The 56806-nt window shown below is 74.3% G+C and carries 52 protein-coding genes and 2 tRNA genes (1 of these 54 cut by a window edge); 23 read left to right on the top strand and 31 right to left on the bottom strand.

Annotated features, from left to right (window positions below):
* Nucleotides 1–1941: the final stretch of a MobF family relaxase gene (gene mobF, locus Q1K26_RS11845; RefSeq protein WP_300010564.1), read on the top strand. The gene continues 2574 nt to the left of window position 1, outside the view; 1941 of the gene's 4515 nt are visible here — the last part of the coding sequence; the start codon falls outside the window, past its left edge; the stop codon is at nt 1939–1941.
* 10 nt (nt 1942–1951) lie between these two features.
* On the opposite strand, the gene Q1K26_RS11840 is transcribed toward mobF, so the two are convergent.
* The 5 genes from Q1K26_RS11840 to Q1K26_RS11820 all read right to left on the bottom strand — a co-directional run bounded on the left by Q1K26_RS11840 (nt 1952) and on the right by Q1K26_RS11820 (nt 6604).
* Nucleotides 1952–2557: a hypothetical protein gene (locus Q1K26_RS11840; protein ID WP_300010561.1), complete on the bottom strand. Its 606-nt coding sequence runs from the start codon at nt 2555–2557 to the stop codon at nt 1952–1954.
* A 407-nt stretch (nt 2558–2964) separates the two neighbouring features.
* A complete protein-coding gene (locus Q1K26_RS11835) occupies nt 2965–3204 on the bottom strand; it encodes a hypothetical protein (protein WP_300010558.1) in 240 nt (79 codons plus the stop codon).
* A 1376-nt stretch (nt 3205–4580) separates the two neighbouring features.
* Nucleotides 4581–5771 (bottom strand): tyrosine-type recombinase/integrase, encoded by a 1191-nt coding sequence (locus Q1K26_RS11830; RefSeq protein WP_300010555.1) that lies wholly within the window; start codon nt 5769–5771, stop codon nt 4581–4583.
* 143 nt (nt 5772–5914) lie between these two features.
* Nucleotides 5915–5987 (bottom strand) — tRNA-Lys (locus tag Q1K26_RS11825).
* A gap of 32 nt (nt 5988–6019) precedes the next feature.
* On the bottom strand, nt 6020–6604 hold the full coding sequence (locus tag Q1K26_RS11820; RefSeq protein ID WP_300010552.1) for a PadR family transcriptional regulator: 585 nt from the start codon (nt 6602–6604) through the stop codon (nt 6020–6022).
* Between the two features lie 56 nt (nt 6605–6660).
* On the opposite strand from Q1K26_RS11820, the gene Q1K26_RS11815 reads away from it, so the two are divergent.
* The gene (locus Q1K26_RS11815) at nt 6661–8220 is read left to right on the top strand and encodes an AMP-binding protein (RefSeq protein WP_300010549.1); all 1560 of its coding nucleotides are present in this window, start codon (nt 6661–6663) and stop codon (nt 8218–8220) included.
* Between the two features lie 30 nt (nt 8221–8250).
* On the opposite strand, the gene Q1K26_RS11810 is transcribed toward Q1K26_RS11815, so the two are convergent.
* A tRNA-His gene (locus tag Q1K26_RS11810) sits at nt 8251–8326 on the bottom strand.
* 36 nt (nt 8327–8362) lie between these two features.
* A complete protein-coding gene (gene orn / locus Q1K26_RS11805; RefSeq protein ID WP_300010547.1) occupies nt 8363–8986 on the bottom strand; it encodes an oligoribonuclease in 624 nt (207 codons plus the stop codon).
* 89 nt (nt 8987–9075) lie between these two features.
* Here orn and Q1K26_RS11800 point away from each other — a divergent pair, with 89 nt between their 5' ends.
* Nucleotides 9076–10614, top strand: coding sequence for a helicase HerA-like domain-containing protein (locus Q1K26_RS11800; RefSeq protein ID WP_300010544.1), 1539 nt, complete (start codon nt 9076–9078; stop codon nt 10612–10614).
* Between the two features lie 59 nt (nt 10615–10673).
* On the opposite strand, the gene Q1K26_RS11795 is transcribed toward Q1K26_RS11800, so the two are convergent.
* The 11 genes from Q1K26_RS11795 to Q1K26_RS11745 form a co-directional block, all read right to left on the bottom strand.
* Nucleotides 10674–11804, bottom strand: a complete 1131-nt coding sequence (locus Q1K26_RS11795; RefSeq protein WP_300010541.1) for a nucleotide disphospho-sugar-binding domain-containing protein — start codon at nt 11802–11804, stop codon at nt 10674–10676.
* 3 nt (nt 11805–11807) lie between these two features.
* Nucleotides 11808–12401 carry a TetR/AcrR family transcriptional regulator gene (locus Q1K26_RS11790; protein WP_300010539.1) on the bottom strand — a complete coding sequence of 198 codons (594 nt, stop codon included), beginning with the start codon at nt 12399–12401 and terminating at the stop codon, nt 11808–11810.
* A gap of 55 nt (nt 12402–12456) precedes the next feature.
* A complete protein-coding gene (locus Q1K26_RS11785; protein WP_300010536.1) occupies nt 12457–13902 on the bottom strand; it encodes a PH domain-containing protein in 1446 nt (481 codons plus the stop codon).
* Between the two features lie 125 nt (nt 13903–14027).
* Nucleotides 14028–14519 (bottom strand): PH domain-containing protein, encoded by a 492-nt coding sequence (locus Q1K26_RS11780; protein ID WP_300010533.1) that lies wholly within the window; start codon nt 14517–14519, stop codon nt 14028–14030.
* Nucleotides 14520–14578: 59 nt separating this feature from the next.
* Nucleotides 14579–15463, bottom strand: a complete 885-nt coding sequence (locus Q1K26_RS11775; RefSeq protein WP_300010530.1) for a sucrase ferredoxin — start codon at nt 15461–15463, stop codon at nt 14579–14581.
* 63 nt (nt 15464–15526) lie between these two features.
* Complete coding sequence (locus tag Q1K26_RS11770; protein ID WP_300010616.1) at nt 15527–17170, bottom strand: AMP-binding protein; 1644 nt, start codon at nt 17168–17170, stop codon at nt 15527–15529.
* Nucleotides 17171–17294: 124 nt separating this feature from the next.
* Nucleotides 17295–18629 carry an MFS transporter gene (locus tag Q1K26_RS11765; RefSeq protein ID WP_300010527.1) on the bottom strand — a complete coding sequence of 445 codons (1335 nt, stop codon included), beginning with the start codon at nt 18627–18629 and terminating at the stop codon, nt 17295–17297.
* A 93-nt stretch (nt 18630–18722) separates the two neighbouring features.
* Nucleotides 18723–20777 carry a glycosyltransferase family 39 protein gene (locus tag Q1K26_RS11760; RefSeq protein ID WP_300010524.1) on the bottom strand — a complete coding sequence of 685 codons (2055 nt, stop codon included), beginning with the start codon at nt 20775–20777 and terminating at the stop codon, nt 18723–18725.
* On the bottom strand, nt 20774–22012 hold the full coding sequence (locus tag Q1K26_RS11755) for a dolichyl-phosphate beta-glucosyltransferase (protein WP_300010521.1): 1239 nt from the start codon (nt 22010–22012) through the stop codon (nt 20774–20776). Before Q1K26_RS11755 ends, Q1K26_RS11760 begins: the two co-directional genes overlap by 4 nt.
* 310 nt (nt 22013–22322) lie before the next feature.
* A complete protein-coding gene (locus tag Q1K26_RS11750) occupies nt 22323–23786 on the bottom strand; it encodes a HAMP domain-containing sensor histidine kinase (protein WP_300010518.1) in 1464 nt (487 codons plus the stop codon).
* On the bottom strand, nt 23783–24511 hold the full coding sequence (locus Q1K26_RS11745) for a response regulator transcription factor (RefSeq protein ID WP_300010515.1): 729 nt from the start codon (nt 24509–24511) through the stop codon (nt 23783–23785). Before Q1K26_RS11745 ends, Q1K26_RS11750 begins: the two co-directional genes overlap by 4 nt.
* 117 nt (nt 24512–24628) lie before the next feature.
* On the opposite strand from Q1K26_RS11745, the gene Q1K26_RS11740 reads away from it, so the two are divergent.
* Complete coding sequence (locus tag Q1K26_RS11740; RefSeq protein ID WP_300010512.1) at nt 24629–25321, top strand: DUF2461 family protein; 693 nt, start codon at nt 24629–24631, stop codon at nt 25319–25321.
* A gap of 160 nt (nt 25322–25481) precedes the next feature.
* Here Q1K26_RS11740 and Q1K26_RS11735 read toward each other — a convergent pair whose 3' ends face one another.
* Nucleotides 25482–26066: a TetR-like C-terminal domain-containing protein gene (locus tag Q1K26_RS11735; protein ID WP_300010509.1), complete on the bottom strand. Its 585-nt coding sequence runs from the start codon at nt 26064–26066 to the stop codon at nt 25482–25484.
* Nucleotides 26067–26103: 37 nt separating this feature from the next.
* Here Q1K26_RS11735 and Q1K26_RS11730 point away from each other — a divergent pair, with 37 nt between their 5' ends.
* Together Q1K26_RS11730 and Q1K26_RS11725 are read left to right on the top strand one after the other, a co-directional pair.
* Nucleotides 26104–27633 carry an acetyl-CoA acetyltransferase gene (locus Q1K26_RS11730; protein WP_300010506.1) on the top strand — a complete coding sequence of 510 codons (1530 nt, stop codon included), beginning with the start codon at nt 26104–26106 and terminating at the stop codon, nt 27631–27633.
* Nucleotides 27634–27762: 129 nt separating this feature from the next.
* The gene (locus tag Q1K26_RS11725) at nt 27763–28905 is read left to right on the top strand and encodes an acyl-CoA dehydrogenase family protein (RefSeq protein WP_300010503.1); all 1143 of its coding nucleotides are present in this window, start codon (nt 27763–27765) and stop codon (nt 28903–28905) included.
* Nucleotides 28906–28972: 67 nt separating this feature from the next.
* Here the strand turns inward: Q1K26_RS11725 and Q1K26_RS11720 are convergent, their stop codons facing one another.
* Together Q1K26_RS11720 and Q1K26_RS11715 are read right to left on the bottom strand one after the other, a co-directional pair.
* Nucleotides 28973–29707: a siderophore-interacting protein gene (locus Q1K26_RS11720; protein WP_300010500.1), complete on the bottom strand. Its 735-nt coding sequence runs from the start codon at nt 29705–29707 to the stop codon at nt 28973–28975.
* Nucleotides 29708–29723: 16 nt separating this feature from the next.
* On the bottom strand, nt 29724–30317 hold the full coding sequence (locus Q1K26_RS11715; protein WP_300010497.1) for a TetR/AcrR family transcriptional regulator: 594 nt from the start codon (nt 30315–30317) through the stop codon (nt 29724–29726).
* Nucleotides 30318–30387: 70 nt separating this feature from the next.
* Between Q1K26_RS11715 and Q1K26_RS11710 the strand changes: the two genes are divergently transcribed.
* The 7 genes from Q1K26_RS11710 to Q1K26_RS11680 all read left to right on the top strand — a co-directional run bounded on the left by Q1K26_RS11710 (nt 30388) and on the right by Q1K26_RS11680 (nt 40275).
* Nucleotides 30388–31842 (top strand): NAD(P)/FAD-dependent oxidoreductase, encoded by a 1455-nt coding sequence (locus tag Q1K26_RS11710; protein ID WP_300010494.1) that lies wholly within the window; start codon nt 30388–30390, stop codon nt 31840–31842.
* A 5-nt stretch (nt 31843–31847) separates the two neighbouring features.
* Nucleotides 31848–32783, top strand: a complete 936-nt coding sequence (locus Q1K26_RS11705) for an o-succinylbenzoate synthase (protein WP_300010491.1) — start codon at nt 31848–31850, stop codon at nt 32781–32783.
* 201 nt (nt 32784–32984) lie between these two features.
* Nucleotides 32985–33902, top strand: a complete 918-nt coding sequence (locus Q1K26_RS11700; protein ID WP_300010488.1) for an FAD-dependent oxidoreductase — start codon at nt 32985–32987, stop codon at nt 33900–33902.
* 370 nt (nt 33903–34272) lie between these two features.
* Nucleotides 34273–35664 (top strand): FAD-linked oxidase C-terminal domain-containing protein, encoded by a 1392-nt coding sequence (locus tag Q1K26_RS11695; protein ID WP_300010485.1) that lies wholly within the window; start codon nt 34273–34275, stop codon nt 35662–35664.
* A 390-nt stretch (nt 35665–36054) separates the two neighbouring features.
* Nucleotides 36055–37473 (top strand): AMP-binding protein, encoded by a 1419-nt coding sequence (locus Q1K26_RS11690; RefSeq protein WP_300010482.1) that lies wholly within the window; start codon nt 36055–36057, stop codon nt 37471–37473.
* A gap of 28 nt (nt 37474–37501) precedes the next feature.
* The gene (locus Q1K26_RS11685; RefSeq protein ID WP_300010479.1) at nt 37502–39016 is read left to right on the top strand and encodes a CYTH and CHAD domain-containing protein; all 1515 of its coding nucleotides are present in this window, start codon (nt 37502–37504) and stop codon (nt 39014–39016) included.
* A gap of 236 nt (nt 39017–39252) precedes the next feature.
* Complete coding sequence (locus Q1K26_RS11680) at nt 39253–40275, top strand: PHP domain-containing protein (RefSeq protein WP_300010476.1); 1023 nt, start codon at nt 39253–39255, stop codon at nt 40273–40275.
* A gap of 363 nt (nt 40276–40638) precedes the next feature.
* On the opposite strand, the gene Q1K26_RS11675 is transcribed toward Q1K26_RS11680, so the two are convergent.
* The 5 genes from Q1K26_RS11675 to Q1K26_RS11655 form a co-directional block, all read right to left on the bottom strand.
* Complete coding sequence (locus tag Q1K26_RS11675) at nt 40639–41604, bottom strand: carbohydrate kinase (protein WP_300010473.1); 966 nt, start codon at nt 41602–41604, stop codon at nt 40639–40641.
* A 66-nt stretch (nt 41605–41670) separates the two neighbouring features.
* Nucleotides 41671–42114 carry an SRPBCC family protein gene (locus Q1K26_RS11670; RefSeq protein WP_300010470.1) on the bottom strand — a complete coding sequence of 148 codons (444 nt, stop codon included), beginning with the start codon at nt 42112–42114 and terminating at the stop codon, nt 41671–41673.
* 313 nt (nt 42115–42427) lie between these two features.
* Nucleotides 42428–43366: a PPE domain-containing protein gene (locus Q1K26_RS11665; protein WP_300010467.1), complete on the bottom strand. Its 939-nt coding sequence runs from the start codon at nt 43364–43366 to the stop codon at nt 42428–42430.
* Nucleotides 43363–43659, bottom strand: coding sequence for a hypothetical protein (locus Q1K26_RS11660; RefSeq protein ID WP_300010464.1), 297 nt, complete (start codon nt 43657–43659; stop codon nt 43363–43365). Before Q1K26_RS11660 ends, Q1K26_RS11665 begins: the two co-directional genes overlap by 4 nt.
* Nucleotides 43656–44012 carry a YbaB/EbfC family nucleoid-associated protein gene (locus Q1K26_RS11655; protein WP_300010461.1) on the bottom strand — a complete coding sequence of 119 codons (357 nt, stop codon included), beginning with the start codon at nt 44010–44012 and terminating at the stop codon, nt 43656–43658. Before Q1K26_RS11655 ends, Q1K26_RS11660 begins: the two co-directional genes overlap by 4 nt.
* A gap of 75 nt (nt 44013–44087) precedes the next feature.
* On the opposite strand from Q1K26_RS11655, the gene Q1K26_RS11650 reads away from it, so the two are divergent.
* Nucleotides 44088–45041 carry an asparaginase gene (locus Q1K26_RS11650; protein WP_300010458.1) on the top strand — a complete coding sequence of 318 codons (954 nt, stop codon included), beginning with the start codon at nt 44088–44090 and terminating at the stop codon, nt 45039–45041.
* Nucleotides 45042–45557: 516 nt separating this feature from the next.
* Nucleotides 45558–46088 carry an FKBP-type peptidyl-prolyl cis-trans isomerase gene (locus Q1K26_RS11645; protein ID WP_300010455.1) on the top strand — a complete coding sequence of 177 codons (531 nt, stop codon included), beginning with the start codon at nt 45558–45560 and terminating at the stop codon, nt 46086–46088.
* 172 nt (nt 46089–46260) lie between these two features.
* Here Q1K26_RS11645 and Q1K26_RS11640 read toward each other — a convergent pair whose 3' ends face one another.
* From Q1K26_RS11640 to Q1K26_RS11630, 3 genes are read right to left on the bottom strand one after another with little or no spacing between them, the layout of a single operon-like run.
* Nucleotides 46261–48444, bottom strand: a complete 2184-nt coding sequence (locus Q1K26_RS11640; RefSeq protein ID WP_300010452.1) for a heavy metal translocating P-type ATPase — start codon at nt 48442–48444, stop codon at nt 46261–46263.
* Nucleotides 48441–48647, bottom strand: coding sequence for a heavy-metal-associated domain-containing protein (locus tag Q1K26_RS11635; protein WP_300010448.1), 207 nt, complete (start codon nt 48645–48647; stop codon nt 48441–48443). The genes Q1K26_RS11640 and Q1K26_RS11635 overlap by 4 nt, the downstream gene beginning before the upstream one ends.
* A gap of 11 nt (nt 48648–48658) precedes the next feature.
* On the bottom strand, nt 48659–48940 hold the full coding sequence (locus tag Q1K26_RS11630) for a metal-sensitive transcriptional regulator (protein WP_300010445.1): 282 nt from the start codon (nt 48938–48940) through the stop codon (nt 48659–48661).
* Between the two features lie 96 nt (nt 48941–49036).
* On the opposite strand from Q1K26_RS11630, the gene Q1K26_RS11625 reads away from it, so the two are divergent.
* Together Q1K26_RS11625 and Q1K26_RS11620 are read left to right on the top strand one after the other, a co-directional pair.
* A complete protein-coding gene (locus tag Q1K26_RS11625) occupies nt 49037–49348 on the top strand; it encodes a metalloregulator ArsR/SmtB family transcription factor (protein ID WP_300010440.1) in 312 nt (103 codons plus the stop codon).
* Nucleotides 49345–49977 (top strand): cation transporter, encoded by a 633-nt coding sequence (locus Q1K26_RS11620; protein WP_300010437.1) that lies wholly within the window; start codon nt 49345–49347, stop codon nt 49975–49977. The genes Q1K26_RS11625 and Q1K26_RS11620 overlap by 4 nt, the downstream gene beginning before the upstream one ends.
* Nucleotides 49978–49987: 10 nt before the next feature.
* Here the strand turns inward: Q1K26_RS11620 and Q1K26_RS11615 are convergent, their stop codons facing one another.
* Nucleotides 49988–50356: a metalloregulator ArsR/SmtB family transcription factor gene (locus Q1K26_RS11615; protein ID WP_363320467.1), complete on the bottom strand. Its 369-nt coding sequence runs from the start codon at nt 50354–50356 to the stop codon at nt 49988–49990.
* Between the two features lie 37 nt (nt 50357–50393).
* Between Q1K26_RS11615 and Q1K26_RS11610 the strand changes: the two genes are divergently transcribed.
* Nucleotides 50394–51443 (top strand): cation diffusion facilitator family transporter, encoded by a 1050-nt coding sequence (locus Q1K26_RS11610; protein WP_300010434.1) that lies wholly within the window; start codon nt 50394–50396, stop codon nt 51441–51443.
* A gap of 99 nt (nt 51444–51542) precedes the next feature.
* On the opposite strand, the gene Q1K26_RS11605 is transcribed toward Q1K26_RS11610, so the two are convergent.
* Nucleotides 51543–51716, bottom strand: a complete 174-nt coding sequence (locus tag Q1K26_RS11605; protein WP_300010431.1) for a hypothetical protein — start codon at nt 51714–51716, stop codon at nt 51543–51545.
* Nucleotides 51717–51893: 177 nt separating this feature from the next.
* Between Q1K26_RS11605 and Q1K26_RS11600 the strand changes: the two genes are divergently transcribed.
* The 5 genes from Q1K26_RS11600 to Q1K26_RS11580 all read left to right on the top strand — a co-directional run.
* Complete coding sequence (locus Q1K26_RS11600; protein WP_300010428.1) at nt 51894–52946, top strand: OmpA family protein; 1053 nt, start codon at nt 51894–51896, stop codon at nt 52944–52946.
* Between the two features lie 251 nt (nt 52947–53197).
* Nucleotides 53198–54172: a hypothetical protein gene (locus Q1K26_RS11595; protein ID WP_300010425.1), complete on the top strand. Its 975-nt coding sequence runs from the start codon at nt 53198–53200 to the stop codon at nt 54170–54172.
* 69 nt (nt 54173–54241) lie between these two features.
* Nucleotides 54242–55096, top strand: a complete 855-nt coding sequence (locus Q1K26_RS11590) for a sigma factor (RefSeq protein ID WP_300010422.1) — start codon at nt 54242–54244, stop codon at nt 55094–55096.
* The gene (locus tag Q1K26_RS11585; RefSeq protein ID WP_300010418.1) at nt 55086–56444 is read left to right on the top strand and encodes an ROK family protein; all 1359 of its coding nucleotides are present in this window, start codon (nt 55086–55088) and stop codon (nt 56442–56444) included. The genes Q1K26_RS11590 and Q1K26_RS11585 overlap by 11 nt, the downstream gene beginning before the upstream one ends.
* 29 nt (nt 56445–56473) lie before the next feature.
* Nucleotides 56474–56806: ROK family protein (locus Q1K26_RS11580; protein WP_300010415.1), on the top strand; the 333-nt coding region annotated here is incomplete at its 3' end.

Below are 56806 nucleotides of genomic sequence, written 5' to 3'. Positions count from 1 at the left end.
ACGTCCGACATCGAACGCAACGCGTGGGGCGAGCAGCTCGGCGCACTGATGCAGCTGCCCGGCACGTACGTCCGCGAGCACGTCTCGCTCGGCTACGCCTCGACCAAGGACGCCGCGCAGGGCCGCACCGTCGATACAGGCCACGCCGTCACCGGCCTGGGCACCGACGCCGCCGGCCTGTACGTCCCGGCCACCCGCGGCCGGGAGAGCAACACGATCTACGTGGTCACGCGCCACCTGGCGCCCGACGCCGAGACGGGGGAGACGTTCGACGCCGCCGCCCGCACCCCCGAAGCCGTCCTCTCCGACGTCCTCGCGTCGATCCGCGAGGACCGGAGCGCGCTTGCCGAGCAGTCCCACGCCGAGGACGAGGCCCGGTCGGTGATGACCCAGGTCGACCGCATGGCCGACCTGATCCGCGACGTCAGCGCCGGCCGCGTCGCCGACACCCTCGACCGGCTCGCCGCCGAGGGCCACCTGACGCCGCACCAGCGCGGCCAGCTCGCTGCCGACGACGCGTTCGCCTCACTCGAACGCCTGCTGCGCACCACCGAACTCGCCGGCCACGATCCCGACCAGGTCCTGACCGCCGCGATCGAGGCGCGCAGCCTCCACGATGCCGACTCCCCGGCGCAGGTGCTGCACCACCGCATCACCCACGCGCTCGCCGGGAAGCTTACGCCGCACCTCCGCGGCGGCGCCGCAGACCTCATCCCGCACCACCTCCGCGACGCCGAGCCGGTCGACGACAAGCGCGCCGCACGCCTGCATCAGCTCGCCGACGCCGCGGACGACCGGCGCCGCGAACTCGGCACCCTCACCGCCTCCGAGGCGCCCGCCTGGGCGATCGACGCGCTCGGGCCAGTCCCCGACGGCACGGACCCGACGCAGCTGGTCGCACGGCAGGACTGGGAGCACCGGGCCGGCTGGGCCGCGGCCTACCGCGAACTCGTCGACCACACCGACGAGCACGATCCGCTCGGCAACGCCCCCGGCAAGGGCCGCGTCGAGCACGCCGTGATGTTCCGCGCCGCGCACGAGGCCCTCGCGCTCGTCGACGCCGGAGCGGAGGAGGCCAACCTGTCAGACGGCGCCCTGCGCTCTCGGATCCGCGCCTACGAACGCGAACTCGCCTGGGCGCCCCGGTGGGTGGAGGACGACCTGGCCGCCGCCCACCAGCAACACGCCCGCGCCGCGGCCGATGCCACCCTGTGGACCGCCCGTGCCGACGCCCCCGACACGGCCCCGGATGACGCGGCGCGGCTTCGAGCGGAAGCCGACGACGCGCGCGCCGAGGCCGCCCGCCTGGCCGAGCAGATCGCCGAGCTGGAGATCGTCGACGCCGCACGCGCGGCGTGGTTCACCCACACCGCCATCAGCCGGGACAACGCCGACCGCTCCCGCACCGAACTCGGTGCCCGAGGCGTCGACATCGATCGGCCCGACGACCGCACGACCGGCCCGGACTGGCTCGCGGAACACCACGCCGAGCAGGCCGAGCGCGAACGGGACCAGCCGATCACTGAGGCCGATCTCCTCCCGGACGCCCACGACGACCGGCCGTCATTGCGCGACGAGCCGGCCCGAGACGAACCCCGACGGCGGGATCAACCCGATGCGGTCGAGACTGACTTGCCCGACATCCGCGACGTCAGCACCCCGGAGGCCACCGAGACCGCCGACCCGCCCGAGCGCAGGCGTGTGCTGCCGGCTGACGAGTCCACGGTCGCAGTGCAGAAAGCGCAGGCCACGCTGGCTGAGATCGCCGAGCGTCAGGCCGCGGACGCGGCCCGCGCCGCGGCCGACGCCGACGACCGGGACGCCGCTGAGGCAGCCCGCCGTGAGGAACTCACCCGCTGGTCGGGCGCCGACACCGCGACGACCGCCGAGGACTCCAGCACCGACGCAGGTGAGGAGGACGCCCTGACCCGCGAGTCCTAACTCGTACCGGTCAGCGCCGGGCGAGATCCGAGACCCAGTTGACGACGAACCCGGCCGCCTCCAGCTCGGCGCGAGTCGCCGCGACGTCGCCGCGCCGCAGCTCCCGCCACATCGCCAGCAGCTCGGCGACCGGCGCCGGTAGCTCCGCGCTCGGATGCCGGACCACCGCGCCCCACTCCGGCCAGATCGACGCCGTGACCGGGATCGGAACAGCCGGATCGGAGGTGGCGTCCGTGCGCATCTGGAACGGGTGCCAGCGCACGACATGCTCGGCCAGGTCGGCATCGAGCACCACGAGCCCGAGCGGGTACCGGCCTTCCCGCCAGTCGGGCAGGTCCAACGCCGCGCACATGTCGGAGTAGTCCCACACCACGACCAGCCGAGTCGCATGCACGACGGACGGCAGCAGCCCGAGCGCAGCCACCGCCGCGGCCGCGTCGACGCCGCGCCGGAACGGCCGGGTCGCCACGCTGCCGATGTAGGGCTGCGGAAGGTGCTTGAATATCAGGTGCACCGTCGGCGGACATACCGCACCCGACCGGCGCAGCATCTCGTCAGCCAGCTCGACCGCGCCAGCCTCCACGGCGTCCACCAGCCCGTCCAGCGCAGGATCCATGGCGGCAAGTGTGCGGCCGACCCCCGACATTCCTGAGCGGGCGAAGAACACTCAGGGACTCCGCCCCCGAACCCCCGGCCCTCACTCCGGTGGAGGGGCAATCAGCGTCAGCTGCGGTCAGGCCGTGGCGGGGCGAGCGGGGCGGGGTTGCTCCACCGCCAATCGGTCGCCCTGAAGGGATGCCACACCGGCGCCGGGGCCGCAAGGCACGAGCACGCCGGCAACGACGAGCGCAAGGCGAACAGAATGCCTCGCGCCCGCCGCCACCAGCGCGCCTTGCGGCCCCGACGACGGCGCGGCCTTGCTGCGCACGCCCGATCGACGGTGGAGCAACCGGTAGGGGACAACGTCGGTCGTAACGCGGGTGCGAGGATTCACGACCTACCGACTAGCTGGTTCCCGCGATGTCAGCAGGAATTGAGGTTTCGATGGGTAGTGATGAAAACTTCAGGCGTGGCTATGAGGAGGAGCGCGGACGTCAAGCCTACCGTGAAGAGATTAGCCTGCGAGATGCCATTGCCGACAATAATTACTGGCGTGATTACTACCGCGACATCGAAAAGCAGGAGGATGGCCGAAAAGAAGCTCAGAGGCGTGCGGCCCTCAGTCCCACTGAAAGAGCGGTTGAGGATCTGCGACACGCGCACGCAGTCCAGGATACGTACTGGCGCGCTTATCACGACCACTGGCGGAATCCCCGGTTCACAAGAGACCGCTCTCGCAGTTTCACGGCTGCACTATGGTGGGCTTGGTACTCAGTAGTGCCAGCAATCGCGCTGATGTTCCTGGCGTTGGAGCAATCTGGCGTGCAAGAGTCGGTGACGTTAATCTTCGCGATCCCCGCGACGGTCTTTGCGATATCGTATGCGATCGAGAGTCGCAGGACTAAGCGGCGGGTCGATGCCGGAAGATACGGGACCCTTTACGACCGCAGTGCCTTCAACCCGGACCGGCCCGAATCTTCAACGAATGTGCGGCCGCCACATGCCGAGGCATGATGAACTGTTCGCTGTTGCCGGATGTGCAGATGGGCATTCATTCTGTTTGTGGCGTGTCCCGCCGCTTAGCGATTGCATCGCTTTAGCGCCGGGCCTGGCCAGGTATCCCGCTCTACTTGCGCTACCTACGTCGACAGGAAGATAGTATGAGTTTTGAAGATGATCTGTCTCAGGAGTTGCATGAGCGAGATCGTCTTTTGCGCCGCGAGAGTCAGATGTCTGCAGAGCAGGACGGGCGCAATAGATCGGCGGCCGCCGCGTCCGCTGCGTACGTCGCCAATTTGCTGGGCCAAGCGCGCTCGTCGCTGCAGGACAGGGGAGTTGCATCCCGCAGGGCAGTGCGAGCTGAAGGCCGTGCTGGTGGGCTGATCTTGCGGAGGCGCTACGTCACCTTTACTTCCGCTGGCTACAGCGCTTGGCCAATAGGCGACGGGCTGGCTTTGACGGATGAACGAACTCCGGATCTTGTGTTCGCCGCCTCGTCGAACGCACCTGTTGATTTTAAGTCCTTCCTGCTTTCTCCGTTAAATGGGAACGCGAGGCGAATTGAACCGTACGGAAATCCGAACGCAAAGAACGAGCGATTAATGCTTGACCTGGCACTGTTTGCTGCATCAGCTACGGTGCCTGACCATGTGTCTCACTATATTGAATGGAGCAACGTTCGATGTGGAACGATTGCCGGAGCTTCGATTTTGTTCGACGCAGAGGCGCGGGCGAAGTTGCCGTTATGGAGTAGCTCGGCACCGCGCGCTAGTCGTGTCGCACTGGCTCCTGGACGTGTCAGCAATGCTGCAATCTGCGACAATTCCAGTGGTCCGCACCTAGTTCGCCCGGCATCCAATTCAGACGGGGATTACTTCAACTGCTATTCCTTGGAAGCAATGCTAGTAGAGTCTGTAGCGGACCTAATTTCTACCGCCAGGTAGGTGTGTATTACGTTGCGAGTCGCTTCAGGTCGTACTTGCGTCGTTGCCGCAGCGACTATTGTTCGCGACCCATTTCTATGATCTGTTCTCAGCGCGCTATCGCAACGCAGCATCGAGGAGTAGTGCTGCGTTGGGATGCAGTTCGCCACGGCTGACGTAGGCGTCCTTCAAGAACTTCGCCTGGCCCATGAGGTCGGCCTTCGCTCGATCCGTCAGTGTCATCTCGTCGTCGAGGATCGTTGCGTAGGTGCGACGCCACGAATGCGGGGTCATCCAGTCCAGTCCGACCTGCGCTCGGACTGTGCGGATAGTGCGACGGAGCGTGGAGGGCCATCGGTAGGTCGGCCGGCCGTCGCGGCCGGCGGAGGCGAACACCGGCCAGTCGAGCGGTTCGTCCCCGTGCCGGCGCAGTCGGAGGCGGTCGGCCACGAACTCGGGTAGCGGGACGATCCGAAGTGCCATCGAGGTCTTGCCGCCGTGCACGGAGAGGCCCTTGCCCTTCACGGGGTAGACGTTCTGGCGCACGGCCACGACCGGTACGAGGCGCATGTCGTCCTCGTTCACGACGGCGATGCCCTCCAGGTTGACGTCCCGCCAGCGGACGGCGCACAGTTCGCCGATGCGTAGGCCAGTGCCGATGGCGAAGCGGATCAGGTCGGGGAGGTCGGCAGCGACCGAGACGGGGTCGGTGTCGACGTAGGTGAAGAGCCGGCGCCGTTCCTCGGGCGTCAAGCCGCGCGGCGAAGGCGCCTGGTGGCCCTTGGTCGACTCGATGCGCTCCAGGTTGCGCACTGGATTCGTCGCGATCGCTTGGTGCAGCACGGCTTGCTGCAGGACTCCGGAGACGACGCTGCGGACCGTGCGGCGGGTCGCCGCGGCGTAGTGCGGCTTCTCGGCGATCGAGCCGTCGTCCTGGACGACGGAGAGGCGGGCGCGTTCGAGTCGAGAGAAGAAGGCGTCGATGTTGGCGACGTCGCACTCGACCAGGCGCAGCTCGCCGAGCTGGGGGAGGACCAGCTTGTTCAACCAGTGCGTGTAGAGGTCGTACGTGGAGTCGGCCCGCCGTTCTCGGATCTTCAGCATCCAGATGTCGGCCGCGTCGCGGAACCGGGAGTAGGGCCGGAGCGCTTCGACCCGCTGGCCGTGGCGTTGGCGTAGCTCGTCCTGGAGGGCGCGTTGGGCCGCTGCACGGGAGGTGCCGCGCTTCTCGATCTGCCGGGTCACGCCGTCTAGGTCCCGGACGCGGCAGCGGGCTGCCCAGCCCTTGCCCTTGCGGGTGAGGTGCACGGTGCCGTGGTGACCGAGCGCGAGAGGTGGACGTGCCACGAGGCATCAGCTCCGGGAAGGGTTAGCGGTGAGTTTCCGCTGACTTCGATCTTCCCGAAGGTGTAGCAGGTCAGAGCGACAAAGCTCTGACCTGCTACTTTGGGTGCGCCGTCAGGGACTTGAACCCCGAACCCGCTGGTTAAGAGCCAGCTGCTCTGCCAATTGAGCTAACGACGCGTGCGATGCGCTCTCACGGGCGCTCGAAAACGCTAACACAGCCTCCCGGGCGGCCCGTCGACCGGGTCGCGGGTCGGCGGCGGCGGGTCCTGCGCGATCTCCTCCCAGAACTCACGGAAGGCCTCGGCGAGCTTGGCGCCCAGGCGGAGGGGGGCCATGCGACGGTCCTGGCCGTGGCGGGGGAGCTCGCGCGCGGCGATGCGCTCGTACTCGTCGAGCCGCTGCTGGTAGAGGGCGATCTCGCGGCGGGCGAGGTCCACGAGCGCCGACGCGGTGAGCTGGTCGGAGAAGAACAGCTGCAGGACTGCCTCGTCACGCATCTCGAACACGTCCTGCACGGGACGCTCCAGCCAGGACGTCAGCGCGGAGCGGCCCTGCGAGGTGAGGGTGAAGACCTTGCGCCGCCGTCCACCGGGCTCCTGGTCGACGGTGAGGTGGCCGGAGGCGGCGAGGCGGTCGGGCTCCCGGTAGAGCTGGGAGTGCGGGAACTTCCAGAAGTACTCCACGGACTTCTGCACCGCCGCCTCCAGCTCGTACGGCGTCGACGGGCCCCGCAGGTGGATGAGCCCGAGGACGACGTAGGAGGTCGGGCTCAGGCGGATGTCGTCCTCGCTCATGGGGGCATCCTGCACCCGTGCTTGACCACCCTCCGAATCGGAGGTTGACTGACCCGATGAGCGTCCCGGAGCCCACCACGATCGGCGAGGCTCTGCGTGCGGCCGCCCGTCACCGTCCCGACGCCCCGGCTCTCGTGGAGGGGCGGTCGGACGGGCGGGAGCCCCGCCGCTGGACCTACGCCGAGCTCGCCGACGAGTCGACCCGCGTGGCGCGGGCCCTGCTCGCGACGTTCTCCCCGGGCGACCGCGTCGCGGTCTGGGCGACCAACCGGCCCGAGTGGATCCTGCTGCAGATGGGTGCCGCGCTCGCCGGGATCGTGCTCGTCACGGTCAACCCGGCCTACCGCGACAGCGAGGTCGCCTACGTGCTGCGGCAGTCGCGGGCGCACGGGGTGTTCGTGGAGCCGGCGGTGCGCTCGCGTGACCTGCTCGCCGTCGCGCACCGCGTCGCCGCGGACCTGCCGACGTTGCACACGGTGGTCTCCCTCGACGACTGGGCGGGCTTCCTGGGCGCTGCCGGATCCACCGGCCTGCCGTCGGTCGACCCGGGGGAGCCCGCACAGATCCAGTACACGTCCGGCACCACGGGGTTCCCGAAGGGCGCGCTGCTGTCGCACGGGGGGCTGGCGCTCAACGGCCGCGTCTACGCCGAGACGATCGGGGCCGGGCCGGGTGACGTCTGGGTCAACCCGATGCCGCTGTTCCACACCGCAGGATGCGGGCTGGTGACCCTGGGCGTGCTGCAGACGGGCGGGTGCCACGTGCTCCCGCCCGGCTTCGACGCCGACCTGATGCTCGACCTGTTCGAGCGGCACCGCGGCACGGTGCTGCTGTCGGTGCCGACGATGCTCATCCGCATGCTCGACGCCCAGCTCGCGCGGCCTCGGGACATCGGCGCCTGGCGTCTGGCGACGCTGGGCGGCGCGCCCGTGCCCACCGAGCTGGTCCGGCGGGCCGAGCGGGAGCTCGGGGTGGCGGTGGGGATCGGGTTCGGGCAGACCGAGGCCTCGCCCTACATCACCCACACCGTGCCCGACGATCCCCACCCCGCGTGGTCCGAGACCGTCGGCCGCCCGCTGCCGGGCGCGGAGGTGAAGATCGTCGACCCCGGCACCGGGGAGACCGTCCCGACCGGCGCCACCGGCGAGATCTGCACCCGCGGCCGGTGCGTGATGCTCGAGTACTTCGACGACGACGCGGCCACGGCGGGCGCGATCGACGGCGACGGGTGGCTGCACACCGGCGACGTCGGCTCCCTGGACGACCACGGCTACCTGCGCGTCAGCGGGCGCATCAAGGACCTGATCATCCGCGGCGGGGAGAACGTCTACCCGCGGGAGGTCGAGGACGTGCTGTACGGGCACGCGGCGGTGGCGCACGTCGCGGTGGTCGGCCTGCCCGACGCGCACTGGGGCGAGATCGTCGCCGCGTTCGTCCAGCCGCGGGAGGGCCGTACCGTCGACGTCGCGGAGCTGGAGGCGTTGTGCCGCAGCACGTTGGCGTCCTACAAGGTCCCGCGCGTGTGGGAGGTCGTCGACGGGTTCCCGCAGACGGCCTCGGGCAAGATCCAGAAGTTCGTGCTGCGCGACGACTGGGTGGCGGCGCACCCGGGGTGAGCACGATCGCCTCGTCGGGATGACGCGCTATGGGGTGAGTGACGGGACTTGAACCCGCGGCCCCCTGGACCACAACCAGGTGCTCTACCAGCTGAGCTACACCCACCATGCGCTTCCGGCCTCGGCCGGGAGCGACACCACCCTACAGCGGTGGTGCCGGGGTCTCGAAGCGGGTTCCCCGCTCCGCCGCGACGGCCTGCGCCTGCTCGGTGCTCGGACCGGGCGCGGCCACGAAGAGGGTGTGGCGGTAGTAGTCGAGCTCGCGGATGGACTCCAGGATGTCCGCGAGCGCGCGGTGGGCGAGGCCCTTCTCCGGCTTCGCGAAGAACACCCGCGGGAACCAGCGGCGGCACAGTTCCTTGATCGAGCTGACGTCGACCATCCGGTAGTGCAGGTGGGCGTCGAGCTCGGGCATGTCGCGGGCGAGGAAGCCACGGTCGGTGCCGATGGAGTTGCCGGCCAGCGGGGCGGTGCGGGCGTCGGGCACGTGCTCCTTGACGTAGGCCAGCACCTGCTCCTCGGCCTGGCGCAGCGTCACCACCGAGCGGCGCACCTCGTCGGTGAGGCCGGAGTGCGCGTGCATGTCGCGGACGACGTCGGGCATCGCGGCGAGCGCCGACTCGTCGGCGTGGATCACGATGTCGACGCCGTCGCCGAGGACGTTGAGGTCGCCGTCGGTGACCAGGCAGGCGATCTCGATCAGCGCGTCGCGCTGGAGGTCGAGCCCGGTCATCTCGCAGTCGATCCACACCAGACGGTCGTTCACCCCGACAGCGTAGGCGCTGGTCGGCGGCGTGGCCGCGTTCCCGCGCGGCGCGTCGGTGGGGGAGATCGTCGGCCGATAGGGTGCGCGCCGTGGGCGACAACACCGCAGCACAGGAGATCGCGTCCGGCTACGCCACCGAGGGGGCGGCGTTGGAGCTCGGCGCCGTCATCGTCGACGGTGTCGTCGATCCGACGGCCCGGGTGCGCATCCCGTTCGCGACGCTCAACCGGCACGGTCTCGTCGCCGGCGCGACCGGCACCGGCAAGACCAAGACGCTGCAGGGCCTCGCCGAGCAGCTCTCGAACGCCGGGGTGCCGGTGCTGCTCGCCGACGTCAAGGGTGACCTGTCGGGCCTGGCGCGGCCGGGCGAGAGCAACGACAAGATCGCCTCCCGGAGCGCCGACACCGGCGACGACTGGACGCCCACCGCGTTCCCCGTCGAGTTCCTCTCCCTGGGCGGGTCGAGCTCCGCCGTGCCGATCCGGGCCACGGTCACCCAGTTCGGCCCGATCCTGCTGGGCAAGGTGCTCGATCTCAACGACACCCAGGAGTCCACGCTCGGCCTGATCTTCCACTGGGCCGACAAGCAGGGCCTGCCGCTGCTGGACACCAAGGACCTGCGCGCGGTCATCCAGCACCTGACCAGCGACGAGGGGAAGGCCGACCTCAAGGGGATCGGCGGGGTCTCCTCCGCGACGGCCGGGGTGATCCTGCGGGCGCTGGTCAACCTGGAGGCCCAGGGCGGGGAGGACTTCTTCGGCGAGCCCGAGTTCGAGCCGGCCGACCTGATGCGCGTCGGGGCGGACGGCAAGGGGATCGTCACGCTCCTGGAGCTGGCCGACCAGGCCGCCAACCCGCGACTGTTCTCCACGTTCCTGATGTGGCTGCTCGCCGAGCTCTACGAGGAGCTGCCCGAGGCGGGCGACCTCGACAAGCCCAAGCTCGTGTTCTTCTTCGACGAGGCGCACCTGCTGTTCGCCGACGCGTCGAAGGCGTTCCTGGAGCGCATCGAGCAGACCGTGAAGCTCATCCGGTCCAAGGGCGTCGGCGTGTTCTTCTGCACGCAGCTGCCCACCGACGTGCCCAACGCGGTGCTGTCGCAGCTCGGCGCGCGCATCCAGCACGCCCTGCGCGCGTTCACGCCCGAGGACCAGACGGCGCTGAGCAAGACCGTGCGCACCTACCCCAGGACCGAGCACTACGACATGGAGCAGGCGCTGACGTCGCTGGGCATCGGCGAGGCGATCGTCACGGTGCTCTCCGAGCGCGGGGCGCCCACCCCGGTGGCGTGGTCGCGGATGCGGGCCCCGCGCTCGCTGATGGCCGCGATCGGGGAGGACGCGGTGACGGCCGCGGCCAAGTCGTCGCCGCTGTTCGCCCGCTACGGCCAGACGGTGGACCGGGAGTCGGCCTACGAGACGCTCACGGCCAAGATCGCCGAGGCCGCGCCGGTCGAGGCCCCCGTCGACGCGCCCGCGCCGCCCCCCGCCCGCGAGGAGCGCGCCGAGCCGAGCTTCGTCGAGAAGGCGTTCGGGTCGCCGGTGGTGCGGTCGTTCCTGCGGTCGGCGGCCAGCGCGCTGGGCCGGGAGATCACCCGCGGGATGTTCGGCACCCGTCGACGTCGCTGAGCCCACGCAGGGCATCGCTGCCCGCCGCCGCGGCGGGCGGGTCCCGCTCGCTCCGGCGGTCACGGGGCGTCGGATGCCCGCCCGGCGCCCGTGCGGGCCAGCACGGCCTCGATCTCGTCGGCGGCCCGTACGGCGCCGTCGGTCGACCGGATCCGGGCGCCGACCGCGGCGGCCGCGGCGCGGTGCGGGCCGGCGGCGAGCAGGGTGCGCACGGCGTCGCGCACCTGCTCGGCCGTCGCCGACGCCGGCAGCGTGCGCCCGGCGCCCGCGTCCGCGACGGCCCGGCCCACCATCGGCTGGTCCACCACCGGGCTCAGCGGCAGCGCCAGCAACGGCAGGTCGTGGGCGAGCGCGCGCATCGTCGTGGCGTGCCCGCCGTGGCCGATCAGCAGCGACGCCCGCGGCATCAGCTCGCCGTGGTCGATCCGCCGGTGCAGCTCGACGCCCGGGGGGACGCGCAGCACCGCCGGTTCGACGGCGCCGGTGCTCGCCACCGCGCGCACGTCGAGGCCGTCGAGGCTGTCGAGGGCGGCCTGCAGGGCCTGGGCCTGGGCGGGGTAGTGGATCGTGCTGAGGCTGACCAGCACCAGTGGCTCGGCGTCGCGGCTCACCGGTCGCGGGGCGGGCTGCACGGGACCGGTGTGGCGGACGTTGGCCGGGAGTCGGTCGGCGTCCACGGGGTCCAGCGCGCGGTCGGACGCCACCAGCACGCGCTGCGCGGCGCCCCACAGCCGTCCGGGGCGCAGGCCGCGCAGGGTCGCGAGCGCGCCGATCGGGCCGCGCGCCCAGCCGTGGGTGAGGTAGCGGTGGAACGTGTGCGCCAGCACCGCGGTCGGCGCCCCCGCGCGCTGCGCGCCCTTCAGGGCGCCGAGGCTCATGGCGTCGGCGAGGACGAGATCGGCGGGCTCGCGCCCGAGTTCGGCGCGCACGTCCGCGCCGGGACGGGGATCGCTGAACAGGCCGAGATAGGCCGCGGCGTACCGCGCACCCGACGTCGCCCCGACGGCGTTCCACGGCGGGGCGTGGGTGTACGCCGCGAAATCCAGGCCCGCGGTCGTCACGGCGGTGCGCTGCTGCGGGTGCCCGAGCACCCGCACCCGGTGGCCGCGGCCCGACAGTTCGGCGCCGATGCCCAGCGCGGGCGGCACGTTGCCACCGCCGTCCCAGGTCACGATCAGGATCCCGGCCATGGCTCAGCGCTCCTCGGCATCGGCGGGCAGTACGGCCCGCAGCAGGCGCAGCATCCGCTGCTCGGTGGTCGGGCGGTCGTGCCCGGCGTCGCGGCGCAGCAGCTTCCAGGTGTAGAGATCGGTCGCGACGACCAGCAGGTCGGTGAGCGCCTCGGCGTCGGGGCACCCGGCGAGCTGGGGGGCGAACACCTCGCGCACCCACTCGCGGTGCATGCGGCGGCCGCGTTCCACGAGCGTCCGGCTGGGCTCGTCCAGGTGCTCCTGGGCGAGCATGCGCAGCATGAAGTCACCGATCTCGTCGTAGTGGCCGACGATCGCGGTGACGGCCGCGGGGGCGTCCCCGATCGGGGCCGCCCGCTGCTCCCGGACCGCGGCGCGCCGGTGCTCCCGGACGGCGTCGAAGAGCCCGTCCCGGCTGCCGAAGTGGCGCAGCACGGTCTGCACGCTGACCCCCGCGCGCTCGGCGACGTCGGCCAGGACGATCTCGAGCGTGAACCGCTCCATGGTCAGGGCGACGGCGGCGTCCAGCACCTTCTGCCGGGTCCCGGCGGTGGCCTGCGCCCGGGCCCGCTGGGTGTAGGGACGCGTCGATTTCATGATAACGAGAGTTGACACCGAATCCGTATTCGGTGTCAACGGGGACTCACGCGAATTACGCCGGACGGCGCAGGAACGGGGTGAGCAGGCCCGGGACGGCGGCGTCGGCGAGGGCCACCCCGTCGGCGGCGGCCACGTCGAGCACGGTGTAGCCGCCCTGGCCCGCCGCGGTCACCGCCTCCACCGTGACGACACCCGCGCGGCGCTGGAACGGGCTCTGGCGCACCGTCCAGCCGATCACCCCGGCCCGCTGCAGGGCGACCGTGCGGCGGACGACCGAACCCTGCCGCGCCACGAGATGGCGGGCGGTGAGCTCGTGGCCGAGGTTGCGGAAGCGGTCCTGCGCCAGCAGCGCGGCGGCCGGGAGCAGCAGCAGCCCGGCCGGCCCGATCCACCACAGCGGCGGCACCGCCAGTGCGACGACGACGAGCACGGCGACCACGACGGCCGCGGGTCCGAGCGCGCGGGTCAGCCGCCGCGTACGCGCGGCGGGGGGATGGCGACGCAGCGCCGCGCCGGTGATCTCCGAAGGGTGCTCGCGCAGGGCCGCGGACGCCACCCGGTGCGCCTCGGCCCGCGGCGCCGGGGGTTGCAGCGCGCCACCCTGCGCGTCCCGGGACAGGCCCGTCGACAGCGCCCGGCACTGGGCCCCGCGGCCCGCCCGCAGCAGCAGCGGCTCGGCGATCTCCGCGCCCCGCAACCGCTCCTCGGACACCGACAGCGACCGCCGCGTCAGCAGCCCGCGCTTCACCCGCAGCGTCCCGTCCGGCTCGCGGGTGAGCCGGTAGTCGTACCAGCGCTCGGCGTAGAGCAGCAGCGCGCCCGCCGCGCCGAGCACGAGCAACACCGTGACGGCGGCGAGCACGCCGGTCCAGATCGGCACGGCGGTGAGCCGGTCGGCCGCGTCGTCGACGGCGCCGATGTCGCGGGGATCGACGCCGAGGTCGTCGACCAGGTTGAACACGAAGGCCAGTACCGCTCCGACTCCGGCGACCGAGGAGAGCGTCAGCGGGGCGAAGCGCAGCCAGGACCAGTCGAGGCGGGCGAGCAGCTCGGTCGGGAGCGGGGCGGCCGACGACGGGGCGGTGGCGGGCGCACGCTCCAGCAGCTCGCGGCGCAGCCGGTCGGCCTCGGCCTTGCTCACCGCGTCCAGGCTCAGCCCGGACGACTCCAGCGGTGACCCCGAGGCGGCGCTGACCTCCACGACGCTCAGCCCGAACGCGCGGTGCAGCAGCCGGGCGGTCAGGTCGACGGTGCGGATCCGGTCGCGGGGCACCGACCGGCGCTGGCGCCGCAGCCAGCCGCTGTGCAGCTCGACCCGCTCGCGGGTGATCCGGTAGCGCGTGGTGCGCCAGCGGATCACCCCGCCCGCCACGACGGCCACCGCCGCGGCGATCGCGATGCCGATCCGCACCGGGTCGCCCTGCCCGCCGGTGAACAGCAGGATGGCGACGAGCGGCAGCAGGCGCGCCAGGCTGCCCAGCGGCCCGACCACCAGCATGCGGGGGTCCAGGCGGCGCCAGGGGGTCGGGTCGTCGGCGGCGGGCCCTCCCGGTGCGGGTTCGGCGGATCGCGGATCATCGGCGGCGGCCCCGGTCCCGGCCGATCGAGGCGGTTCGGGGGCCGTCACGTCGCATCACCCGGGGTGGCCTGGGTGGTGGCGGTGAGCGAGCGGGCCAGCTCGGCCGCGGCGCCGGCGTCGAGCCCGGCGATCGTCACGGCGCCCCGGGCCGAGGCCGTGGTGACCGTCACCGTGGCCAGCCGCAGCAGCTGCTGCAGCGGCCCGTGCTGGGTGTCGACGGTCTGCACCCGCGAGATCGGCGCGATCCGCCACTCCCGCACCAGCCAGCCCGACAGCGTGTACACGGCCTCGTCGGTGACCTCCCAGCGGTGGATGCGGTAGCGCAGGCCCGGCACCACGAGCGCGTACGCCCCGACGACCAGCACGGTGCCCGCCGGGAACCAGAACAGCGCCGCGGGCGCACCGGACACGAGCAACACCATCAGTTGCGGGGCGGTGAGCACGAGCAGCGCCACCAGCGCGCGCAGCTGCCACCAGCGCACGGCGCGCGGGTCGACCCGGTGGGCGGGCGGGCGCAGCGGGGGATCGGGGTGCATGGCCCCGAGTCTGCCCATGATCGCTCCGAGGTGCGCCCCCGGGCCCGGGTACCCGCCGTTCAGCCCGCGACGGCTCGGACGTCCGTGGCGTGCAGTGCCGTGAACGGCAGCGCGGCCACCCCGCACGACGCCGGGCGCGCGGCCGTGCCCGGCCGCTCCGCGACGTCGACCTCCCAGCGCCTGCCGCCCGGCCCGTGGACCGTCACGATCCCGCAGCGGGCCATGGGGTCGAGGGTGAGGGCGTCGGCGTCGCGCAGCCCGGTGCGGTGCCGCACGGCGAGCTCGGCCACCTGCCCGGCCGCGGACCAGGTGGACCGGCCCCGGCTCAGCGCGGCCTCGACCTCGCCCAGCGCCGCGGCCTTGCGCGCCGCGATCGCCGACGTCGGGTCCAGCCGGCCGTACAGGTAGCCGGTGGGCAGCACCAGCGCGGTGGGGGCGAAGCGGTGCCCGCCGAGGTGGCTGCACTCCCACACGTCCGGCTCGCCGACCGCGGTGACGGCGGCGGCGAGGGCGCGGCCGTCGACCGCGCAGCAGCGGTCGCGCCTGCCGTGGGTGCAGACCAGCAGCAGCGGATCGCCCACCGGGGTGCCCGGCAGCCCCTCCGCCCCACGGGCGAGCGGGATCGCCGACAGCTCGCGGGGCCCGGCCACCGTCAGCACGGTGGTGCGGGCGGCGCCCGGCGTGGTGTCGGTCAGGTACACCCGGGTGGGGGAGACGGACCGGCGACGCCCGGGGCGGCGGATCAGCAGCGGGCGCCAGCCGGCGGCGCAGGCGCGGGCGGCGAACCCGGAGATCGACGGGTCGGGGTGGGCGGCGATGTCGCGCGGCCACGCCCCCCGGTGCTCCAGGCAGACCCAGCGGGGCGCCACGGGCGCGGTGCCGGCGAGCGGCTCGTCGAGCGCGCGGGCCAGCGCGGCACACCGCGACCCGCCGTCGACGTTCATCTGCACAGGCTACCGAAGGCTGCCCTAACCCGCTCGGGTGACGGCCTCAGCGGGGCCACCGGCTCAGCCGCGGGGGAGCTCCCGGTGCACGACCTTGCCGGTCGCGTTGCGCGGCAGCTCCCCGACGAACACGACGTCGCGCGGCACGGCGAAGCGGCTCAGCTGCTGCCGCACCCACCCGCGCACGGTGTCGGCGTCCACCGATGCGCCCGGTTCGAGCACGACGTAGGCCGCGAGGCGCTGCCCGTACTCGTCGTCGGCCACGCCGGTGACGGCGGCCTCGCGCACCTCGGGCCGCCCGGCGAGCAGGTCCTCCACCGGTCCCGGGTGCACGTTCTCCCCGCCGCTGACGATCATGTCGTCGGCCCGGCCGGTGAGGTGCAGCAGCCCGTCGGCGTCGAGCCGGCCGAGATCACCGGTGCCGATGAGGTCGCCCGCCCGCTCGACGTCGGCGCCCTCGCGGGTGTAACCGTCGAAGGGCATGTCGTTGCCGACGAACACGCGGCCCTCGGAGCCCGCCGGCACCGCGGCACCGCTCTCGTCGAGGATCAGCAGCCGGGTCCCGACGGGCGCGCGCCCCGCGGTGCCGGGGGACGCGCGCAGGTCCGCGGGCCCGGCGATGCTGACCCAGGACACCTCCGTGGACCCGTAGAGGTTGTACAGGACGTCGCCGAAACGGTCCTGGAACGCCGCGGCGAGCTCCGCGGGCAGCGCGGAACCGCTGACGGCGACGATCCGCGGCCGGTGCCCGGTCCACGCGGACCCGGGCAGCTCCAGCACGCGCCGCAGCATCACGGGCACCGCGAAGACCGCGTCGCAGCGGTGCCGTTGCACCGTCGCCAGCAGCCGCGCCGGGTCGAACCGCCGGTCCAGCACGACCGGCGAGCCGTGCAGCATCGCCAGCTGCAGCGCCGCGTGCCCCCACGTGTGCAGCAGCGGTGCCGCGATGTGCACGGGCTCGCCCGCGCGCAACGGGATCGCGGACAGCACCGCGGCGATCGGCGCCAGGCTGTGCGGCGCGGGGCGGCGGGCCCCCTTGGGCGGGCCGGTGGTGCCGGAGGTGAGCACGATCGTGTGCCCGGAGGGCGGGCGGATCGGCAGCGGGGCGGTGCCGCCTCCGGCGATCAGGTCCGCCAGGCCGCCGGTGCCCGGCTCGCCGCCGAACGCGGTGACGACCGTGCAGGACTCCGGCAGTCCGGCGAGCGCGCCGGTGAACTCCGCGTCGGCCACGACGGTGTGCAGCTCCAGCTCGGCGGCGACGTCGGCGAGCTGGTCCGCCGACATGCCGGTGTTGAGCAGCACGACGTCGGCACCGATCTTGCCGGTGGCGATCTGCACCTCGATCGGGGCGCGGCCGTTGCGGCAGAGCACCCCGACGCGGACCCCGTCGCCGATGCCGGAGTCGACCAGCGCCCTCGCGAGGTCGTCGTTGCGCCGGTGCAGCTCGCCGAAGCTCAGCGTGCCCTCGTCGTCGACGATCGCGGCGCGGTCGGGGTGGCGCGCCGCCCCCACCGCGTACCCGGCGGCGACGCTCAGCCCGTAGCGCGCGAGCCCGAGCGACATGCCCACGAGCCGGTCGGGTCGCACCGGCGCCACGACCCCCGACCGCGCGAGCTCGCCGACCGCCCGCGCCGAGCCGAGGGCGGCGGACCCGGCGGCGACCACCGCGGACACGACCGACGCCACCCTGCCCCCGATCGCCCCCATCACCCCCGCAGCCTCCCAAAGGCCTCCCGCGGACCGCAGTGGGGTGGCTCTACTGCAACCTGACCGCAGTAAAGCCACCCCACTGCGACTCCGGCGGCGCCGGGACGCGCCGGGGGCGGCGCGTCTATGCCTCGGCGTCGTCCATGTCGTTCTGGTAGGTCTCGGTCAGGGCCAGCACGCAGGCCACCGCGATCACCGCGACGATGATGATGTAGAACGAGATCGCCGTGGTGGAGCCGGTGAGGTCGAGCAGGTACACCGACAGCAGCGGCGCGATCGCCCCACCGAGCAGGGCGCCCATCTGGTAGCCCAGCGACGCCCCGCTGTAGCGCAGCTTCGCGGTGAACATCTCCGAGAAGAACGCGGCCAGCGGGCCGTACATCATCGACAGCGCGAGCTGCGCCACGGTGAGCGCGATCGTCATGCTGAGCGCGGTGCCCATGTCGGCCAGCCAGAACAGCGGGAACGCCCACAGGCCGGTGATCACCGAGCCGGCCAGGTAGAGCTTGCGTCGGCCGATGCGGTCCGAGAGCGCGGCGAATCCGGCCAGCGCCGGGATCATGATCACCGAGGAGATCGCGATCGCGGTGAGGACCGTGCCCGAGCTGACGCCGACCGTCGTGGTCCCGTAGGACAGCATGAACGTGATGTAGATGTAGAACGCCGTGTTGACGACGGTGAACGCGCCGCCGGCGAGGGCGATGCGGCCGCCGTGGTTGCGCAGCACCTGGATGATCGGGGAGCGCTCCGGCACCGCCTTCGGGCTCTCGGCGGCGAGGCGCTGCAGCTGCACGAACGCCGGGGTGTCCTCCAGCTTCTTCTTCGCGTAGATCGCGACACCCACGAGCAGCACGCTCGCGATGAACGGGATCCGCCAGCCGTAGGAGTCGAAGGCGGCGTCGTCCATCGTCTGGCCGAGGATGAAGAACGCGACGACGCCCAGCAGCACGCCGATCGGCACGCCGATCTGGGCGAAGCTGCCGTAGAAGCCGCGCTTGTGCTTGGGGGCGAACTCGGTGGCGAGCAGCACCGCGCCACCCCACTGGCCGCCGACCGCGAGGCCCTGGGTGAACCGCAGGACGGTCAGCAGGATCGGGGCGGCGATGCCGATCGCGGCGTACGTCGGCAGCAGGCCGATCAGCACGCTGGCCACGGCCATCGTCATCAGGGCCGTGAGGAAGGCCTTCTTGCGACCGAGCTTGTCACCGAAGTGACCCCAGACGACGCCGCCGAGCGGGCGGGCCAGGAAGCCGACGCCGAGCACCGCGAAGGAGGACAGCAGCGCGAGCACCGGGTCGGTGTCGTCCGGGAAGAACAGCCTCGGGAACACCAGCGCGGCGGCGGTTCCGAACAGGAAGAAGTCGAACCACTCCACGCTCGCGCCTACCAGGCTCAGGCCGGCGATCTTGCGAATGGACCGTTCGTCGAGCTTGCCGGTCTCTGGTGCCTGCGTTGTCATCGGACCTCCCGTCGCCGGCGCTCGGCCGGATGACTTGTCAACGCCTGCGCGGAGTGTCCGATACGTCGAGTTGCGCCGAAGAGCGTCACATTCCTACGACGTTCGGCCCAGCGGGGCGGCCAGGTCGTAGACCGTCCGGCCGCCGACCGTCGTGGCCGTGAGAGTCGATGCCACCCAGTTGGTGATCTCCGCGCCCGGCCCGTCCCCGGCGGGCCCGCCCTGGTCGGGGGCCACGAAGTAGCGCACCTCGCCGGCGGCGACGTAGGCCTGGAACTGCGCGAGCGTCGGGGCCGGATCGCCCCCGGAGAACCCCCCGATCGCGATGACCGGGGCGTCGCCCGTGAGCTGCAGCGCGGCCGCGCCCTGGGCGCCGACGGTCGCGGCCGACCATGCCGTGCCCGCCTTCCGCAGCAGCGCGACCAGCTCCGGGTCGGCCTCGCCCGCGCTTCCCGGCCCGCCGGTCCGGGAGCCGCCGTCGCGACCGGCGCCCGAGCCCCACGGCCCCCATCCGGTGGCCGGGTCGCCCGGGGCCGTACCGCCCGGGGTCGCGCCGCCCGGGCCCGCGCCGCCCTCGGCCCCGTCGCCCGGAAGTCCGCCGCCCGGCGTGCCGCCCGCCGCCGCGCCGGGACGGGCACCCGCGGGGCCCCCGCCCGGGAACGCCCCACCGAACCCACCTCCCGCCACCTCGGGCCCGGCGAGCACGATGCTGCCCGTCTGCGGCGTGGTGGCGGTCTGCGCGGCGTAGGCCGCCGGCCCGAGCAGCCCGGAGACCACCACGGCGGCGAGTACCGCGGCCGCCGCCCGCCGCAGCGACCCGCCGAGCAGGACGGCCGACACCGCGACCGCCGCCACCCCCACGACGAGCCACCGCAGCCACGGCAGGAACTCCGGGGTGCGCCCCAGCAGCACCCACGCCCACCCCGCACTGCCGGCCGTGACCACGGCGAGCGTGATCCGCCCGGCCCACGAGGTGCGGTACCGCCACAGCTCCCGTCCGCCGACGCCGACCAGCGCCGCGATCCCGGGGGCCAGCGCCACCGTGTAGTACTCGTGGAAGATCCCCTCCATCAACGAGAACACCAGCGCCGTCACGACGGTCCAGCCGCCCCAGAGCAGCAGCGACGCGCGGACGGCGTCCGTGCGGGGCGCGCGGCGCGTCAGCCACAGCCCGGCGAGGAGCAGCGCGAGCGCTGCGGGCAGCAACCACGAGACCTGCCCGCCGACGGAGTCGGAGAACATGCGGGTCGGCCCGGCCCCGCCCCCGAGCCCGCCGCCGCCCCCGGCCCCGCCACCACCCGGACCGGCCGGGCCACCGCCGCCCTGGCCGAACAGCCGGCCGAGACCGTTGTAACCCAGCGCCAGCTCCAGCGCGCTGTCGGTCTCCGAGCCGCCGATGTAGGGCCGGCCGCCCGCGGGCCACAGCTCGACGAGCGCCACCCACCACCCCGCCCCGACCACGACGGCGACGGCGGCCGCGAGCAGCTGCCGGACCCGTCGCCACGAGCCCGTCGGTGCGGCCACCAGGTAGGCCAGCGCGAGCGCCGGCAGCACCACGAAGCCCTGCGCCATCTTGGCGAGGAACGCGAACCCGATCAGGAGCCCGGCCAGCACCAGCCAGCGCGTGCCGGCCCGCTCGATCGCCCGCACCACGGCATACGCCGCGGCCACCATCAGCAGCACGAGCAGCGCGTCGGGGTTGTTGAAGCGGAACATCAGCACGGCCACCGGCGTCAGCGCGAAAGCGGCCCCCGCGACGAGCCCCGCCACCGGCCCGGAGACCCTCCGCACCGCGGCGTGCAGCAACCCGACCGCCGCCACACCCATCAGCGCCTGCGGCACCAGCATGCTCCACGCCGAGAACCCGAAGATCCGGGCCGAGAGCGCCATCGCCCACAGCGCCGCGGGTGGCTTGTCGACGGTGATGACGTTCCCGGTGTCGAGCGAGCCGAACAGGAACGCCGTCCAGTCCCGCGACATCGCCTGCACGGCGGCCGCGTAGTAGCTGTTCGCCCAGCCGTTCGCACCGAGGTCCCACAGGTGGAGCACGGCGGTGCCGGCCAGCAGCACGCCCAGCGCCACCCGTTCGGCCCGCCGCGCCGGGGTCGCCGGGGCCGGCGTGACGGCCGGGGGAGTCAGGGTCGTCGTCATGCGGTGGCCCCCTTCGGCCGGAAGACCCAGGAACGGAACGCGACGAACCGGGCGAGCGTGGCGAGCGCGTTGGCGGCGACCAGCGCGGCCAGCTCGGTCGCCGCGCTCGCCCCCGGCCACCACAGCCCCAGCAGTGCCAGTGCGCCGGTGGTGAACGCGAGCCCGAGCCCGAACACGGCGAGCCCCTGGAACTGCGCCGTCACCGCGCCGTCGCGACCGCGCACGCCGAACGTCAGCCGCCGGTTGGCCGCGGTGTTGGCGACGGCGGTGAGCGCCAGCGCCAGCAGGTTGGCACCGAGCGCGCCGAGCGGGTCGCGCAGCAGCAGGTACAGCAGCAGGTGCGCGACCGTGCTGACCACCCCGATCGCGGCGAACCGCACGAGCTGCCCCGGCATCCCGGCCGGCACCCCCGCCACCTCCAGCGGCCCGCGGCCCAGCCGGGAGCGCAGCTCGCCGATCGGCAGCGCGCCGGTGGTGAGCGCACGGGCGAGGCGGGCGATACCGCGCAGATCCGCGACGGCGGTGGCGACGATGTCGACCCGCGAGTCGGGGTCGTCCACCCAGTCGACGGGCACCTCGTGGATGCGTAGGCCCGCCCGCTCGGCGAGCACGAGCAGCTCGGTGTCGAAGAACCAGCCGCCGTCGCGCACCAGCGGCAGGAGCTGGCGCGCGACGTCGGCGCGGATCGCCTTGAACCCGCACTGCGCGTCGGTGAACCGGGTGGCCAGGGTGCCGCGCAGCAGCAGGTTGTAGCCGCGGCTGATCAGCTCCCGCTTCGCGCCGCGCACGACGCGCGAGCCCCGGCCCAACCGGGTGCCGACGGCGAGGTCGGAGTGGCCGGTGATCAGCGGTGCGACCAGCGGGAGCAGGGCGGCGAGGTCGGTGGACAGGTCGACGTCGCAGTAGGCCAACACGGTGGCGTCCGACGCGGTCCAGGCCGCCCGCAGCGCCCGCCCGCGCCCCTTCTGCGCCATCGTGAACGCGGTGACGTGCGGCAGTTGCTGCGCGAGCCGCGCCGCGATGGCCCCGGTGGCGTCGGTGCTGGCGTTGTCGGCCACGGTGATCCGGAACGGGTACGGGAACTCCGCGGTCAGGTGCGCGTGCAACCGCCTGATCGAGGGCTCGAGGTCGCGCTCCTCGTCGTGCACCGGAACGACGATCTCCAGCACCGGCGATGCCGGTCGTCGTCCGGGCCGGGCCGGTCCCGGCTGCCCCGGCGCGACGTCGACGCTCATCGCCCACCCTCGCGACGGTCGGGTGACGTGCGTGGGCGCGGTCCGGAGGGGACGGCGCCGGGTGCGGGGCGGGGGGCGGTCGCGTGCATGGAGCCGAGCCTGCTGACGGCTGCTGTCGGGACCGTGTGCCGATGCTGTGCACGGGCTGTGCGCCCGGTGCGGGTGATCGGCCTGTGTGCGGGTGACGCTGAGCGGCCGTCCCGGCGGCGTCGCAGAGGTTCCGGCTCGTCGCAGAGGTTGGACGGCCTGCGAGGAGCTGTTGGGTGTGCGAGGAGCCGCTGCGCCGCCCGTCGCGCGCCGGCCGCCGTGGTCAGGGGCGCTGGGGTCGCGCGTCCGACGGGAGGCGCACCGTGAACTCGGTGCGCCCCGGGGTGCTCGTCACCGCCACCGACCCACCGTGCGCGCCCACCACCGCGTCGACGATCGAGAGCCCCAGCCCGGTGCTGCCGTGCTCGCGCGACCGTGAGGCCGAGCCGCGCGCGAACCGCTCGAACACCCGCGGCACCAGCTCCGGGGCGATCCCGGGGCCGGCGTCGACGACCGAGATCCGTGCGCCGTCCGGGTCGGCGGCGAGCCCGACCGTCACCACCGTTCCCGGCGGGGTGTGGGTGCGCGCGTTGGCCAGCAGGTTGGCCAGCACCTGGGCGAGCCGCGACGCGTCACCGGTGACGGTGATGGGCTCGTCGGGCAGGTCCACGTGCAGGGGGTGGTCGCCGCCCGCGGCGTGGGCGTCGGACACCGCGTCGACGACCAGGCGGGTGAGGTCGACCTCGGCTCGCTCCAGGGGGCGGCCCGCGTCGAGGCGGGCGAGCAGCAGGAGGTCCTCGACGAGGGTGGTCATGCGGTCGGCCTGCGAGGAGATCCGGTCGAGCGAGTGCGCGGTGTCGCCGCCGCCCTGTTCGAGATGGCGCAGGGTGAGCTCGGCGTAGCCGCGGATCGCGGCGAGCGGGGTGCGCAGCTCGTGGCTGGCGGCGGCGACGAACTGCCGCAGCTGCACCTCGCTGGCGTGCCGGGCCTCCAGCGCCGATCCGACGTGGTCGAGCATCCGGTTCAGCGCGGCGCCGACCTGGCCCACCTCGCTGCGCGGGTCGACCACCGGCACCCGCTCCGCCAGCTCCACCTCGCCGCTGGCCAGCGGCAGCGTGCTGACCCGGGACGCGGTGGCCGCCACCTCCTCCAGCGGCCGCAGCTCCCGGCGCACCGCCACCGCGCCTGCCACGCCCGCCCCGAGCAGCGCCACCGCGACGGCGACGACCTCGATCGTGACCAGCGTCGAAAGCGTCTCCTGCAGCGGGCGCTCGGACAGGCCGGTCACCACCGTCACGGTCTCGCCCGCCACGGTGCGCTCCCCGGCGACGAGCCGGTAGGTGCCCAGCTCGCCGAGGTCGGCGCTGCGCGGCGGGTCCCCGACGGCGACGTCGAGCAGGGCGGGGGTCGCGTCTCCGGGCACCGGCTGGTTCGTGCCGCGGCGGTCGAGCACCGCGGCGCCGGTCACCTGCCCGTCGCCGACGACGGCGACCAGCACGCCGAACTGCAGGCCCGGCCCGAGCGGCACGCCCGGACCGGGCAGGTCCTCGCCGGTGGGCGGGGTGCGGTCGTCGTCGCCGGGGGGCAACCCGCGGGCGATGCCGCCCGCCGCCCGGAGGTTGTCGTCGAGCTGGCCGATGAGGATGCGGTGCAGCGACAGCGTCGTCACGACACCGATCAGGGCGCCGGTGACGGCGAGCAGGAGCAGGACGGTCGCGACGAGCCGGGCCCGCAGCGTGCCTCTCACCCGGCCGGTTTCAGGACGTACCCGGCGCCGCGGACGGTGTGGATCATCGGCGGGCGGCCCGCGTCGACCTTCTTGCGCAGGTAGGAGACGTAGAGCTCCACCACGTTGGACTGCCCGCCGAAGTCGTAGTGCCACACCCGGTCGAGGATCTGGGCCTTGCTCAGCACCCGCTTGGGATTGCGCATCAGGAAGCGCAGCAGCTCGAACTCGGTGGCCGTCAGATCGACGGGGTCGCCGCCGCGGTGCACCTCGTGGCTGTCCTCGTCGAGGGTCAGGTCGCCGACCGCGATCTCGGAGCCCTGCCGGGCCGCGGTCATGCCCGAGCGGCGCAGCAGGCCGCGCAGCCGCGCGACGAGCTCCTCCAGGCTGAACGGCTTGGTCACGTAGTCGTCCCCGCCCGCGGTGAGCCCGGCGACGCGGTCCTCCACGGCGTCACGGGCGGTGAGGAACAGGACCGGGACGTCGGGGGTCTCCGCGCGCATCCGGCGCAGCACCTCCAGGCCGTCGAAGTCGGGGAGCATGATGTCGAGCACCACGGCGTCGGGGCGGAACTCGCGCGCGGCGCGCACGGCAGACGAACCGTCGGCGGCGGTCCGCACCTCCCAGCCCTCGTAGCGCAGCGCCATCGAGAGCAGCTCGGCGAGCGTGGACTCGTCGTCGACGACGAGCACGCGCAGCGCGCCGCCGTCGGCGCGGCGCAGCTCCCGCTCGTTCATCGTCGACATGCTACGGAGCGTCGCGCGCGCGGATGTGGCGCCGCTGGGGGAAGTCTGTGTGTCTGCTGTGGAACCGCGGGGGCCGCGGATCCGTCCAAGTCGTCATCCCCGACCCGAGGAGACGACATGTTCACCGGATGGACCCCCGACGCCGCGGCTTTCCTCGCCGAGCTCGCCGACCACAACACCCGCGAGTTCTTCGACGCGCACCGCCACCGTCACACCGCTGCCCTGCTGGGGCCGACGCGCGAGCTGGCGGCCGAGCTGGAGCCGGAGTTCGGGCCGGTGCGGGTGTTCCGGCCCTACCGCAACCGTCGCTTCCGCCCCGACGCACCGCCCTACCGCACCGACACCGGCGGCACGGCCCGCGGCGGTGCGCTGGCCGTGGTGCTCACGGCGGCCGGGCTCACGACCACCGCCGGCATCTGGCTGTTCGACGCCGGTCAGCTGCGGCGCTACCGCGCGGCCGTCGACGACGGGTTGGCGCGGCTGCTCGACCCGCTCGACGTGGACACCGGCCGCAGGCTCGCCGGACGCCCCCGCGGGGTCCCCGCCGACCACCCGCAGCTGGACCTGCTGCGGCTGCGCGGCCTGCAGGTCGGGTGCTCGTGGCCGGGCGGCGAGTGGCTCGGGACGCGCGAGCCGCTGGATCGGGTGCGGGCGGCGTGGCGTGCGGCCGGGCCGCTGCTGGAGTGGCTCGACGCGCACGTCGGTCCGGCCGATCCAGTACCGCCCCGCCCTCGCGCCGCCGCCACGCAGGCTCGGGACGAGTGCGGCGCCGTGGACGGGGCGGTCGCGGCCGACCGCGCCTGGGGGTGAGTGATCACCAGCTGCGGGACACGGGCGTCGTCTGTGGCGTTCGTGTCCCGGTAGCGGCGACCGATGCCCGCCGGGACGGCACACCGGACCCGCGCCCGACCCCGTGGCGCACCCGGATGCCCCGACTCGCGCGCACGCAGGCCCCGACTCGCGCACACGCTCACCCCGACTCGCGGGGGGACGTCGCGCGCAGGGCCGCGTCCACCACCCGTTCGGCGTAGCCGGGGTCCGCGCGCGCGCCCCCCGGGGCGAACAGGACGTGGCTCAGCACGGCCCCCGTCACCAGCTCGAGCAGCAGCGTGGTGGGGGTGGCGGCGGGCAGCTCGCCGCGGGCCACGCCGCGCCGGACGATCTCGCGGGCGGCGAGCAGGCGGCTGGTGTTGAGGGTGTCGGTGAGGCCCGCGAGCAGGTCGGGATGCACGCGGGCCTCCAGTGCCGCGCGCAACGTCACCAGCCCGGCGGGCCCGGTGTAGCCGTCGACCAGCTGGCGGGCGAGCTCCACGAGGTCTCCGCGCACCGACCCGGTGTCGACGGGCACGGGCAGCGGGCTGCGCACCTCCAGCGCCTCCACCAGCAGCGTGGCCTTCGACGACCACCGGCTGTAGAGGGCCGCCCGGCCGACCCGGGCGCGGCGGGCCACGGCGTCGAGGGTGAACCCGGCCCAGCCGGTCTCCCAGTAGACCTCCAGCACGGCGTCGTGCACCCGGTGCTCCAGGTCCGGATCGCGGGGGCGGCCTCTCGTCACATTTACGGACAGTACCTGTCTGTATTAGCGTGCGGGCGTGGTGAGCGACGAACGGCGTCCGGTGCTGGTCGGGGTCGGACAGGTGCGGGGCAACCGCGGACGCACGGTCGGCGACGCGCGCGAGCCGCTCGCCCTGATCATCGACGCCGTACGCGCGGCGGCGGCCGACGCCCTGGTCGCGGGCGCTCCCGGTGCCGCCGGTCCCGCAGCGCTCGACCTGCACACCCTGGACTCGGTGTCCACCGTGCACGTCGCGAGCTGGGCCTACGCCGACCTGGCCGCGCGCATCGCGGCGGCGGTGGGCGCCACGTCCGCGCACCTCGTCGACACCACGGTCGGCGGCCAACGGCCCGCGGAGCTGCTGGAGGAGGCGGCGGCGCGGATCGCGGCGGGGGAGTCGCGGTGCGCGCTGATCGCGGGCGGTGAGGCGCAGGCCTCCGCCCAGGCCCTGTACCGCGCGGGCATCGACCCGGCGGCCCACGGCTGGAGCGCCACCCCGGGCGGGCCGCCGCGCTTCGACACCGACGACCTGCGCAGCCCCGCGATGCGCGCCACCGGCATCATCCTGCCGACGCGGGTGTACCCGTTGTTCGAGAACGCGCTGCGGCACGCCCAGGGTGAGACCCCGGAGCAGGGGGCGCGGGCCTCGGCGCAGCTGTACGCCGCGTTCTCGCAGGTGGCGGCGGCCAACCCGGCGGCGTGGAACCCCGAGCCGCGCACCGCCGACGAGATCGGCACGGTGGGACCGGGCAACCGGATGGTGTGCGAGCCCTACCCGCTGGCGGTGAACGCGATGCCGCACGTCGACCAGGCCGCGGCCGTGCTCGTCATGTCGCTCGCCGCGGCCCGGGAGGCGGGCGTGCGGGAGGAGCGGATCGTGCACGTGTGGGGCGGCGCGGCCGCGCACGACGCCGTCGACGTCCTCACCCGGCCCACGTTCGCCGCGTCCGCGGCCCTGTCGGACGTGCTCGACCGCACTCTCGCGGCGGCCGGCATCGGGGCTGCCGACCTCGACGTCATCGATGTCTACAGCTGCTTCCCGGTCGTCCCCAAGCTGGTCGGCGCGCATCTCGGGATCGCGCCCCCCGCCGGGGTGACGGGCGGGCACTCGGCGTTCGGCGGGCCGCTGTCGAGCTACACGCTGCACGCGCTGGTCGCGGTCACGGGTGCCCTGCGGGCGGGTGCGCGGCACGCGCTCGTCCACGGCAACGGCGGCTACCTCACCCACCAGCACGCGCTGGTGCTCGCGCGCGAGCCACACCCGGACGGGTACATCGGCGATCCCGAGCCGCGCGACACGGCCGGGCCCGCCCCCGCCGCCGTCGACGCGCTGGACGGCGAGGACGTGACCGTGGAGACGGCGACCGTCGAGCACGGCCGCGACGGCGCCCCCGCGCAGGGGTTCGTGGTGGCGCGCACCGCCGACGGCGCCCGGTTCGCCGCGTCGACCGCGCCGGGGGACGTCGCGAGCGCCGGGGCGCTGTCGCTGGACCGGGGTGAGACCGTCGGCCGGGTCGTCCGGGCGACGACGACGGGCGAGCACGCCGTCGTCGAGCTGCTCCGGTGACGTCGATGATCGCCGGGTCCGGGACGTGAGCGCCGCGGGCGGTATGCGTCCCCCGGTCGTGACCGGCACCGCACGGGCGGCGGCGGGAACCGGTCCGGCGAGCCCGCCGGTGACGAGCGAGGAGCCAGCATGACCGATCCGTGGCGCACCGACGAGCGGCGGGCCCTGCGGGAGCTCGTCGCCGACTTCACGACCCGCGAGATCGTGCCGCACCTGCCCGACTGGGAGCGCGCCGGCGAGGTGCCGCGCGACCTGCACCGCAAGGCAGCGGCTGTGGGGCTGCTGGGAGTGGCGTTCGGAGAGGAGGTCGGCGGGGGAGGCGGTGACGCGATCGACGGGTTCCTCGTCGCCGAGCAGATCATCCTGTCCGGGGGTTCGGGTGGGCTCGTCGCGGCGCTGCTCACCCACGGCATCGCGCTGCCGCACATCGTGGCCGCGGGCGATCCCGAGCTGATCGACCGCGTCGTCCGGCCGACGCTGGCCGGCGAGACGATCGGTGCACTGGCCATCACCGAGCCCGAGGGCGGTTCCGACGTCGCCGGCATCCGCACGCGGGCACGGCGTGACGGCGACTCCTACGTAATCGACGGCGCGAAGCTCTACATCACCTCCGGGGTGCGTGCCGACTTCGTGACCACGGCCGTACGCACCGGGGGCGCCGGGCACACGGGCGTCTCGCTGCTCGTCGTCGAGAAGGGGTCGCCCGGGTTCACGGTGTCGCGGGCGCTGGACAAGATGGGCTGGCGCTGCTCGGACACCGCGGAGCTGTCCTACGCGGGGGTCCGCGTGCCGGTCGGGAACCTCGTCGGGGCCGAGGGGAGCGGTTTCCTGCAGATCGCCCAGCAGTTCCAGAGCGAGCGGCTCTCGCTGGCCGTGCAGGCTTACGCCACCGCCCAGCGCTGCTTCGACCTGACGCGGACGTGGATCACCGAGCGCGAGACGTTCGGGCGGCCGCTGTCCTCACGCCAGGTGGTGCGCCACCGGATGGCCGAGATGGCGCGCCGGATCGACGTCGCGCGCACCTACACGCAGGCGGTGACCACCCGCTGGCTCGCCGGGGAGCCCATGCTGATGGAGACGGCGATGGCGAAGAACACCGCGGTGGCCGCCTGCGACCACGCGGTGTACGAGTGCGTCCAGTTGCTCGGCGGCCTGGGCTACATGCGCGAGCACGAGGTCGAGCGCCACTACCGGGACGCGCGGCTGCTCAGCATCGGCGGCGGCACGACGGAGATCATGAACGAGATCATCACCAAGCTCCTCGGCCTCTGACAGCACGTCGGAGCCATACTGCTGTTCTCGCGGTCCCGGAACCGCGTTGTGGCTCCGAAGTGCGGGGTCAGCGGGCGCGCCAGTAGCCCGTCGCGTAGACGGCGCGGCGGGCCATCCCGCGCTCGTCGAGCAGGTGCGCGCGCAGGTCCTTCACGCAGGCGCTCTCCCCGGACAGCCACGCCTGGCCGCGGCCGGGTGGGAACTCCGCCGCCCGCACCGCCTCGGCCAGCGGGACGCCGGCGTCCCGGTCGCCGCGGTGCACCCACCTCACAGGCGTGCCGAGGTCCTGCTGCTCGGTCGCGTCGACGACCTCGAGGAACACCAGCGCGGGCACCCCACCCGGCAGCGCGTCGAGCACCGTGGCGACGGCCGGGAGCGCGGTCTCGTCGCCGATCACCACGTGGAAGTCGGCCGTCGGGTCGGGCTCGTAGCGTCCGCCCGGCTCGGAGACCCCCACCCAGGACCCGGGTGCCGCGTCGGCCGCCCACGCGGCGGCGGGCCCGTCGCCGTGCAGGACGAAGTCGACGTCCAGCTCACCGGCGCCGGCGTCGAACCGCCGCACCGTGTACGTGCGGATCGCCGGCCGCGCCTCCCCGACCGGCCACACCGGACCACCGGACGCGGCCCGCGGCACGGCGGGGCGCTCCTGCCCGGGCACCGGGAAGAACATCTTGATCCGCCGGTCGGGGCCCTCGCCCGCGAAGCCCGCGAGCTCCTCGCCGCCGAGCGTCACGCGGATCATCCGCGGGGTGATCCGCTCGCTGCGCCGCACCTGCAGCAGCCGGGGTGCCGTCGTCGTCACGCCGCCATTCTGCGGCCTACCGGGGTGCGGCCGCGGCCAGGCCCGTCCAGGCCAGGTCCATGAGGTACTCGGTGGCCTGCTCGCTGGTGACCGTGCGCACGCTGCCGCGCCACACGGCCAGGCGCTCGCACGCCCCGACGATCACCTGGGCCCAGCCGGCCAGCCGCTGCGGGTCGGCACCGGGCGCCTGCGCGGCGAGCAGCGCGGCGATGAAGTCGGTCTGCTGCGCGCGGACGGCCTCCAGCGCCTCGCCGGCCACCGTGGACTCGCAGAACAGCAGCGTCCACTCGGGCTCGTGGCGCTCCAGGTGGTCGAAGAACGCGCGGGTGCCGCGGCGCAGCATCTCCTCGGGGGTGTCCGCGGAGGCGGCCGCGGTCGAGGTCACCTCCAGCAGTTCCGCCCGCGCGCGGGAGATGCACGCCAGCAGCAGGCCGTCCTTGGAGCCGAAGTGGGTGTACAGCACGGGCTTGGTGACGCCCACGCGCTCGGCGACGGCGTCCATCGAGGCGTTCGGGAAGCCCCGCTCGCTGAACACCGCGACGGCGGCGTCCAGGATCTGCTGCTCGCGCTCGGCGCGGCCGAGGCGGCGGCGGGGGGCTCTCGTCGTCACGGGTGGACCCTACCGCAGGTAACTTACCCGTGGTAACTTACCGCCGGTAACACCTACCGGGAGGGCATCGATGATCGAGACCGTGGACGTGGCCATCGTCGGCAGCGGGTTCGCCGGCCTCGGGGCGGCCGCCCGACTGGCCGGGGCCGGGCGCGACAGCTTCGTCGTGCTGGAGAAGGGTGACAGCGTCGGCGGCACCTGGCGCGACAACACCTATCCCGGGTGTGCCTGCGACGTCCAGAGCCACCTGTACTCGTTCTCCTTCGCCCCCAACCCGGACTGGACGCGCACCTTCGCCCGCCAGCCCGAGATCCGCGCCTACCTGGAGTCGATCACCGACCGGTACGGCCTGCGCGAGCGCATCCGCTTCGGCCGCGAGATCACCGGGTTGGAGTGGGACGGCACCCGCTGGACGGTGACCAGCGCGGACGGCGACGTCGTGCACGCGCGCGCCGTCGTGTGGGGCACCGGGCCGCTGCACCTGCCCTCGCTGCCCGACATCGCGGGCCTCGACGAGTTCACCGGCACCGTCTTCCACTCCTCGCGCTGGGACCACGACCACGACCTGCGCGGCCGCCGCGTCGCCGTCATCGGCACCGGGGCGAGCTCGATCCAGTTCGTGCCGCAGATCCAGCCGGAGGTGGCGTCGCTGACACTGTTCCAGCGCACCGCGCCCTGGGTGCTGCCCAAGCCCGACCGCGAGATCCCGGGTGCGCTCCGTGCGCTCTACAGGCTCGTGCCCGCCGTGCAGAAGCTCCAGCGCGCGCTGATCTACGGGCGCAACGAGATGCTCGTCGGCGGCTTCCTCAACCCGGCCCGGATGAAGGTCGTCGAGGGCTTCGCGCGCGCCTATCTGGACCGCAAGTTCGCCGACCGGCCCGACCTCAAGGCCAAGGTCACCCCGGACTTCACCATCGGCTGCAAGCGCATCCTGATGTCCAACGACTACTACTCCGCCCTCAAGCGCGACAACGTCGACGTCGTCACCGAGAAGGTCGTGCGCGTCACGGAGACCGGCGTCGTGACCGCCGACGGCATCTCCCACGAGGTCGACACGATCATCTTCGGCACCGGCTTCCGCGTCGGCGAGGGCATGGGGGAGGTGACGGTCACCGGCCGCGACGGCGTCAAGCTGCACGACGTATGGGCCGACGGCCCCGAGGCGCTGCTGGGCACCACCGTCGCCGGGTTCCCCAACCTGTTCCTCATGATCGGTCCCAACACCGGGCTGGGGCACAGCTCGATGGTCTACATGATCGAGTCGCAGACCAGCTTCATCCTCGACGCCCTGCGCCTGCTCGACACCAGCGGCGCGCGCGCCCTCGACACCCGCCGGGACCGCCAGGACGCGTTCAACGCCGACGTCCAGAAGCGGCTGGAGGGGTCGGTGTGGACCTCGGGCGGGTGCCAGTCCTGGTACCTCGACGAGAACGGCCGCAACCGCACGCTGTGGCCCGGGTACACGTTCGACTACCGCCGCCGTACCCGCGCGGTGAACCCGGCCGATCACGAGCTGGTTCACTGACGGGCGTGTTCGCCTACTCCCTGCCGATGACCACGCGCTTCCGCGGGATCACGGTGCGGGAGGGGCTGCTGATCGAGGGCCCCGCCGGGTGGGGCGACTTCTGCCCGTTCCCCGAGTACGACGACGCGGAGGCCCGGCACTGGTACGACGCGGCCTTCGAAGCGGCGGATCTGGGCTGGCCGGAGCCGGTCCGCGACGCGGTTCCCGTGAACGCGATCGTGCCGGCGGTGTCGCCGTCCGCCGCACACGCGCTGGTCGTGGCGTCGGGATGTGGCACGGCGAAGGTCAAGGTCGCCGACGCGCCCGGGTCGCTGCCCGACGACCTCGCCCGGGTCGAGGCGGTGCGCGACGCGCTGGGTCCGGGCGGGCACGTGCGGGTCGACGCCAACGGCCGCTGGGACGTCGACGGGGCCGTGGCGGCGATCCGGGCGCTGGACCGGGCGGCGGGTGGCCTGCAGTACGTCGAGCAGCCGTGCCCGTCGGTGCCGGAGCTGGCGGCGGTGCGGCGGCGGGTGGACACGGCGATCGCGGCGGACGAGTCGATCCGCCGCGCCGAGGACCCGCTGGCCGTCGCGGTGGCCGGTGCCGCGGACGTCGCCGTGCTCAAGTGCGCGCCGCTGGGCGGGGTGCGTCGGGCGCTGGCCGTCGCGCAGGCGTGCGGGCTGCCGTGCGTGGTGTCCTCGGCGCTGGAGTCGGGGGTGGGGTTGGCCGCGGAGATCGCGCTGGCCGGGGCGTTGCCGTCGCTGGAGTTCGCCTGCGGGCTGGGCACGGGGTCGCTGCTGGCGGCCGACGTCGTCGGTGCACCGCAGCGTCCTGTCGACGGCATGCTGGCCGTCCCCCGCCGCGCGCCCGACCCGGCCGCTCGTCACGCGGTGCCCGCCGACCCCGAGCGCACGCGGTGGTGGCTGCAGCGTCTCGCCCGGGTGCGGCTCCTGCGCTGACGGTCCTGTGCCCGACGTACCCCTGCGCACCGGTGGAGCCCGGCTCGCGGATCACCGTGGCGCGTCCGCTGGTGGACGTGGCGAACGAAGATCGCCCGGTTCGGGACATGGCCTGCGCATCCGCAGCTCATGTCCCGAACCGGCTGATCATGTGGACCGACCGACGCGCGGGGGGCCTGCGGCCGGGCCTAGCGTGGCCGCATGGCGGTGGTCGTGGTGGGGGCGGGGATCGCGGGGATCGCGTGTGCCCGGGAGCTGGCCGGGTCCGGGGTGCCGGTGCGGGTGCTGGAGCGGGCCCGGGCGGTCGGCGGGCGGATGGCCAGCAGGCGGCTGCACGGGCGCCCGGTCGACCTGGGCGCCGCCTACTTCACCGCGCGCGACCCGGAGTTCCGCGCCGTTGTGCGGGGTTGGCAGGACGCGGGCCTGGCGCGGGAGTGGACCTCCGAGCTCGCCGTGCTCGGCGGCGACGGCGGGCGCGCCGCCGGTCCGGTCCGCTACGCCGCGCCCGGCGGGCTGCGCAGCCTGGTCGCCGCGCTGGCCGAGGGCCTGGACGTGCGGCTGGAGCACGAGGTGCGCCGCGTCGGACCCGGGCCCGTCGTCGACGGTGAGCGGGCCGACGCCGTCGTGCTCGCGATGCCCGAACCGCAGTCCGCACGGCTGCGGGGGTTGCCGATGCCCGTGCCGGGCTGGTCGCCGGTGATCGCGGTGGCGGCGGGCTGGTCGCGGCGGCGGTGGCCCGATCTGCCCGCGGCCTTCGTCAACGACCACCCGGTGCTCACCCTCGTCGCCGACGACGGCGCGCGCCGCGGGGACGGCGCACCCGTGCTGGTGGCGCACACGACCGCCGAGGTGGCCCGTGCGCACGACGCGCACCCGGAGGGGGCGGTCTCGCCCTCCCTCGACGCGCTGCGCGAACTGCTCGGCATCGACGCGGAGCCCGAGTGGACCTACGCCCACCGGTGGCGCTACGCGAGCCCCGGCCGGCCGCGCGAGGAGCCCTTCCATCTCGGCGCCGACGGCATCGGGGAGGCGGGCGACGGCTGGGGGAGCCCCCGGGTGGAGACGGCGTGGCGCTCGGGGACCCTGCTGGGCCGCGAGCTCGCCGCCACGTTGCAGTGAGGCCACGCCACGGCGACCCCACCGGAACCGGCCCCGCCGCCGCGGACCGGACGTCGGTGACCGCCGGCCTGCGCCGCCGTGCCGGGGCCGCAGTGCGGCCACCCCGCTGCTGCCGGACCGCGGTGGGGCCACCCCGGCAACCGCGCGGCGGCCGCAGCGCCTCGGTGCGCGGACCCGACGATCCGGTCCGGCCGACCGGGTGGGTGGACGCGACCTGCGATTCCGGTCCGGGACCCGCGTCTCCGCCCTCCCGCGGCGGCCCTGGGTGCGGGTGCCATCCGGTGTCCGCGCCGCCCCGTCGGTGCCCGAGCGGCCCGCCGCGACGTGGGTCGTGCTGGCCCGCGCCGATGCCGCGGATTAGCGTCGGGGGATGACGGCCTCCCGCTCGCACCTGCCCGCCGCGCTGGAGGCCGCGGTGCCGCGCAGGCACCTGCTCACCGACACCGACACCGTGGCCCCCTACCTGCACGACGAGGCCGAGTGGGCGCCGTACGGCCGGGCGGTCGCGGTCGCGCGGCCGGGCACCACCGCGGAGGTGGCCGCGGTCGTCACCGCGTGCGCGCAGCACCGGATCCCGGTGGTCACCCGCGGGGCGGGCACCGGGCTCTCCGGCGGCGCGAACGCCGTCGACGGTTGCGTGGTCCTGTCCACCGAGCGGATGCGCGACATCGTCGAGATCGACCCCGCGGAACGCCTGGCCGTCGTCCAGCCCGGCGTCGTCAACGACGAGCTGCGCGCGGCCGCGGCGAAGGAGGGGCTCTGGTACCCGCCGGACCCGGCGAGCGCGCCGTGGTCGACCATCGGCGGCAACGTCGCCACGAACGCGGGCGGGCTGTGCTGCGTCAAGTACGGGGTCACGCGCGACTACGTGCTCGCGCTGGAGGTCGTCCTCGCGAGCGGTGAGGTGGTGCGCCTGGGGCGGCGCACCGCGAAGGGTGTGGTCGGCTACGACCTGGCGGGGCTGATGGTCGGCTCGGAGGGCACCCTCGGCGTCGTCACCGAGGTGACGGTCAAGCTGCGGCCGGCCCGGACCACCGCCCCGCGCACCGTGGTCGGGTTCTTCGACTCGCTCGCCGCCGCCGGGGACGCGGTCTCGCGGGTGACGGCCGCGGGCCTGCAGCCGGCGATCTTCGAGCTCGTCGACCGGGTCTGCCTGCAGGCCGTCAACGACTGGAAGCGGGCCGGGCTGCCCACGGGCGCGGCCGCGCTGCTGCTCGCCCAGACCGACCTGCCCGAGCCCGCGGCGCAGTACGAGGCCGAGTCGATCCACGCCGAGTTCGTGGCCGCGGGGGCGAGTGAGGCGATGCTGTCCACCGACCCGGTCGAGGCCGAGGCGCTGTTCGACGCCCGCCGCCTCGCCTACCCGGCGCTGGAGCAGCGCGGGATGGCGATGCTCACCGAGGACGTCTGCCTGCCACGGGGCCGCATCGCCGAGATGCTCGCCCGGATCGAGGAGATCGGGGCGCGGCACGACACGCCGATCGCCACCGTCGCCCACGCGGGCGACGGCAACCTGCACCCGCTGATGCTCACCCCGCACGGCGACGACGCCGCCCGCATCCGCGCGCAGGCCGCCTTCGACGACATCGTGAACGCCGCACTGGACCTGGGCGGCACCGTCACCGGCGAGCACGGCGTCGGCCTGCTCAAGCGCGACGGTGCCCTGCGCGAGCTCGGCCCGGCCGTGGTCGCGATGCACCGCGCGGTGAAGCGGGCGCTCGACCCGCACGGCCTCCTCAACCCCGGCAAGGTGATCGCCTGACGCGCCCCGCACGGGCGCGGCCCACCGCCACGGGTCCCGCCTACGGGCACGGGCGTCGCCCGTTCGCCGCAGCGCCGCGGGCCGTGGAGCCGCGGTCCGGCGCGACGCGTCCGGCGCGTGTGCGGGAACGGGCATCACGGCGTACCCGTGCGTGGGCCTCGCCGCTCCGTCGCGCGGCGGTCCCGCCCCGCGCGTGCTCGGGCCGCCCCTGTCGGCGCCGCCCGACCGATCCTGCCCAGCCCGCACTGTCTGCCCGCCCGACCGATCCGGCCCGCTCTGCCTGCCCAGCCGGCTCTGCCTGCCCAGCCCGTCTGCCTTGCCCAGCCCGTTCCGTCTGCCCGACCCGCCTGCCTGCCCGCCCGACCCGCCCCCACCCCGAGAGGACGCTCGTTGAGCCTGCTGCTCCCGGCCCTGCTGGACCCGTCCGACCACCCCGCGCTGCGCGCGGGCGGGCGCACCCTGACCTACCGCGACCTGCTCGCCGTCGCCACCGCGCACGCCGAGCGGATCCGGACGCTGGACCGCGTCGCCGTGCACGCGGCGCCCGGGCCGCACACCGCGGTGGCCGTCGTGTCCGCGCTGCTCGCGGGCGTCCCGGCCGTGCCGCTCAACCCGAAGCTGGGGGAGCGGGAGCTGGCTCACGTCGTCGGGGACGCGAAGCCGGCCGCAGTGCTCGCCGCGCCGGGGGTGGAGCTGGGGGCCGTGGCCGGGCGGGTCGGCCGGATCGACATCGATCTCGATGCCCGCAGCGCCGCCCCGCTGCCCGCCGAACACGCCGCGGCGGCTACCGCGCTGATCGTCTACACCTCCGGCACCACCGGCCCGCCGAAGGGCGCGGTGCTCTCCCGCGGTGCGATCGCGGCCAACCTCGACGCGCTCGCCGACGCCTGGGCCTGGACCGGCGGCGACGTGCTGGCCCACGCGCTCCCGCTGTTCCACGTGCACGGCCTGGTCCTGGGCGTGCTCGGCCCGCTGCGCCGCGGCGGCACCCTGCACCACCTCCCCGCGCTCGACGCCGCCGGCCTCGCCGCGGCCGTCGACGGCGGGGCGACGATGGTGTTCGGCGTGCCCACCCAGTACCACCGCCTCGCCGACCAGCTCGACACGGACCCGGCGGCGGCGCGGACGATCGGTCGGGCACGGCTGCTCGTCTCCGGCTCCGCGGCCCTCACCGCCGTCGACCACGAGCGGATCCAGCGGGCCACCGGCCTGGCGGTCCGCGAGCGCTATGGACTCACCGAGTCGCTGATCCTCACCGCGGCCCGCGCCGACGAGGAGCCCGAGCCGGGCACGGTCGGCAGGCCGCTGGCGGGCACCGAGGTGCGGCTGGTCCCCGTCGACGGCGATCCCGATCTCGGCACGGTCGAGGCCCGGGGCCCCGGCCTGTTCGACGGCTACCTCGACCGCCCCGACGCCACCGCGGCGACCCGCACCCCCGACGGCTGGTTCGCCACCGGCGACATCGGCCGCTGGACCCCCTCGGGCGCGCTCGCCCTCGTCGGGCGCAAGGCCATCGACCTGATCAAGTCCGGCGGCTACAAGATCGGCGCCGGTGAGATCGAGAACGCGCTGCTGGAACACCCGGGCGTGGCCGAGGCGGCGGTGTTCGGCACGCCCGACGACGACCTCGGCGAGCGCGTCGTGGCGGTCGTCGTCGCGGCAGGGGAGCGGCCCGCGGCGCAGGAGCTGATCGACCACGTCGCGACGCTGCTCAGCCCGCACAAGCGTCCCCGGGACGTGCGGTTCGTCGACGTGTTGCCGCGCAACGACATGGGCAAGGTGCTGAAGTCCCGCTTGCGCGGCGGTTGATCGACGGCGTCTTCGGGCACCCCGGGGCATGCCGGAGACGACCGCACAGCACCGGACCCCCCCGCACTACCGCGGCGGCGCCGCGACCGGGGCGCCGCGGCTGGCCGGGCTGCCGGGCGTGCACCGTGCGGAGCAGCTGCCGGTCGAGGTCCACGAGACCGAGCGCTACGACACCGACGACCTCCGGCTGGCCCTGGCCGGCATCACCCTGTCCCGCCACCACGCCGACGGGGCGGTGCAGTGGCAGCTCGACCTCCCCGACGGCGAGGACCGCGAGCGGCTCCGGATCCCCGCCGGCACCGCGCAACCGCCCGAGGAGATCGACGCTCTGGTCCGCGGCGCGGCCCGGGACCGCACGGTGCGCCCGGTGGGCCACGCCCGCACCACACGCACCGTCATCCGGTTGCGTGACCAGCGTGATCGCCTGCTGGCCGAGGTGGTGCACGACGCGGTGTCGGTGGCGACGCTCGGGAGCTGCACGGAGGTGCGGTCCTGGACCGAGGCCGCCGTCCTTCCCCTCGACGCCCCCGCCGAGCTGCTGTCCGAGCTCGCGACCCGGCTCGCCGACGACGGCCTGCGCCCGGCGGCACCGGCCACCGCAGCCGAGCTCGACCGGCTGCTGCATCCCGCGCCGCCGCACCGCCGGACCGGGCCGAAGGGGACGGCCGGGGCGGAGCTGATGCGCTACCTCGCCACCCATGTGGACCGGCTCGCGGCCGCCGATCTGAGCGTGCGCCGCGACGAACCCGACGCCGTGCACCGGATGCGGGTGGCGGCCCGCCGGCTGCGCAGCGCGCTGCGCGCCTACCGCCCGCTGCTCGACCGGGAGTGCACCGACCCGATCGTCGACGGCCTGCGCACCCTCGGGCGCGAGCTGGCCCCTGCCCGCGACGCCGAGGTGCTGCGCGAGCGGATCGCCACCGGCCTGGCCGACCTGCCAGCGCAGCTGCGGCTCGGCCCGGCCGAGGCGATGGCCACGCGGCACTTCGCCCGCACCGAGGCCGAGGCCCGTGCCGCCGTGCTCACCGAGCTGGACGGCGACCGGTACGCGCAGCTGCGCACCGCGCTGGACGCCCTGCTGGAGGACCCGCCGCTGACCGGGCGCGCCGCTCGTCCGGCCCGGCGCGAGCTGCCGGCGGTCGCCGCACGCAGCGCGCGCCGTCTGGAGCGGGCGATGGCCAGGGCCACGGACCCGGGCACCCCGGCGGCCGACCGCGACGCCGCCGTCCACGCCGCCCGCAAGGCCGGAAAGCGGCTGCGCTACGCCACGGAGGTGGCCCGTCCCGCCGTCGGCAGGCCCGCGAAGCGCTTCGCCGCGGGGCTCAAGGGCTTCCAGTCGGCACTGGGCGAGCACCAGGACACCGTCGTGGCGCGGGAGGCGCTGCGCGAGCTGGGAGCGGCGACGACCGGGGCCGGGGAGAACGGGTTCAGCTTCGGCGTGCTGCTCGGCCGGGACCTCGCCCGCGCGGCGGAGATCGAGCGTGAGCTCCCCGCACTCTGGTCCTCGGCCTGGCGGCGCAAGCGCCGCCGCTGGCTCCGCTGACCGGCTGCGACCTGCCCGACTCCCGCGAGTCGGGGTTTCCGTGTGCGCGAGTCGGGCTCTGAGTGCGCGCGAGTCGGGCCCTGGGTGCGCGCGAGTCGGGCCCTGGGTGCGCGCGAGTCGGGCCCTGGGTGCGCGCGAGTCGGGTGCTCGGTGTGTGCGAGTCGGCGCATCCGGCCAGCGGGTCGTGACCTGGACGTGCGCGAGCCGGACCGGGTGTCGGTGGCAGGATCGGCGTCGTGAACGCCGTCCGCGATCCCGTAGCCGACCTCCGTCGGGCTGCATTCCTGCTGGAGCGTGCGCACGAGTCCACCTACCGGGTGCGCGCGTTCCGCACCGCCGCGGCCGTGCTCGGCCGTCGCGACCTCGACGAGCTGGCGCAGCTCGCCCGCACCGGCGAGCTGGTGCGACTGCGCGGCGTCGGGGAGGTGACGGCGCGATGCGTCACCGAGTCGCTGGCCGGGGCCGTCCCCGAGTACCTGCAGCGGCTCGAGGCGGTGGAGCGCCCGGAGCCCGACCCGCCCGCGGCGGCCCTGCGTACCGCGTTGCTGGGTGACTGCCACAGCCACACCGATGCCTCCGACGGGGGCTCGCCGCTGCGCGAGATGGCCGAGACTGCGCGCGAGCTGGGCCACTCCTATCTGGTCGTCACCGACCACTCGCCGCGCCTCACCGTCGCCAACGGGCTGTCTCCGGAGCGCCTGCGGGCCCAGCTGGAGCAGATCGCCGAGCTCAACGCCGAGCTCGACGGCTTCCGCGTGCTCACCGGTATCGAGGTCGACATCCTCGACGACGGCGCACTCGACCAGGACCCCGCCCTGCTCGACGCGCTCGACCTGGTCGTGGCCAGCGTGCATTCCAAGCTGCGCATGCCGCGCGCGGAGATGACCGAGCGGATGCTCACCGCGATCGCGAATCCGCTGGTGGACGTGCTCGGGCACTGCACCGGGCGGATGGTGACGGGCAGCCGCAAGCGGCCCGAGTCGCAGTTCGACGCCCACGCCGTGTTCGCTGCCTGCGCCGAGTACGACGTCGCCGTGGAGATCAACTCGCGACCCGAACGGCTCGACCCGCCCACCCGCCTGCTGCGCCAGGCGGTCGCCGCCGGGTGCTCGTTCACCATCGACACCGATGCCCACGCGCCCGGCCAGCTCGACTGGCTCGGCAACGGCTGCGAGCGCGCCGCCGCCTGCGAGGTACCGCCCGAACGCATCCTCAACACCTGGACGGCGGAGCAGCTCCTCGACCGCACCCGAGGCTGACCGCCGACACCGACCCGCCGCCGTGGAGGGGCCGCCGAACGTCCGAGCCGCGGCGCGCGCAGGGAGGCCCCGACTCGGGCGCAGGGAGGCCCCGACTCGGGCGCAGGGAGGCCCCGACTCGGGCGCACGGAGGCCCCGACTCGGGCGCACGGAGGCCCCGACTCGCGCGCACCGGGGCCCGGCTCCGGGGTTGGATGTGACGCAACGCGACGCGCCGCACCGTTCGGGGGCCACCCGAGAGGGTGGTCCGACTCGCCAGCGACACCCGTCGCGGTCGATGATCAGGGGGTCATCGAGCAGGGGTGGCTGGCGGGTGGGGCGGCGGCGAATGGATCTGGGGCGTCGCCGCTCCACTCGTCCACCTCAGGCGTGCAGCTCCGCGGCGGTCGGCGGGTCGGCCCCGCGGCGCGAGCAGGTGATGGCCGCGGCGCGGGCGGCCTCGTCGAGCAGCGCGTCGAGCGTCGGCCCGTCGACGGTCCGCAGCGCGTCACGCCGGGCCGCGCCGAGCAGCCCGCGCGCGTGCAGGCCGGCGAGCAGGGCCGCGGAGAACGTGTCGCCGGCACCGACCGTGTCGATCACCGTGACCGGCACCCCCGGCCGTCGCGTGCGCAACCCGGTCGTGGTCCCGGCCAGCACCCCCTCACCGCCCAGGGTCACCGCGACCATCCCCGGGCCGCGCCCGAGCCAGTCCTCGAGCACGGACTCCGGCCCGGCGCCCGGGCACAGCCACTCCAGGTCCTCCGAGCTGACCTTGACGACGTCGACCACCCCCAGCAGCTCGTGCACCCCGGCCAGTACGCCCGCGGGGTCGCCCATCAGCAGCGGACGGCAGTTCGGGTCGTAGCTGACGGTGGCGGTCGTCGTGGCCCTGGCCAGCAACGCACGCAGCTCGGCGGCGCCCGGCGGCGTCGTCAGAGCCAGGGAGCCGGAGTGCACTGCGACCACCGGGCCGTCGAGGGCGCCGCGGAGCTCGTCGCCGGTCCACTGCCAGTCGGCCGTGCCGTCGACGCGGAAGTCGTAGCTCGGCACGCCCTGCTCGTCCACGGTGACCAGTGCCATGGACGTCTGCTCCGCGGCCCGCACGGCGTGGTCGAGCGCGACACCGTTGGCTTCCAGGTGGGCGCGCACACGACGGCCGAGCGGATCGTCGGCGATCCGGGCGAGCAGCCGCGTAGGCACGTCCAGCCGAGCCAGCCCGACCGCGACGTTGGCCGGGCTCCCGCCCGGGGCGATCTCCAGGTACCCGCCGACCGGGGCGGGGACGAGATCGACGAGCGCCTCGCCCGCAACGGCGACGATGCCGGCCTCTGCTTCAGCGCTGATGATCACTCCTCGGGCGACGAGTGGGACCCTCGTCGCAACCTATCGGACGAGAGTCCCACTCGTCGGGGTGCGTCAGCCGCGGACGTCGGTGTCCAGGTTCGTCAGGACCTCGTCGTAGATCCGGCGCAGGCCCTTCGGGGCGAACGTGCGCTCGAAGAACCCGCCGATCCCGCTCGCACCGTTCCAGGTGGAGGTGACGGTGACGGTGCTGCGGTCGGCGCCTGCGGGCCGCACCTGCCAGGTGGTGACCATCGAGGAGTTCGCGTCGCGCTCCACCAGCGTGCCGTCGACCGGCACGTCGACATCGACGAGCTGGTCGCGCACCCGCTTCTCGGTGGCGGCGAGCTTCCAGTGCACCCGGCTGCCCGCGCCCTGCCCGCCCGCGTCGACGCGATACTCGCTGAAGCGATCGGTCAGGATGCGCGGGCGCACCGACTCGTAGTCCGCCAGCGCCGCCGCGACCCGGTCGGCGGGGGCGTCGATCGTGCGCTCGGCCGAAGCCGTCACCTGTGCCATGCCGGCCATCCTGCCACCGCCGGGGGCCGGGGCCCGGCCACGGGTTCCCGCGGGTCAGTGCTCGTCCGCCCCTCACGCGGCGTCGGTCAGGAGGCGCCGGTCACGGGGCGCCCGTCGCGGGGCGCGAGGGGTTCCTGCCGGGCCCGCCCCGTTTCCGCGCGCGGAAACGCGTCTCGCGCGCCGCCGGCGGCGCGCGGGTCGCGGGGGGGCGCGCGAGACGCGGGTGGGCGCGCGAGACGGGCCGTGCGACGTGCCGGGGCTGTGCGGAGCGCCGGCGAGCGCGGGTCGGGAGAGGCGGCGGTCCGGTCGCTCGCTACGCCGTGGTGCCCGCGTCCGCGTCCTCCCATCCGGCCTGGACCTGGCTCGCGTTGGTCAGCTGCTTGCCGATCTCGATCCGCTCGCCGACCCGCAGGACGCTCGCGGCGTCGAGGGCCTCGTCGCCCCAGCCGCGCAGGTGGGGCACCGCCGCCCGCGCGCGCAGCGCCGTCTCGCGCATCGCGTCGGCGAGCTGCCCGGCGGTGCCCCCGGCCGCGGACAGGGCGTCGAGGAGCCGGGAGATCCGGCGCGCGAAGTCGCTCGCCAGATCCAGCGCGCGGAACACGATCTGCACCGTGCCGGCCGCGAGCGACCCGCCGACCGTGAGGAACGCGAGCGCCCCGTACCAGAACACGATCTGGACGACGAGCCACACGAACTCCACGATCTGGTCGCGGATCAGCGACCGCACCGTGCCGACCCCGGCCCCGGTGGTCAGCAGCAGCGCCGCGATCGCCTCCGCGTTGCGCGCGGTGTCGTCCAGCCGCGCGGCGAACGCGGCCACCGCGGAGCCGTAGGCGGCGCTGCCGTCGCCCTCCCATCCCTCCACCCCTCCGGCGGTCTCCGCGCGGTACGCCGAGGCGACGGCGCCGAGCTGCTCGGCCACCTGTTGCCAGGTCTGTGCCTGCGCGGTGATCTGGGTCGGGTCGCCCGCGAGCGCGTCGAGCGGCTCGTGCAGCCACCAGACGTGCTCGATGAGCCAGCCGATCGCCGCCGTCGCGAGGCCGTCGAGGGGGTTCATGACGGCGTCGAGGCTGTCGAGGCCGGCACCGGCGGTCGCGAACGCGATGTGGAGCGGGTCGGGATGGTCCGAGGCCCAGGCCGCGTTCATGTCGGCGATGCTGGAGACCGCACCGGCGCCCTCCCAGCTGTCGAGGGGCTGCGCGTCCTCGTGCTCGGCCTCGACGATCAGCGAGTCGGTGGTGGGCTCGCTCATCGGGGACCGCCGAGCAGGTCGGTGTTGGCCCGTTCGGTGGCCGTGTAGACCTCCCGGGTGCGGCGCAGCCGCTCACCGAAACCCGACGCCGCCTCGGTGAGTACGCCGACGGAATCGGCCGCCAGCGTGACGGCGAGCGTGGCCGGCACGGCGAAGGCCTGCCCGACGACGCCGTAGGCCAGGTGGTCGAGCGGGCGCCCGGCCTCGCCGGCCCGCCGCATCGGCTCGACGACCGCGCGGTCGACGAAGGCCAGGTGCCCGTCCAGTCCGGTGAACCGGAACCCGGCGGTCACGGCGCGGTGCTCTCGGCGGCCGGCAGGTGCGACCGCAGCACCCGCATGGCCTCGCTGTCGCGGCCGACCAGCGGTTCCAGTGCCTCGGTCGCGCGCCGGGCCGCGTCACCCTGCGCCTGGGCCACGGCCGCGACGACCGCGGCGCCGAGCTGGGTGCGCGAGAGACCCTCGCTGCGCTCGTCGAACACCACCCTCCGCAGCACGCCCCCCGGTCCGGCGGTGACGGTGACCGCCCCGTCCGCGCTCGTCGCCGTCGCCTCGACCCCGGCCAGCTCGGCCTGCACGCGGTGCGCCCTCGCCCGGATGTCCTGCAGCCGCTGCTGGTAGCCGTCCAGCCACTCTCGTCCGTCCATGGGCGCGCACGGTACGAGCCGAGCCGCGGACCCGTGGCCGTATCGAGAAAATTGCGCCGCGTAGCGTCGGAAGCCGTGATCGACGATCGGGCGCAGGCCCTGGCCTACGTGGTCCGCGGCGACCTGGTGGAGTCGGTGCACCGCGGCCACCTCGTCGCGCTCGGCGCCGACGGCGCGCTCGTGGCCCGGTGCGGCGACGCCGAGGTGACCTGCTACCCGCGGTCCTCTCTCAAGCCCGTCCAGGCCGTGGCGATGCTGCGCGCGGGCCTCGACCTCGACGGCGAGCTGCTCGCGCTGGCCTGCGCCAGCCACTCCGGCGAGCTCCGCCACCTCGACGGCGTGCGTCGCATCCTCGCCGGCGCCGGACGCACCGAGGACGACCTCGCCAACACCGCCGACCACCCGCTGGGTGACGACGCCGCCGCGGCCTGGCGGGCCGCGGGCCACGCCCCGTCGCCGCTGGCACAGAACTGCTCGGGCAAGCACGCCGCGATGATCGCCACCTGTGTCGCGGCCGGCTGGCCCGTCGACGGCTACCCCGACCCGGGCCATCCGCTGCAGAAGGCGATCCGCGAGGCCGTCGCCGAGCTCACCGGCGACGGTCGTCCCGTCCATGTCACCGTCGACGGCTGCGGCGCCCCGCTGTACTCCTGCACCGTCGCCGGGTTGGCCCGCGCCTTCGCCACGATCGCCACCGCTGCCCCGGGCACGCCGGAGCACCGGGTCGCGGCGGCGATGGCCGCGCACCCGGAGTGGGTCGGTGGCACCGGGCGCACGGCGTCGGTGCTGATGGCCGGGATTCCCGGGCTGGTGTGCAAGGACGGCGCCGAAGGGGTGTGCGCGGCGGCGCTGCCGGACGGGCGGGCCGTGGCGGTGAAGGTGCTCGACGGGTCGATGCGCCCGATCCCCGTCGTCGTCACGGCGGCGCTGCGCGTGTTGGGCGTCGACGTCCCGCACCAGCTCGGGGTGGTGCCCGTGCGCGGCGGCGGCCGGCCCGTCGGCACGGTGGAGGCGGTCCTCCCGACCTGACCCGGCCGCCCGCGGCGGTGGTGAGCGGTGGCGCCGGATGCCGAGCCGTCCGGGCGTCGCGAACCATGATTGATGGTCCGGAACCGGTGGGCCCGGACCCGCGGTGGTTCCGCACCGGCGATCACCGCCGTGGCCGTGGCCGTGGCCGTGGCCGTGGCCGGGTGCCGGGACCCGGGTGCCGGGGCCCGGGTGCCGGGGTCGGGTGCGGGGGTCGGGGCCGGGGCCAGGTGCCGGGCCCGTGATCAGCGTTGTGGAACACCGAGCAGCGCCCGCACCGGCTCCCGGTTCCGATCCGGCGATCATGCGAGTGCGGGCCGGCGGCGCGACGCCGTCGGTGGTTCACCGCCGGCTCCCGTCTCGATCCGCGGCGACTGTGCACCCGGCACCACGACTCTGCGGTGCTCCCCCCGCGACGCCACATCCCCGGCGATCACCGCTCGGACAGTGCGGCGGTCCGCCACGACGTCGCCGGGCCCCGGCGCGCGGGCGCTCGGGAGCGCGTGATCTGCTGGCTCCATGAGTCGGCTCCTGCTCCCCACCGCCGCCCTGCTCGTCGCCGTGCTCGCCGGGTGCGGATCCACGGAGGTCACCCCCGCCGCGCCCACCGAGGTGGCGGACGCGCCGAGCGCCGCAGCCGGCCCGCCCGGCGGCATCCCGGCACTGTCGGGCGACCCGGCCGACCTCACCCAGCCGACCCAGGCCGCCGCGGGCACCGGCAGCCCGCCCACCGAGCTGCTCGTCGAGGACGTGGTGGTCGGCACCGGCACGCCGGCGACCGAGGCCGACTCGGTGGACGTCCGCTACACCGGCACCCTGTACTCGGACGGCTCGGTGTTCGACAGCTCGTGGGAGCGCGGCGACGCGCCGATCAACTTCCCGCTGAACCAGGTCGTCCCCGGCTTCACCCAGGGCATCGTCGGCATGGCGCCCGGCGGGCGCCGCGTCATCGTCATGCCGCCCGAGCTGGCCTACGGCAGCCAGGCCCGCCCGGGTCTGCCGGCGAACTCGACCCTGGTCTTCGTGGTGGACCTCGTCGGCATCAGCTGACCCCGGCCCGCGGCAGCACGTCGCTCAGCTCGTAGCGGTACACCGCGGCGACCGGGGCGCGCAGCCCGCCGTCGATGCGGTCGGGCCCCGCATCGGGCAGCCCGAGCCCGCGCGAGCGGGTGCCCGCGCCCCGGTGCCAACGCCGGCAGCAGGCCCGTGTCCCAGCCGGCGATCACGACCCGGCGCGGGAGGTGAACCGGCGCAGCCGCAGGCTGTTGCCCACCACGAACACCGAGCTGAACGCCATCGCCGCACCGGCGATCATGGGGTTGAGCAGGCCGGCCGCCGCCAGCGGGAGCGCGGCGACGTTGTAGGCGAACGCCCAGAACAGGTTGCCCTGGATCGTGCGCAGCGTGCGGCGGGAGAGCCGGATCGCGTCGGCGGCGGCCCGCAGGTCGCCGCGCACCAGCGTGATGTCGCTCGCCTCGATCGCGACGTCGGTGCCGGTGCCCATCGCGAGTCCGAGGTCGGCCTGCGCCAGCGCCGCCGCGTCGTTGACGCCGTCGCCCACCATGGCCACCACACGACCCTCGTCCTGCAACCGCTTCACCTCGTCGACCTTGTCGGCCGGCAGCACCTCGGCGATCACGCGGTCGATGCCCACCTCCGCGGCGACGGCGTGCGCGGCGGCGGAGTTGTCGCCGGTCAGCAGCACCGGGGTGAGCCCGAGTGCGCGGAGCTGGGCGACCGCCCGCGCCGAGGTCGGCTTCACCGTGTCGGCGACGACGAGCACCGCCCGCAGGGCCCCGTCCCAGCTGACCGCGACCGCGGTCCGTCCGGCCGCGTGCGCCTGCTCGACCGCCGCGGCGAGATCGCCGGTCAGGGCGTGCCGCGACACCCGCTCCACGACCACCGAGCGCCCCTCGACCGTGCCCCGCACGCCGAGGCCCTCGGTGTTCGCGAACCCGGTGACGGGCGGCAGCGGCCCGGGTGCCGCGCGCACGATCGCGGCCGCGATCGGGTGCTCCGACCCCGCCTCCACCGCCGCGGCCAGCCGCAGCGCGAGCTCGGGATCGTCGGCGTGCACCGCGGTCAGCGACATCGCCCCGGTGGTGACGGTGCCGGTCTTGTCCAGCACCACCGTGTCGACGCGGCGCGTGGACTCCAGCACCTCCGGGCCCTTGATCAGGATGCCGAGCTGAGCGCCGCGCCCGGTGCCGACGAGCAGCGCCGTGGGCGTGGCGAGTCCCAGCGCGCAGGGGCACGCGACGATCAGTACCGCCACGGCCGCGGTGAACGCGGTGGCCGCCCCGGCGCCGCTGCCGAGCCAGAAGCCCAGCGTGGCCGCGGCCAGCGCGATGACGATCGGCACGAACACCCCGGACACCCGGTCGGCCAGGCGCTGCACCGCCGCCTTGCCGCTCTGCGCGTCCTCGACGAGCTTCGCCATCTGCGCGAGCTGGGTGTCGGAGCCGATCCGGGTGGCGCGTACGACGAGCCGCCCGCCGGCGTTGACGGTGCCGCCGACGACGGCGTCATCCGGCCCGACCTCCACCGGCACCGGCTCCCCGGTCAGCATCGACGCGTCGACGGCCGAGCCGCCGTCCTCGACGACGCCGTCGGTGGCGATCTTCTCACCGGGACGCACCACGAAGCGGTCGCCCACGGTGAGCGCATCGGCCGCGATGCGCTCCTCGGCGCCGTCGCGCAGGACGGCGACCTCCTTGGCCCCCAGCTCCAGCAGCGCCCGCAGCGCCGCCCCGGCCCGCCGCTTGGAACGGGCCTCGAAGTACCGTCCGGCCAGCAGGAACGTGGTGACGCCGGTGGCGACCTCCAGGTAGATGTTCCCGGTCCCGTCGCCGCGGGTGACGGCCAGGGAGAACGGGTGCACCATCCCCGGCTCGCCCGCCGTGCCCCACACCAGCGCGTACACCGACCACGCGAACGCCGCGAGCACGCCCATCGAGACCAGCGTGTCCATGGTGGCCGCGCCGTGGCGCAGGTTCTGCGCGGCCGCCCGGTGGAACGGCCACGCGGCCCACACCACCACCGGCCCGGCGAGCACCAGGCAGATCCACTGCCAGTAGGTGAACTGCCACGCCGGCACCATCGACAGCGCGATGACCGGGACCGACAGCACGATGCTGGTGACCAGCCGCTCGCGCAGCGCGCGGGTGGGGTCGCCGTCCTCGACGGGGTCGGCGGGCAGCGCCGCGGTGTAGCCGGCCGCCTCCACCTGCGCCACGAGGGTCGCCGTGTCGACGCCCGTGGGGGCGCTCACCCGTGCCTTCTCGGTGGCGTAGTTGACGCTGGCGCGTACCCCGTCGAGCTTGTTGAGCTTGCGCTCGACGCGGTTGGCGCAGGAGGCACAGGTCATCCCGCCGATCACCAGTTCGACCTCGGTCGTCGTGGTCATGCGGCGATCCGGTAGCCCGCCTCCTCGACGGCGGCGCGGACCCGCGCGTCGTCGAGGGAGGTCTCGCTGCGGACGGTGACGGCCCCGGTGGGCAGGTCGACCACCACCGCCGTGACGCCGTGGATCTCGCTGATCTCCTCGGTGACCGAGGCGACACAGTGCTCGCAGGTCATGCCGGCCACGGTGTAGGTGTGCTCGTTCACAGGAGTGCCCTTCACGACCGCACGAGGCGCGCGATCGCGGCGCTGGCCTCGGCGACCTTGTCGTCCGCGTGCTGCCCGCCCTGCGCGACGGCCTGCATGACGCAGTGCTTGAGATGCTCGTCCAGCAGGCCCAGGGCCACGGCCTCCAGGGCCTTGGTGGCCGCCGCGACCTGGGTGAGCACGTCGATGCAGTACTTGTCCTCCTCGATCATCTTCGCGATGCCGCGGACCTGCCCCTCGATGCGGCGCATCCGCTTGAGGTAGGCGTCCTTGTCCTGCGCGTACCCGTTCATACCGTCACCATACTCTAGGGGGGTACGGTACGACGAGGCCGTAGGCCGCTGAGTTCAGCCTTCTCTGGATACAGCAACAGATGTACTGTCCGTCGGATGCAGACCGCCACCCACGGGCAGGTGCTGGCCCGATTCGGACACGCCCTGTCCGACCCCACCCGCGCCCGGCTGCTGCTGGCGCTGCGCGAGGCCTCCGCGTACCCCGCGCAGCTCGCCGAGCTGCTCGGGACCTCCCGGCAGAACCTGTCCAATCACCTCGCCTGCCTCCGCGGCTGTGGTCTGGTCGTCGCCGTCCCGGAGGGGCGACGGGTGCGCTACGAGCTGGCCGACCCCCGGCTCGATCACGCGCTCGGCGACCTGCTCGGCCTGATCGTCACCGGCGCCTGCGACGAGGAGTGCTGCCGGTGACCGCGTGCACGGCGGGATGCTGCGTACCCGTCGCCGACGCCCGCCGCCCGGTGCTCACCCGCCGCGTGCGGCTGCTCGTCGCCGCGACGATCACCTACAACCTCGTGGAGGCGGTCGTCGCGCTCACCGCGGGCACGATCGCGTCGTCGGCGGCGCTGATCGGGTTCGGGCTGGACTCGGTGATCGAGGTGGCGTCCGCGTCGGCGGTGGCCTGGCAGTTCTCCGGCCGCGACCCGCAGGCCCGGGAACGGGCCGCCCTGCGGGTGATCGCGGTGTCCTTCTTCGTGCTCGCCGGGTACGTCACCGTGGAGTCCGTGCGATCGCTGGCCGGTGCGGTGGAGGCCGCGCCGTCGCCGGTGGGGATGGTGCTGGCGACGCTGTCGCTGCTGGTCATGCCGGTGCTGGCGACGGCGCAGCGCCGGGCCGGTCGGGAGCTGGGCTCGGCCACCGCCGTCGCCGACTCGGGCCAGACGCTGCTGTGCACCTACCTCTCGGCGGTGCTGCTGGTCGGGCTGGCGCTCAACGCCCTGTTCGGCTGGAGCTGGGCCGACCCGGTCGCGGCCCTGGTGATCGCGGCCGTCGCCGTCAAGGAGGGGCGCGACGCCTGGCGGGGCGACCACTGCTGCTGACCGCGATCCGTCAGCGTTCGCGCGAGAGGTGGTGGGGGATGTCGTGCACGAGGTGCTCGGCGAACTGGCAGGCCTCGTCGACCAGCGCGACGAGATGGTCGCTGGCGAGGCGGTAGCGCATCCGGCGGCCGTCGCGGCGGACGTGGACCAGTCCGGCCAGTCGCAGCCGCCCGAGGTGCTGCGACACCGACGAGCGGGAGGCGGCGAGCTGCGCGGTGAGCGTGCCGACGTCCTGCTCCCCGGCCGCGAGCAGGTGCAGCAGGTGCAGCCGGGTGGGGTCGGCGAGGTGGCGCAGCACGTCGGCGGCGAGGTCGAGCTGATCGCCGGTGACCGGCTGTCGCCGGGGGTTCGCAGCAGCCATGTCGTTGTGCGCGCGCATGTTTGCATGATGGCCCTGAGCTGTGCATCCTGGCAACATGGAGCACGCCGGGCACGCACACGGCCACGGCCACGCGCACGGCCACGGCCACACCGGCCGGCGTGGCCTGCGCGGGCTGTTCCGCCCGCACAGCCACGACGCGGCCGACTCGGTCGACGCGGCGCTGGAGGCCAGCTCCGACGGCATCCGCGCGCTGAAGATCAGCCTGGTGGCGCTGGGCGTCACCGCGGTCCTGCAGCTGATCGTGGTGCTGTACTCGGGCTCCAGCGCGCTGCTCGCCGACACGATCCACAACTTCTCCGACGCGCTCACCGCGGTGCCGCTGTGGATCGCCTTCGTGCTCGGGCGGCGGGCGGCGTCGCGGCGCTACACCTACGGCTACGACCGCGCCGAGGACCTGGCCGGGGTGTTCATCGTCGCCATGATCGCGCTGTCGGCGGTGTTCGCCGGGGTCGAGTCGGTGCGCAAGCTGCTCGACCCCCAGCCGATCACCGGGGTCGGCTTCGTCCTCGCCGCGGGGATCATCGGGTTCGCCGGCAACGAGCTGGTGGCGGTCTACCGGATCCGGGTCGGGCGGCGGATCGGCTCCGCGGCGCTGGTCGCCGACGGGCTGCACGCCCGCACCGACGGCTTCACCTCGCTCGCCGTAGTCGGTGCGGCGCTCGGCGTCATGGCGGGCATCCCGCTGGCCGACCCGATCGTCGGGCTGCTGATCACCCTGGCGATCCTGGTCGTGCTGCGCGGGGCCGCCACCGACGTCTACCGCCGCCTGATGGACGCCGTCGACCCGGAGCTGGTCGACGCGGCCGAGGCCGTCCTGCGGGCCGAACCCGGCGTGCTCGACGTCGACGAGCTGCGCCTGCGTTGGACCGGGCATCGGATCCGTGCGGAGGCCGGCATCACCGTCGACCCCGGCCTGGGCGTCGTCGCGGCGCACGACATCGCCACCGCCGCCACCCACGCCCTGCTGCACGGGGTGCCGAAGCTGGTGACCGCCACCGTGCACGTCAGCCCCCACGGCCACGAGCACCACGACCTGCTCGCCCACCATCCGGCCGCGCTCGATCCCGGCGCGATCACCGCTTGATCCCCGTGCTCGCCAACCGAGCCACGGAGCCCGGTGCCCGTGGCTGTTCGCCTCGGGACTGCTCCGTGTGAGGGTCGCGGGTGCTCGTCGCGGCTCTCCTCAGGGGCCCCGGGCGGTGACCACGGCGAGCACCTCAAGCGCGATCGCGCCGAGCAGGATCGCGGCGGCCACGGCGATCACCAGGGCCATGAGCAGCTTCCGGATCGCGCGGCTGAGGATCGCGAGCAAGGCCACGACCATCAGCAACGGCAGTTCCGGCACGACGCTCAGCAATTCATCCACATCTCAGGCACGGCCCAGAATGTGCGCTTTGTGACGTGTCACTCCCCGGCTCGGAACGGCTTATCACCGGGTATGAATCAGCTGACCCGCCGGACATTTCTCGTTGCCACCGGAACGTTGCTCCTGAGCGCCTGCGGTGGCGGCCCGCCGCCGCGCGACGTGCGGGTCGTGGCGGTTCTGGCCGCCACCGACCGGCAGGCCCGTCCGGTCCTCGGCGACCGGGGTCGAGCCGTCCTGCGGACTGCCGTGGAGTCCGACCGTGGGAGCCTGACCGTTGTCGTCGCCGGTGCGCCGGAGCTGACGCGCACGCTCGACCTCGTCGTCCGACGTGAGCCGAGCGGTCAGGTGGAGAACGGACCGCGCCGTGCCGAGCTGATCGACGCGCGGCTCGCGGAGTCCGAGGCGGCGGTCACCGGTGCGGTGCCGGTGACGGGGGCTCCGGACCTGCTCGCGGGGATCGCGGTCGCCGCCCGCGGCACGCCGGGCACGCTGCTGGTCCTGGACTCGGGGATCACCACGACCGATCCGCTGGATCTGCGGCTCATCGGGTGGGAGGCAGATCCGGCCGAGATCGTCGAACGGCTCAGGACCGCCGACCTGTTGCCCGACCTGCGCGGGTGGGACGTCGTGCTGGTCGGCCTGGGCCGGGTCGCCGGCGGGCAGGCCGCACCGGGCACGGCGCAACTGCGCTGGCTGGAGCGGTTCTGGACGGCCGTATGCGCCGCAGCCGGTGCACGGAGCTGCGTCGTCGACCCGGTCCTGGAGCGGCCCGCGGATCCCGACCCGACGATCCGCAGCACCGCCCTGGTGCCGGTGCCGGTCGTCGCCACGGTCGCCGGGCCGGGCGGGGTGGTCGAGACGACGCTGCCGGACTCCCTGCTCGGCTTCGGCCCGGGTTCCGCCGACCTCGCGCCCGACGCCGCGGCAGCGCTCGCCCCCGTGATCGCGGCCTACCGGTCGGGGCCCTCCCGGGTGCTCGTGGCCGGGTTCGTCGCCCACTGGGGTTCCGAGTCGTACCGCGCGGAGCTGTCGCAGCGCCGCGCGGACGCCGTCGCCCGGCTGCTGGGGTCGCTGGGCGTCCCGGCCGCCGACCTCACGGCGCGGGGGAGGGGTGCCGCCGACGGACCGGCCGCGTCCACCACCGGCGGCCGGTTCGACGAGGCGAAGGTCGTGGCGAACGGGATCCGGCGGGTCGTCGTCACGGTCGAGCCCCGACGATGATCTGTCACAGGAACGGTTCCCGCGGGCGTAGAACAGGTATGGAGAACAGCAGCGAGAACGAATTCCCCCGGCCCCGGATGCACGCGGCGAATCGTATTCGGTGGCGCACCGGAACGTCCGGACGCCCGCTGACCCCGCGCCGCGGCGGATCGCTGGGAATGCTGGAACGGTCGGCGGGTCCGAGGGACGTTCCGGGCCCGTCGACGACCGACTCGGCTATCGCCGAGTCGGCCCGCGGCCGGGCACAGGATGTGCTCGGCCGCGCCGGTGGCCGTACGGCACGCAGCGCGCGTCGGACCGACCGGCTCGCCGCTGCTGCGGCGGCCGGCCGGGAGCGGGCGGCCGAGCTGCGGGCCGGGTTCCGCCGCGGCCCGGGCGGCGAGGTCCGGACGCCCGCGGTCGCCGACGCCCGTCAGGACGACCTGGTGAGAGCGGTCGAGAGCGAGCCCCGGCACCGCCGGGCGGGCCGCGGGCACCGTGTCGTGGCGCGGATACTGCCCTGGATCGACGCCCTGCTGTTCGGCTACTTCGTCGCCGGTGTCTCCAACGCCGACCTGACCCGCCCGTGGGCCACCCCCGTCGCGTCACTGGTCGCGCTGGCGTTCACGCTGTTCCTCGTCCTGACCGTTGCGGCGTTCACGCCGTGGCTGGGGCGCGAATTGCGCGACCAGCGGTCGCCGTCGGGACAGGTGCGGTTCGCCGACATCGGCCCGGTGACCAGCGGCCTGCTCGCGGTGTGGACGGTGCTGGTGCTCGCCATCGGCGTCACGATGTTCGTGCGGGTCCGCACCGAGGCGGGCTACGCAGGCGCCGAGCCCGCGGCCGCGATCACCGTCGCGGTGCTGCTCGCGCTGGCATCGGTGGCGATGACGGCCTACGTGCTGGGTGTCGCCATGAGCGACGGGAGCGCCGAGGCCGACGAGATGCGCGCGCTGGGCCGCACCCGGCGCCGTGTCGAGTCCCGCGCCCTGCGTCGGGAACGGCGGGCCGCCCGCCTGGACCGCCGTCGCCAGCGCGTCGTCCGGGCGGCCGACCGCCGTCGCGCCCGGTCGCTCGTCCGCGCGGGGGACGGGCTGGCGGCCGTCGACACCACCGTCGACCTGGCCCGGATGCGTTGCGGTGCCTCCGCCGACCGCCCGCGACCGGCCCCCCGCACCGTGGCCGATCTGGACCATCGGGAGATCGACACCGTCACTGCGCACCTCGCTGCTGCTCCGTTCGAGTGAACACCGCCTGTGGCTGTCCCAGCCGCAGGCGGTCCGCGCTTTCCTCCAGCAACCACTCGCGGAGGCGCCATGACCCGGCACGGCGAACCGGACGACCCCGACCGGCCCGACGACGACCTGGACCAGGTCGTGTCCGCCCCGGACGCGGACGAGCCGGACCTCGTCGAAACCGACCGGGATGGCGCGGACGCTCCGCCGACCGCGGCGGAGATCAAGGCGGCGTTCACCGCGACCTCGCCCGGCTGGGTTTATCTCGAGTCCCTGGCCGCGGACGAGTGGGCGTGGCTCAAGCGGATGGTGCGCAGCGTGGCCGGCCGCTACAACGTCGACCACGAGGACCTGCTCCAGGAACTGCAGCTGCGCCTGCGCCATTGCCACGTCCTCGACCAGGGCCGCAGCGCTGTGCGGTCCTGGTTGACGCAACGCGCGAAGTGGATGGCCCTGACGATGCTGCGGACGGGCCGCCGCCGGCCCGACACCTTCCCGCTCGACGACGTGTCGCCGGACCCACCGGCGCCGCAGGAGGTCGGCCTGGACCTCGACTGGACCGTCGAGCGGCTGCGAGCCCTCGGCCTGAGCCGCGACCAGGCGCAGAACGTCCTGCTCCTCGCCTGGGACATCGACATCTCCATGCAGGACTACGCCACCGCGATCGAGAGGACCTACGCCAAGGTCCGCAAGGACCGGTCGAGGGCGCTGGGCAAGATCAAGGACCTGTTCGACCTGACCGACGACGAGGAGGCCGCCCTCGTCGCCTACCGCCGGTTCGGCTCCACCGCGGCGGCCGCCATCCGCCTGAACCGTCCCGTCGAGACCGTCCGCCGCCTGGTCGCGGACGCCGAACAGAAGATCGATCGAGCGCTCGGCAGGCCCTCTGCCGTCGAGCCCTCCACCGGAGAGGAGGACGCCACCGATGTCCACTGACGAGCAGCCCGACGCGCTGCACACCGCGCTGGCGCGCCGCATCTGGCGCGCCGACCCCATCGTCCGACTGCATCACGACCCGGCTCGCGAGTCGCTGGTCGCGCAGGTCGTGTCCGCCCCGGCCGGTGTCGAGATCACCGTGTCCGAGCACCTGATCGTCGACCTCGACGGCGCCGACGCCGACGCTTTCCCGACCACGCTCTACCTCGGCGCCGTCCGGTCCCGGCCTGACAGCGCCGCCGTCGCACAGGCCCGGGAGATCCTCGGCGAGCAGGTGTGGGCCACCGCAGGCGCGATGATCGACGCCGGCCGCCACGACGTCCGGGACGTCGCGCTGGGCACCGACGACGCCCGCGCCCTCCTCGCCGCCTGGCACCGGCTCGCCGACCGGCTGCGGGAGCCCGCGATGATCGGCGTCGAGTTCAGCCCCGGCCGGCTCGTGGCGGTGCTCACCGACGCCCACGCCACCGTGCTCGACGAGGCGTACCTCGACCTGGACGGCAACGAGCCCGACGACGTCGTCGCCGGGGTGGCGGCGCTGGCCGACGAGCTGGCCGGACGGCACCGCGGAACTCCGGCCGAGACCTGCCCCATCGGCATCCAGCTGGGCGGGCCGGTGAACACCGAGCGTGGCTGGGTTGAGGTATACCGCAAGCCCCGGCGGGGTCACGACGACGAGTCGTGGATGGGAGTACGGCTCGGTGAGTTGGTCGAACGCCGGACCGGGCGGCAGGCGTGGATCGTCAACGACGCGGACGCCTTCGCCCGGTGGGAGGCGACGCGCGGACTCGGGCGTACGGAGCTGGTCGTCGTGCTCGTCGTGCGGGACGGTGTAGGGGCCAAGCTCGTCGACCACGGACAGGTACTTCCGTACCCGATGGAGATCGGAAACCTCATGGAGCTGGGCTCCGACGGGGCGCCTGCGCGGGCTCTGGAGGCGGCGTCCGGGATCAACTCCATCGTCGACAGGGTCAGTCGCGTCACCGGCGATGACATCGCCACCATCGGTGAGGCGGCGGACGCGGCCGAGCGCTCCGACGTGGCCCGGGCCGCCTTCACGTCGGCCGGAAAGGTCCTGGCCCGCGGCATCGCGGCGATACAGTCCGTATGCGGCGCGGATCGGGTCGTTCTCGTCGGCCCCCGAGCTCTCGTCGATCAGGAACGGCAGGCGGGACAGGCGTTCGTCAAGGCGGCTCGTCAGATCGAGGAACACCTCAAGTACGAGGGCCTGTGGGGGGCTTCGATCGTGTCGCGGCCGACGACCGGCACCTTCGGCGCCCGGGTGGTGGCGTGGGCTGCGCTGGCCAGGATGGGTAGTCGCATGCCGTCGCAGGGCCAGAGGCCGTAGCCGTGACGATGCCCACTATGGTCGGACCGGTGGAGGCGGAATCCCCGCGCGTTCCGGCCGTTGCGGCCGTTGCCGCTATCGGTATCGACGTCGGCGCGACCAAGGTCGTCGCCGGTCTCGTCGACGTGAACGGCGCAGTGGTGCGGCGCTGGCAACGCCGGCGCACGCCTGACTCCAGCAATGCGAGTCTGCAGGACGCGCTCGAAGGAGCGATGGACGCACTCGGCGACGCCCACCCCGACCACCCGGTCGGGGTGGGGGGGGCCGGCATCGTGCGGTACCCCGACGGGGAGGTGGAGTTCGCCGCCCACCACGGCCACAAAACTGTCAAGCAGGCCCCGCACCAGCACCAGGCAACGGGT

The organism is Pseudonocardia sp., assembly GCF_029263155.1.
Classification (GTDB): domain Bacteria; phylum Actinomycetota; class Actinomycetes; order Mycobacteriales; family Pseudonocardiaceae; genus Pseudonocardia.
This window is presented reverse-complemented; position numbering and strand designations above follow the sequence as displayed.

What these genes read in the sequence shown, in the direction of transcription:
- Q1K26_RS11840 (WP_300010561.1), bottom strand. Translation starts at nt 2,557, where the DNA reads ATGGATCCTGCGCTGGACGGGCTGGTGGACGCCGTGGAGGCTGGCGCG.
- Q1K26_RS11820 (WP_300010552.1), bottom strand. Translation starts at nt 6,604, where the DNA reads ATGAGCGAGGACGACATCCGCCTGAGCCCGACCTCCTACGTCGTCCTC.
- Q1K26_RS11815 (WP_300010549.1), top strand. Translation starts at nt 6,661, where the DNA reads ATGAGCGTCCCGGAGCCCACCACGATCGGCGAGGCTCTGCGTGCGGCC.
- Q1K26_RS11795 (WP_300010541.1), bottom strand. Translation starts at nt 11,804, where the DNA reads ATGGCCGGGATCCTGATCGTGACCTGGGACGGCGGTGGCAACGTGCCG.
- Q1K26_RS11790 (WP_300010539.1), bottom strand. Translation starts at nt 12,401, where the DNA reads ATGAAATCGACGCGTCCCTACACCCAGCGGGCCCGGGCGCAGGCCACC.
- Q1K26_RS11785 (WP_300010536.1), bottom strand. Translation starts at nt 13,902, where the DNA reads ATGCTGGTGGTCGGGCCGCTGGGCAGCCTGGCGCGCCTGCTGCCGCTC.
- Q1K26_RS11780 (WP_300010533.1), bottom strand. Translation starts at nt 14,519, where the DNA reads ATGCACCCCGATCCCCCGCTGCGCCCGCCCGCCCACCGGGTCGACCCG.
- Q1K26_RS11775 (WP_300010530.1), bottom strand. Translation starts at nt 15,463, where the DNA reads ATGAACGTCGACGGCGGGTCGCGGTGTGCCGCGCTGGCCCGCGCGCTC.
- Q1K26_RS11770 (WP_300010616.1), bottom strand. Translation starts at nt 17,170, where the DNA reads ATGGGGGCGATCGGGGGCAGGGTGGCGTCGGTCGTGTCCGCGGTGGTC.
- Q1K26_RS11765 (WP_300010527.1), bottom strand. Translation starts at nt 18,629, where the DNA reads ATGACAACGCAGGCACCAGAGACCGGCAAGCTCGACGAACGGTCCATT.
- Q1K26_RS11760 (WP_300010524.1), bottom strand. Translation starts at nt 20,777, where the DNA reads ATGACGACGACCCTGACTCCCCCGGCCGTCACGCCGGCCCCGGCGACC.
- Q1K26_RS11755 (WP_300010521.1), bottom strand. Translation starts at nt 22,012, where the DNA reads ATGAGCGTCGACGTCGCGCCGGGGCAGCCGGGACCGGCCCGGCCCGGA.
- Q1K26_RS11745 (WP_300010515.1), bottom strand. Translation starts at nt 24,511, where the DNA reads ATGTCGACGATGAACGAGCGGGAGCTGCGCCGCGCCGACGGCGGCGCG.
- Q1K26_RS11740 (WP_300010512.1), top strand. Translation starts at nt 24,629, where the DNA reads ATGTTCACCGGATGGACCCCCGACGCCGCGGCTTTCCTCGCCGAGCTC.
- Q1K26_RS11725 (WP_300010503.1), top strand. Translation starts at nt 27,763, where the DNA reads ATGACCGATCCGTGGCGCACCGACGAGCGGCGGGCCCTGCGGGAGCTC.
- Q1K26_RS11710 (WP_300010494.1), top strand. Translation starts at nt 30,388, where the DNA reads ATGATCGAGACCGTGGACGTGGCCATCGTCGGCAGCGGGTTCGCCGGC.
- Q1K26_RS11700 (WP_300010488.1), top strand. Translation starts at nt 32,985, where the DNA reads ATGGCGGTGGTCGTGGTGGGGGCGGGGATCGCGGGGATCGCGTGTGCC.
- Q1K26_RS11695 (WP_300010485.1), top strand. Translation starts at nt 34,273, where the DNA reads ATGACGGCCTCCCGCTCGCACCTGCCCGCCGCGCTGGAGGCCGCGGTG.
- Q1K26_RS11685 (WP_300010479.1), top strand. Translation starts at nt 37,502, where the DNA reads ATGCCGGAGACGACCGCACAGCACCGGACCCCCCCGCACTACCGCGGC.
- Q1K26_RS11670 (WP_300010470.1), bottom strand. Translation starts at nt 42,114, where the DNA reads ATGGCACAGGTGACGGCTTCGGCCGAGCGCACGATCGACGCCCCCGCC.
- Q1K26_RS11665 (WP_300010467.1), bottom strand. Translation starts at nt 43,366, where the DNA reads ATGAGCGAGCCCACCACCGACTCGCTGATCGTCGAGGCCGAGCACGAG.
- Q1K26_RS11655 (WP_300010461.1), bottom strand. Translation starts at nt 44,012, where the DNA reads ATGGACGGACGAGAGTGGCTGGACGGCTACCAGCAGCGGCTGCAGGAC.
- Q1K26_RS11645 (WP_300010455.1), top strand. Translation starts at nt 45,558, where the DNA reads ATGAGTCGGCTCCTGCTCCCCACCGCCGCCCTGCTCGTCGCCGTGCTC.
- Q1K26_RS11640 (WP_300010452.1), bottom strand. Translation starts at nt 48,444, where the DNA reads ATGACCACGACGACCGAGGTCGAACTGGTGATCGGCGGGATGACCTGT.
- Q1K26_RS11630 (WP_300010445.1), bottom strand. Translation starts at nt 48,940, where the DNA reads ATGAACGGGTACGCGCAGGACAAGGACGCCTACCTCAAGCGGATGCGC.
- Q1K26_RS11625 (WP_300010440.1), top strand. Translation starts at nt 49,037, where the DNA reads ATGCAGACCGCCACCCACGGGCAGGTGCTGGCCCGATTCGGACACGCC.
- Q1K26_RS11615 (WP_363320467.1), bottom strand. Translation starts at nt 50,356, where the DNA reads ATGCGCGCGCACAACGACATGGCTGCTGCGAACCCCCGGCGACAGCCG.
- Q1K26_RS11610 (WP_300010434.1), top strand. Translation starts at nt 50,394, where the DNA reads ATGGAGCACGCCGGGCACGCACACGGCCACGGCCACGCGCACGGCCAC.
- Q1K26_RS11590 (WP_300010422.1), top strand. Translation starts at nt 54,242, where the DNA reads ATGACCCGGCACGGCGAACCGGACGACCCCGACCGGCCCGACGACGAC.
- Q1K26_RS11585 (WP_300010418.1), top strand. Translation starts at nt 55,086, where the DNA reads ATGTCCACTGACGAGCAGCCCGACGCGCTGCACACCGCGCTGGCGCGC.